Annotated in this window: 56 protein-coding genes and 1 tRNA gene (2 of these 57 only partly in view); 30 read left to right on the top strand and 27 right to left on the bottom strand. The window is 31.6% G+C overall.

From position 1 onward, the window contains the following. From MBBWO_RS07465 to MBBWO_RS07440, 6 genes are all read left to right on the top strand, one after another. Nucleotides 1–354: the end of an OB-fold nucleic acid binding domain-containing protein gene (locus tag MBBWO_RS07465; protein ID WP_116670267.1), read on the top strand. The gene continues 2,037 nt to the left of window position 1, outside the view; only the last 354 of its 2,391 coding nucleotides appear in the window; the start codon falls outside the window, past its left edge; it ends in the stop codon at nt 352–354. A gap of 12 nt (nt 355–366) precedes the next feature. After that, a complete protein-coding gene (radA, locus tag MBBWO_RS07460; RefSeq protein ID WP_116670266.1) occupies nt 367–1,302 on the top strand; it encodes a DNA repair and recombination protein RadA in 936 nt (311 codons plus the stop codon). 98 nt (nt 1,303–1,400) lie between these two features. After that, complete coding sequence (locus MBBWO_RS07455) at nt 1,401–2,306, top strand: AEC family transporter (protein ID WP_116670265.1); 906 nt, start codon at nt 1,401–1,403, stop codon at nt 2,304–2,306. Nucleotides 2,307–2,610: 304 nt separating this feature from the next. Further along, nucleotides 2,611–4,596 carry a CoB--CoM heterodisulfide reductase iron-sulfur subunit A family protein gene (locus MBBWO_RS07450; RefSeq protein ID WP_116670264.1) on the top strand — a complete coding sequence of 662 codons (1,986 nt, stop codon included), beginning with the start codon at nt 2,611–2,613 and terminating at the stop codon, nt 4,594–4,596. Nucleotides 4,597–4,784: 188 nt separating this feature from the next. Then, complete coding sequence (gene glyA, locus MBBWO_RS07445) at nt 4,785–6,053, top strand: serine hydroxymethyltransferase (RefSeq protein WP_116670263.1); 1,269 nt, start codon at nt 4,785–4,787, stop codon at nt 6,051–6,053. Nucleotides 6,054–6,059: 6 nt separating this feature from the next. Then, entirely contained in the window at nt 6,060–6,752 is a 693-nt protein-coding gene (locus tag MBBWO_RS07440) for a dihydromethanopterin reductase (acceptor) (protein WP_116670262.1), read from the top strand. On the opposite strand, the gene MBBWO_RS07435 is transcribed toward MBBWO_RS07440, so the two are convergent. After that, nucleotides 6,749–7,102: a DUF192 domain-containing protein gene (locus tag MBBWO_RS07435; protein WP_116670261.1), complete on the bottom strand. Its 354-nt coding sequence runs from the start codon at nt 7,100–7,102 to the stop codon at nt 6,749–6,751. The genes MBBWO_RS07440 and MBBWO_RS07435 overlap by 4 nt on opposite strands. A 347-nt stretch (nt 7,103–7,449) precedes the next feature. On the opposite strand from MBBWO_RS07435, the gene MBBWO_RS08155 reads away from it, so the two are divergent. The 6 genes from MBBWO_RS08155 (at nt 7,450) to MBBWO_RS07410 (ending at nt 17,192) form a co-directional block, all read left to right on the top strand. After that, nucleotides 7,450–7,602, top strand: coding sequence for a hypothetical protein (locus MBBWO_RS08155; RefSeq protein ID WP_165807946.1), 153 nt, complete (start codon nt 7,450–7,452; stop codon nt 7,600–7,602). A gap of 451 nt (nt 7,603–8,053) precedes the next feature. Beyond that, complete coding sequence (locus tag MBBWO_RS07430) at nt 8,054–9,286, top strand: methionine adenosyltransferase (protein WP_116670260.1); 1,233 nt, start codon at nt 8,054–8,056, stop codon at nt 9,284–9,286. 65 nt (nt 9,287–9,351) lie between these two features. Next, nucleotides 9,352–12,627, top strand: coding sequence for an isoleucine--tRNA ligase (ileS, locus tag MBBWO_RS07425; protein WP_116670259.1), 3,276 nt, complete (start codon nt 9,352–9,354; stop codon nt 12,625–12,627). Nucleotides 12,628–12,636: 9 nt separating this feature from the next. Further along, on the top strand, nt 12,637–14,787 hold the full coding sequence (purL, locus tag MBBWO_RS07420) for a phosphoribosylformylglycinamidine synthase subunit PurL (RefSeq protein ID WP_116670258.1): 2,151 nt from the start codon (nt 12,637–12,639) through the stop codon (nt 14,785–14,787). Between the two features lie 22 nt (nt 14,788–14,809). Next, nucleotides 14,810–16,027: a molybdopterin molybdotransferase MoeA gene (locus MBBWO_RS07415; RefSeq protein WP_116670257.1), complete on the top strand. Its 1,218-nt coding sequence runs from the start codon at nt 14,810–14,812 to the stop codon at nt 16,025–16,027. Nucleotides 16,028–16,043: 16 nt separating this feature from the next. Beyond that, nucleotides 16,044–17,192 carry a site-2 protease family protein gene (locus MBBWO_RS07410; protein ID WP_116670256.1) on the top strand — a complete coding sequence of 383 codons (1,149 nt, stop codon included), beginning with the start codon at nt 16,044–16,046 and terminating at the stop codon, nt 17,190–17,192. A gap of 64 nt (nt 17,193–17,256) precedes the next feature. On the opposite strand, the gene MBBWO_RS07405 is transcribed toward MBBWO_RS07410, so the two are convergent. Together MBBWO_RS07405 and MBBWO_RS07400 are read right to left on the bottom strand one after the other, a co-directional pair. Beyond that, nucleotides 17,257–17,670: a ferritin-like domain-containing protein gene (locus MBBWO_RS07405; protein ID WP_116670255.1), complete on the bottom strand. Its 414-nt coding sequence runs from the start codon at nt 17,668–17,670 to the stop codon at nt 17,257–17,259. A gap of 46 nt (nt 17,671–17,716) precedes the next feature. Continuing rightward, nucleotides 17,717–18,943: an FprA family A-type flavoprotein gene (locus MBBWO_RS07400; RefSeq protein ID WP_116670254.1), complete on the bottom strand. Its 1,227-nt coding sequence runs from the start codon at nt 18,941–18,943 to the stop codon at nt 17,717–17,719. A gap of 329 nt (nt 18,944–19,272) precedes the next feature. On the opposite strand from MBBWO_RS07400, the gene MBBWO_RS07395 reads away from it, so the two are divergent. After that, entirely contained in the window at nt 19,273–20,058 is a 786-nt protein-coding gene (locus MBBWO_RS07395) for a V4R domain-containing protein (RefSeq protein WP_243408494.1), read from the top strand. A gap of 6 nt (nt 20,059–20,064) precedes the next feature. Here MBBWO_RS07395 and cobI read toward each other — a convergent pair whose 3' ends face one another. Then, a complete protein-coding gene (cobI, locus tag MBBWO_RS07390; RefSeq protein WP_116670253.1) occupies nt 20,065–20,766 on the bottom strand; it encodes a precorrin-2 C(20)-methyltransferase in 702 nt (233 codons plus the stop codon). A gap of 96 nt (nt 20,767–20,862) precedes the next feature. On the opposite strand from cobI, the gene MBBWO_RS07385 reads away from it, so the two are divergent. After that, entirely contained in the window at nt 20,863–22,719 is a 1,857-nt protein-coding gene (locus MBBWO_RS07385) for a helicase C-terminal domain-containing protein (RefSeq protein ID WP_116670252.1), read from the top strand. 4 nt (nt 22,720–22,723) lie between these two features. Here MBBWO_RS07385 and MBBWO_RS07380 read toward each other — a convergent pair. The 8 genes from MBBWO_RS07380 to hpt form a co-directional block, all read right to left on the bottom strand. Continuing rightward, a tRNA-Arg gene (locus tag MBBWO_RS07380) sits at nt 22,724–22,797 on the bottom strand. 24 nt (nt 22,798–22,821) lie between these two features. Beyond that, on the bottom strand, nt 22,822–23,904 hold the full coding sequence (locus MBBWO_RS07375) for a topoisomerase IV (protein WP_116670251.1): 1,083 nt from the start codon (nt 23,902–23,904) through the stop codon (nt 22,822–22,824). A 16-nt stretch (nt 23,905–23,920) separates the two neighbouring features. Next, nucleotides 23,921–24,088: an RPA12/RPB9/RPC11 RNA polymerase family protein gene (locus tag MBBWO_RS07370; RefSeq protein ID WP_394340369.1), complete on the bottom strand. Its 168-nt coding sequence runs from the start codon at nt 24,086–24,088 to the stop codon at nt 23,921–23,923. Between the two features lie 176 nt (nt 24,089–24,264). Then, nucleotides 24,265–24,690 carry an NUDIX domain-containing protein gene (locus MBBWO_RS07365; protein ID WP_116670250.1) on the bottom strand — a complete coding sequence of 142 codons (426 nt, stop codon included), beginning with the start codon at nt 24,688–24,690 and terminating at the stop codon, nt 24,265–24,267. A gap of 39 nt (nt 24,691–24,729) precedes the next feature. Continuing rightward, nucleotides 24,730–25,017, bottom strand: coding sequence for a DNA-directed RNA polymerase subunit L (locus MBBWO_RS07360; protein ID WP_116670281.1), 288 nt, complete (start codon nt 25,015–25,017; stop codon nt 24,730–24,732). Nucleotides 25,018–25,034: 17 nt separating this feature from the next. Then, nucleotides 25,035–25,607, bottom strand: a complete 573-nt coding sequence (locus MBBWO_RS07355) for an exosome complex RNA-binding protein Csl4 (protein WP_116670249.1) — start codon at nt 25,605–25,607, stop codon at nt 25,035–25,037. A gap of 65 nt (nt 25,608–25,672) precedes the next feature. After that, nucleotides 25,673–26,677, bottom strand: coding sequence for a diphthamide biosynthesis enzyme Dph2 (dph2, locus tag MBBWO_RS07350; protein WP_116670248.1), 1,005 nt, complete (start codon nt 26,675–26,677; stop codon nt 25,673–25,675). A gap of 1 nt (nt 26,678) precedes the next feature. After that, nucleotides 26,679–27,248 carry a hypoxanthine/guanine phosphoribosyltransferase gene (gene hpt / locus MBBWO_RS07345; protein WP_116670247.1) on the bottom strand — a complete coding sequence of 190 codons (570 nt, stop codon included), beginning with the start codon at nt 27,246–27,248 and terminating at the stop codon, nt 26,679–26,681. 100 nt (nt 27,249–27,348) lie between these two features. Between hpt and MBBWO_RS07340 the strand changes: the two genes are divergently transcribed. The 9 genes from MBBWO_RS07340 to MBBWO_RS07300 all read left to right on the top strand — a co-directional run bounded on the left by MBBWO_RS07340 (nt 27,349) and on the right by MBBWO_RS07300 (nt 34,699). Continuing rightward, nucleotides 27,349–28,686 (top strand): signal recognition particle protein Srp54, encoded by a 1,338-nt coding sequence (locus MBBWO_RS07340; RefSeq protein WP_116670246.1) that lies wholly within the window; start codon nt 27,349–27,351, stop codon nt 28,684–28,686. Between the two features lie 7 nt (nt 28,687–28,693). Continuing rightward, nucleotides 28,694–29,914, top strand: a complete 1,221-nt coding sequence (locus MBBWO_RS07335; RefSeq protein WP_116670245.1) for a tRNA pseudouridine(54/55) synthase Pus10 — start codon at nt 28,694–28,696, stop codon at nt 29,912–29,914. Nucleotides 29,915–29,926: 12 nt separating this feature from the next. Beyond that, entirely contained in the window at nt 29,927–30,394 is a 468-nt protein-coding gene (moaC, locus tag MBBWO_RS07330; protein ID WP_116670244.1) for a cyclic pyranopterin monophosphate synthase MoaC, read from the top strand. A 69-nt stretch (nt 30,395–30,463) separates the two neighbouring features. Beyond that, entirely contained in the window at nt 30,464–30,625 is a 162-nt protein-coding gene (locus MBBWO_RS07325; RefSeq protein WP_116670243.1) for a preprotein translocase subunit Sec61beta, read from the top strand. A 65-nt stretch (nt 30,626–30,690) separates the two neighbouring features. After that, nucleotides 30,691–31,515 (top strand): imidazole glycerol phosphate synthase subunit HisF, encoded by an 825-nt coding sequence (hisF, locus tag MBBWO_RS07320; protein ID WP_116670242.1) that lies wholly within the window; start codon nt 30,691–30,693, stop codon nt 31,513–31,515. Next, the gene (locus tag MBBWO_RS07315) at nt 31,502–32,449 is read left to right on the top strand and encodes a DNA glycosylase (protein ID WP_394340368.1); all 948 of its coding nucleotides are present in this window, start codon (nt 31,502–31,504) and stop codon (nt 32,447–32,449) included. The genes hisF and MBBWO_RS07315 overlap by 14 nt, the downstream gene beginning before the upstream one ends. Nucleotides 32,450–32,488: 39 nt before the next feature. After that, a complete protein-coding gene (locus MBBWO_RS07310) occupies nt 32,489–32,872 on the top strand; it encodes a VOC family protein (RefSeq protein ID WP_116670240.1) in 384 nt (127 codons plus the stop codon). 10 nt (nt 32,873–32,882) lie between these two features. Continuing rightward, the gene (locus MBBWO_RS07305) at nt 32,883–33,320 is read left to right on the top strand and encodes a MarR family winged helix-turn-helix transcriptional regulator (protein WP_116670239.1); all 438 of its coding nucleotides are present in this window, start codon (nt 32,883–32,885) and stop codon (nt 33,318–33,320) included. Then, complete coding sequence (locus MBBWO_RS07300; protein ID WP_116670238.1) at nt 33,317–34,699, top strand: MFS transporter; 1,383 nt, start codon at nt 33,317–33,319, stop codon at nt 34,697–34,699. The genes MBBWO_RS07305 and MBBWO_RS07300 overlap by 4 nt, the downstream gene beginning before the upstream one ends. 28 nt (nt 34,700–34,727) lie before the next feature. On the opposite strand, the gene MBBWO_RS07295 is transcribed toward MBBWO_RS07300, so the two are convergent. Then, nucleotides 34,728–35,006, bottom strand: coding sequence for a hypothetical protein (locus tag MBBWO_RS07295; protein ID WP_116670237.1), 279 nt, complete (start codon nt 35,004–35,006; stop codon nt 34,728–34,730). A gap of 136 nt (nt 35,007–35,142) precedes the next feature. Further along, nucleotides 35,143–35,574 carry a peptidylprolyl isomerase gene (locus MBBWO_RS07290; protein WP_116670236.1) on the bottom strand — a complete coding sequence of 144 codons (432 nt, stop codon included), beginning with the start codon at nt 35,572–35,574 and terminating at the stop codon, nt 35,143–35,145. Nucleotides 35,575–35,647: 73 nt separating this feature from the next. Between MBBWO_RS07290 and MBBWO_RS07285 the strand changes: the two genes are divergently transcribed. Beyond that, entirely contained in the window at nt 35,648–36,814 is a 1,167-nt protein-coding gene (locus tag MBBWO_RS07285; protein ID WP_116670235.1) for an aspartate aminotransferase family protein, read from the top strand. Here the strand turns inward: MBBWO_RS07285 and MBBWO_RS07280 are convergent. After that, entirely contained in the window at nt 36,811–37,215 is a 405-nt protein-coding gene (locus MBBWO_RS07280) for an NUDIX hydrolase (protein WP_116670234.1), read from the bottom strand. The genes MBBWO_RS07285 and MBBWO_RS07280 overlap by 4 nt on opposite strands. Nucleotides 37,216–37,365: 150 nt before the next feature. Here MBBWO_RS07280 and lysA point away from each other — a divergent pair, with 150 nt between their 5' ends. Next, on the top strand, nt 37,366–38,649 hold the full coding sequence (gene lysA, locus MBBWO_RS07275; protein WP_116670233.1) for a diaminopimelate decarboxylase: 1,284 nt from the start codon (nt 37,366–37,368) through the stop codon (nt 38,647–38,649). 9 nt (nt 38,650–38,658) lie between these two features. Then, nucleotides 38,659–39,534 (top strand): diaminopimelate epimerase, encoded by an 876-nt coding sequence (gene dapF / locus MBBWO_RS07270; RefSeq protein WP_116670232.1) that lies wholly within the window; start codon nt 38,659–38,661, stop codon nt 39,532–39,534. A gap of 20 nt (nt 39,535–39,554) precedes the next feature. Here dapF and MBBWO_RS07265 read toward each other — a convergent pair whose 3' ends face one another. From MBBWO_RS07265 to polC, 8 genes are all read right to left on the bottom strand, one after another. Next, nucleotides 39,555–40,133 (bottom strand): HemK2/MTQ2 family protein methyltransferase, encoded by a 579-nt coding sequence (locus tag MBBWO_RS07265; RefSeq protein ID WP_116670231.1) that lies wholly within the window; start codon nt 40,131–40,133, stop codon nt 39,555–39,557. 9 nt (nt 40,134–40,142) lie between these two features. Further along, nucleotides 40,143–41,039 (bottom strand): 16S rRNA (adenine(1518)-N(6)/adenine(1519)-N(6))-dimethyltransferase RsmA, encoded by an 897-nt coding sequence (rsmA, locus tag MBBWO_RS07260; RefSeq protein WP_116670230.1) that lies wholly within the window; start codon nt 41,037–41,039, stop codon nt 40,143–40,145. Between the two features lies 1 nt (nt 41,040). Further along, on the bottom strand, nt 41,041–41,685 hold the full coding sequence (locus MBBWO_RS07255; RefSeq protein ID WP_116670229.1) for a DUF655 domain-containing protein: 645 nt from the start codon (nt 41,683–41,685) through the stop codon (nt 41,041–41,043). A 149-nt stretch (nt 41,686–41,834) separates the two neighbouring features. Further along, nucleotides 41,835–42,173 carry an RNA polymerase Rpb4 family protein gene (locus tag MBBWO_RS07250; RefSeq protein WP_116670228.1) on the bottom strand — a complete coding sequence of 113 codons (339 nt, stop codon included), beginning with the start codon at nt 42,171–42,173 and terminating at the stop codon, nt 41,835–41,837. 5 nt (nt 42,174–42,178) lie between these two features. After that, a complete protein-coding gene (locus tag MBBWO_RS07245; protein WP_116670227.1) occupies nt 42,179–42,472 on the bottom strand; it encodes a 50S ribosomal protein L21e in 294 nt (97 codons plus the stop codon). Between the two features lie 247 nt (nt 42,473–42,719). Continuing rightward, entirely contained in the window at nt 42,720–43,334 is a 615-nt protein-coding gene (locus MBBWO_RS07240) for a queuosine precursor transporter (protein ID WP_116670226.1), read from the bottom strand. Between the two features lie 197 nt (nt 43,335–43,531). Further along, complete coding sequence (gene nrdD / locus MBBWO_RS07235; protein ID WP_116670225.1) at nt 43,532–45,838, bottom strand: anaerobic ribonucleoside-triphosphate reductase; 2,307 nt, start codon at nt 45,836–45,838, stop codon at nt 43,532–43,534. Between the two features lie 143 nt (nt 45,839–45,981). Next, nucleotides 45,982–49,281 carry a DNA polymerase II large subunit gene (polC, locus tag MBBWO_RS07230; RefSeq protein ID WP_165807945.1) on the bottom strand — a complete coding sequence of 1,100 codons (3,300 nt, stop codon included), beginning with the start codon at nt 49,279–49,281 and terminating at the stop codon, nt 45,982–45,984. Between the two features lie 329 nt (nt 49,282–49,610). Between polC and MBBWO_RS07225 the strand changes: the two genes are divergently transcribed. Both MBBWO_RS07225 and MBBWO_RS07220 read left to right on the top strand, forming a co-directional pair. Beyond that, nucleotides 49,611–50,468 carry an acyltransferase gene (locus MBBWO_RS07225; protein WP_243408490.1) on the top strand — a complete coding sequence of 286 codons (858 nt, stop codon included), beginning with the start codon at nt 49,611–49,613 and terminating at the stop codon, nt 50,466–50,468. Nucleotides 50,469–50,498: 30 nt separating this feature from the next. Further along, nucleotides 50,499–50,972, top strand: coding sequence for a nucleoside deaminase (locus tag MBBWO_RS07220; protein WP_116670223.1), 474 nt, complete (start codon nt 50,499–50,501; stop codon nt 50,970–50,972). Between the two features lie 40 nt (nt 50,973–51,012). Here MBBWO_RS07220 and lysS read toward each other — a convergent pair whose 3' ends face one another. Continuing rightward, the gene (gene lysS, locus MBBWO_RS07215) at nt 51,013–52,596 is read right to left on the bottom strand and encodes a lysine--tRNA ligase (protein ID WP_116670222.1); all 1,584 of its coding nucleotides are present in this window, start codon (nt 52,594–52,596) and stop codon (nt 51,013–51,015) included. Between the two features lie 153 nt (nt 52,597–52,749). Then, nucleotides 52,750–54,054 carry a phosphomethylpyrimidine synthase gene (gene thiC, locus MBBWO_RS07210; RefSeq protein WP_116670221.1) on the bottom strand — a complete coding sequence of 435 codons (1,305 nt, stop codon included), beginning with the start codon at nt 54,052–54,054 and terminating at the stop codon, nt 52,750–52,752. 229 nt (nt 54,055–54,283) lie between these two features. Here thiC and MBBWO_RS07205 point away from each other — a divergent pair, with 229 nt between their 5' ends. Next, on the top strand, nt 54,284–55,066 hold the full coding sequence (locus tag MBBWO_RS07205; RefSeq protein WP_116670220.1) for an NAD(+)/NADH kinase: 783 nt from the start codon (nt 54,284–54,286) through the stop codon (nt 55,064–55,066). A 24-nt stretch (nt 55,067–55,090) separates the two neighbouring features. Here MBBWO_RS07205 and MBBWO_RS07200 read toward each other — a convergent pair whose 3' ends face one another. Together MBBWO_RS07200 and MBBWO_RS07195 are read right to left on the bottom strand one after the other, a co-directional pair. Beyond that, complete coding sequence (locus tag MBBWO_RS07200; RefSeq protein ID WP_116670219.1) at nt 55,091–56,011, bottom strand: carbohydrate kinase family protein; 921 nt, start codon at nt 56,009–56,011, stop codon at nt 55,091–55,093. Between the two features lie 143 nt (nt 56,012–56,154). Further along, on the bottom strand, nt 56,155–57,024 hold the full coding sequence (locus MBBWO_RS07195) for a LysR family transcriptional regulator (RefSeq protein WP_116670218.1): 870 nt from the start codon (nt 57,022–57,024) through the stop codon (nt 56,155–56,157). 73 nt (nt 57,025–57,097) lie between these two features. Between MBBWO_RS07195 and hxlB the strand changes: the two genes are divergently transcribed. Continuing rightward, a protein-coding gene (hxlB, locus tag MBBWO_RS07190; RefSeq protein WP_116670217.1) for a 6-phospho-3-hexuloisomerase crosses the window boundary here: on the top strand, nt 57,098–57,671 show its 5' portion. It continues 17 nt past the right edge of the window; 574 of the gene's 591 nt are visible here — the first part of the coding sequence; it begins with the start codon at nt 57,098–57,100; its stop codon lies beyond the right edge, outside the window.

The following is a 57,671-nucleotide window of genomic DNA, read 5'->3' as shown; positions in this document are numbered from 1 at the left end:
CCTAGCTGTGGAAATAGATTAGAACCTGATTCTGAAAATGATGATGGTGCAGTTTGTAGTTTCTGTGGAGATGTTATTGATGAACCTAATTATCTTTTAATGCTTTCTGGAAGATTTGAAGATGATACTGGGGAGGTACAAATCACTTTCTTTGATAATTTAGTTGAAGAACTTCTTGAAATGGATAAAGAGGAAATTATTAGCTATGTTGAAGAAGAAGGTGTTGGAATATTTGAAGGAAAACTTGATGATTTAAGTGGAATGACTATGGAAGTTATTGCCAATGTTAGATTTGATGAATATAATGAGGAAGTTAGACTTAGTCCTAAAAAAATTTTAGATAAATATTACTAAGGAATGATTATTATGGTGGAATTAGAAGATTTACCAAGTGTTGGTGAAAAAACTGCAGAAAAACTTAGAGATGCTGGTTTTGCAGATATGATGAGATTAGCTACTGCTACTGCTAAAGAATTAGCTGTAAAAGCCGAAATTGGTGAAGGTGTAGCTGAAAAAGTTATTGAAGCAGCTCGTAAATCTGAAAAAATAGGATTTGAAACAGCTTTAGATGTTTCTGAAAGAAGAAAAGAAGTTGGCCGTATATCTGTTGGAAGTCAAGGATTCAATGATTTAATTGGTGGTGGAATTGAAACTCAATCTATTACTGAAGTATTTGGTGAGTTCGGTTCTGGTAAGAGTCAGATTTCTCATGAATTAGCTGTTACTGTCCAATTACCTATTGAACAAGGTGGTCTTGAAGGACAATGTGTATTTATTGATACTGAAAACACTTTCCGTCCAGAAAGGATTATTCAAATTGCTGATGGTTTTGAATTAGATCATGAAGAAGTTTTAAGTAATATTCATATTGCTCGTGCTTTCAATTCTTCTCATCAAATCTTAATGGCTGAAAGCATCAATGAATTAATCCAACAAGGTAATAATATTAAATTAGTTATTGTTGATTCTCTTATGGCTCATTTCAGAGCAGAATATGTTGGTAGGGAATCTTTAGCTGTAAGACAACAGAAATTAAATCAACATTTACATGCTCTTCAACAAATAGCTAATACCTATAATGTTGCAGTTTTCATAACAAACCAAGTTCAAGCTAAACCTGATGCATTCTTTGGAAGTCCTACAAAAGCTATTGGGGGGCATGTTTTAGGGCATGCTTCTACTTATAGGATTTGGCTCAAAAAAGGGCTTGCTGGTAAAAGAATTGCTCGTTTAGTAGACAGCCCTCACCTTCCAGAAGGTGAATGTGTCTTTAAAATTACTAGTGATGGTATTGTAGATTAATTCTTCAATATTTCTTCTTTTTTTTCTTTTATACAAATTTTTTATATACTACCCATTACATAATATTAATTGTAAATTAATTTTGTAAAGGGTTTTTTATGAATGAAATTGAGATTACTATTTTATCTATTGTTATAATGATTGCTTTAGGTTATATCCTAAAACGTCTTGATTTTTTATCTGAAGATGATATTACACCATTGAATAAAATAGTAATGAATATTTTATTACCATGTATGATTTTTTCTGCACTTTTTTCTGCAGATTTAAGTGCAATTCATAAATTAGGTGTTCTACCTATTGCTATTATTTGTTCTTCATTTATTGTTGGTATAATATCATTTATTATTCTTAAAAAATTAGGATTTGAAGATAAGAGACTTTGGAGTGTTTTAGTTACTGTAATGATTGCAAATACTGCATTTATGGGATATCCTGTTAATTTAGGTGTTTTTGGAGATGCAGGATTTTTAAGAGCAATATTTTGTGATTTAGGTACTACATCTATATTTTTAATTCTATCCTTATTGTTAGTTCTTAAATTTGGAGGAACTCCTCGTGCTGCAGTTAAAGACATACTGCTCTTTCCACCATTGTGGGCTGTTGTTTTAGGTATTATATTTAATTTATACAATATTCCGATTGGTCCAGTAGTTGACAATGTTGTTAACTATCTAGGTGATGGTGCTATTCCATTAATTATGATCTCTTTAGGTTTATCCATTAATCTTGGTGGTTTAAAATGGAATAAGGACATGGTTTGCTTCACATCTATAATGAAACTTTTCATTTTCCCAATAGTTATGTTTGCATTTGTTACTGTCTTCCACTTTACTGGGTATGAGTATACAATTGCAATTGTTGAAGCAGCAATGCCTTCAGGTATGTTGTCATTAATGTTAGCTGTTAATTATGGTTTGGATTATCATTTAACATCAGATTGTATACTGATGAACACTGTATTTTCACTAGTTACATTGCCTATTATTATCTCTTTATTATAGGCATTTTTTAATTTTTTTTCAGCTGTTTTTTCTTTTAGTTTTACCTAATTCTTTTTTATACTTTTTTATTTACCTAAATTTTAACTGTTTTAAGTCCTTTTTTATATTAATCTATTTAAAGGGGATGGATTTTTTATTATATATATACTTTACTCCAAGTTTCTATTAGAAACCTTTATAAGAGTGTTCCTACTACATTAGTAATATCTAACGTTATAAAAATATTAGAATAAACTTTTTTTAGGAAATAATTTTTATTAACTTAGATAATGAATTGTCACAACTTGTACAAGGTGATTATAGAATGGCAGAAGAAAATAAAAATAATGAAGAATTAAGGATTGGTGTTTACGTCTGTCACTGTGGTGTAAACGTCGGTGGAGTAGTAAACTGTCCTGAAGTAGCTGAATATGCTAAGACATTACCAAATGTTGTTGTAGCAAAAGATTACAAATACATGTGTTCTGACCCTGGTCAATTATTAATCCAAGATGATATTAAAGAACACAACTTAAACAGAGTTGTTGTAGCAGCATGTTCCCCTCGTCTTCACGAACCTACTTTCCGTAGATGTGTAGAAGAAGCAGGATTAAACAAATTCTTATTTGAATTTGCAAACTTAAGGGAACAAGACTCCTGGGTACACATGAACGAACCTGAAGCAGCTACTGAAAAAGCTAAAGATTTAACCCGTATGGCTGTAGCTAAAGCTAGATTATTAGAACCATTAGAAGCAACCAAAGTAGCAGTAGACAACAGAGCTCTCGTTATTGGTGGTGGAGTAACTGGTATCCAATCTGCTTTAGATTTAGGTGATATGGGATTCGAAACCTACATGGTTGAAAGAAACCCTACCATTGGTGGAAGAATGGGACAATTAGATAAAACTTTCCCAACTCTTGACTGTTCCATGTGTATTCTCGCACCTAAGATGGTAGATACTTCCAAACACGAAAACATTACTTTAATTACTTACGCTGAAGTTAAACATGTAGACGGATACATCGGTAACTTCACTGTAACTGTAGAGAAAAAACCAAGATACATCGATGAAGAACTTTGTGTAGGATGTGGATCTTGTGTAGAAGTTTGTCCTATCGAAATACCTAACTACTACGACGAAGGTATCGGTATGGTAAAAGCTGCTTACATCCCATTCCCTCAAGCTGTACCATTATGTGCAACCATTGATAAAGATTACTGTATCGAATGTATGCTTTGTGACCAAATCTGTGAACGTGGTGCTGTAAACCATCAACAAGAAGCTGAAGAAATTGAGTTAAAAGTTGGTACTATTATTGCAGCAACTGGTTACGACCCATACGACCCAACTGAAATCTATCAATATGGATACGGACGTTACTCTAACGTAATTACTGGTATGGAAATTGAAAGGATGATTAACGCATCTGGTCCTACTGAAGGTCACGTAATTAAACCATCTGACGGTAAAGAACCTAAACGTGTAGCATTCATCCACTGTGTTGGTTCAAGAGATGAACAAATCGGTAAACCTTACTGTTCTAGAGTATGTTGTATGTACTCCATGAAAAACGCTCAATTATGTATTGACCACGAACCTGACACCGAAGTAACCTGTTACTACATGGATATCCGTGCATTCGGTAAAGGATTCGAAGAGTTCTACAAAACTTCCCAAGAAAAATACGGTATTGAGTTCTTAAGAGGTAAACCAGCTCAAATCATCGAAAACGATGACTTAACCTTAACCATCAGAGCTGAAGACACCTTACTCGGTAAAGTAACTGAATACACCTATGATTTAGTTGTATTAAGTGTAGGTCTTGAACATCCTGAAGGATCCGAAGAATTAAGACAAACCTTAGGTATTTCCAAATCTTCCGACGGATTCTACATGGAAGCTCACCCTAAACTCAGACCTGTTGACACCTTAACTGACGGTGTTTACGTTGCTGGTGTAGCTCAAGGTCCTAAAGATATTCCTGACTCCGTAGCACAAGGTTCCGCTGCAGCATCCAGAGCAGCAATCCCAATGGCTAAAGGAGAAGTAGAAATCGAACCTATCGTAGCTCGTACCGACGAAGTTGTTTGTGGTGCTTGTGAAGTATGTGTTGAATTATGTCCTTACGGTGCAGTTTCAATTGTTGGAGATGACGCATCTTCCCATGCTGAAATTAACGTTGCATTATGTAAAGGATGCGGTACCTGTGTAGGAGCATGTCCTTCCGGTGCTATGGATCAACAACACTTTAAAACCGATCAAATTATGGCACAAATTAGTGCTGCTCTTGAAGATGTGGGTAAATAATCCTAGTGATTATTCCCTTTCTTTTTTTTCTTTTTTTAAATCATAATTTTTACATTAACTAGCTATTTTTTAATTCAACTGATTTTCAATATATTCCATTTAAGGACTTATTTTCACAAACATTATAATATAGAATTGCCAATATAAGTGTATAATAATACATTATTTATTGGATAATAGGTGTTATAATGTCTGAGTATGAAAATGAACTACATAAAATTGAAAATATTATTGAAAAACATACTGCTTATATGAGAAATAGTATCAATCTTATTGCTAGTGAGAATATTACTAGTGTTGAGGTAACTGAAGCTATTGCATCTGATTTTGAGCACAGATATGCTGAAGGACAATCTCATGAAAGATTATATGAAGGATGTCAATATGTTGATGAAATAGAAGATTTAGCTATTGAATCCTCTAAAAAATTGTACAATGTTAGCTATGCAAATGTACAACCTATCTCTGGAGTTACTGCAAATTTAGCATCATTCTTTGCATTCTCTAATTATGGGGATAAATTAATGGCTTTAGAAGTCCCTAATGGTGGACATATTTCTCACGCTAAAGTAAGTGCTGCAGGTATCTGTGGATTAAAAACTATCTCTTCTCCATTTGATCCTGAAATAATGAACATTGACATTGATGCAATGAATAAAAAAATATTAGAAGAAAAACCAAAAATTGTTCTCTTTGGTGGAAGTCTCTTCTTATTCCCTCATCCTGTTAAAGAAGCTCGTGAAGCAGCTGATGAAGTTGGAGCAAAAATCATGTACGATGGAGCTCATGTATTAGGTTTAATTGCTGGAGGCCAATTCCAACAACCAATAGCTGAAGGAGCAGACTTAATGATGGGAAGTACTCATAAAACTTTCCCAGGACCTCAAGGAGGAATCATCTTATCTCATGCTGAACATAAAGAGGTAATTGATAATGCAGTATTCCCTGGTGTTGTAAGTAACCATCACCTTCACCATTTAGCAGGTCTTGCTGTAGCTAATGCAGAAATGTTAGAATTTGGTGAAGCTTATGCTAAACAAACCATCAAAAACGCTCAAGCTTTAGCTCAAAGCCTTTATGAATTAGGATTTGATGTTTTATGTGAAGATTTAGGATTTACCGAATCTCACCAATTAGCTATGAATGTTTCTAATATTAGATCAGCATCAGACATTGCAAAAGATTTAGCTGATAATAATGTTATTTTAAATAAAAACCTTTTCCCTGGTGATGACGTAGATAACAGTGACAATCCTTCTGGTATCAGAATAGGTACTCAGGAAATCACTAGAAGAGGTTTAAAAGAAAAAGAAATGGAAGAAGTTGCAGAGTTCATTAAAGCAGTTGCAGTAGATAAAAAAGACATAAAAGATGATGTAACTGAATTTATGAACCAGTACACAACTGTTCATTATGCATTCTCAGAAAAAGACGGTTATCAAGTACATAAATTATAGGATATTATGAGAATTGGATTTGCAATTACTGGAGCAGGTCATTTACTTAATGAATCAGTTCAAGTAGCTGAAAAGTTATCTAAGAATCATGATGTCACTATATTCCTTTCTGCTGCTAGTGAAGAAGTTCTTAAAATGTATGGACTTTATGAACGCATTGTAAACATTACTGGCGGCAGATACAGGGAACTGGCTACTGATTCAAATCAGAAGTTCAGTTACCCTATTACTGGAAGATTATCTTTAGGTAAGTATGATTTACTTATTGTTTCTCCTGCAACAGCAAATACAGTTGCTAAGATAGTCCATGGAATTGCAGACTCTTTAGTTACTAATGCAGTTGCACAGGCAGGAAAAGGAGCTGTAAAAACTGTTATGGTTCCAGTAGATATTCATCCAGGACCTGTTGATACAGTTTTACCTTCCAAGCTTGAATTGGAGAAATGTCAAAATTGTGATGAATGTATTGCAGCTATTACCTGTGAAAATGATGCTATCATCCCAGCTAAGGAAATAGATCTAATGAAATGTGTTGGCTGTGGATTATGTAAGGACAGCTGTCAATATGGAGCAATATCCGAAGGTAAAATTATAACAATTTATATGAGAGATATAGATATTGAAAATACTAAAAAACTAGCTCAAATAGATGAAATCGAAATTGTGGAACATCCACATGATCTATTAAATTACATTTAGCTATTTTCACAAACAAATTCTATCTCATCTCCTTTTTTTAATTTATCTTTCAGTGAATTTGCTTTAACTTCAAGAACATATCTTGCATTCTTTGAAGGTTCATATTTACTCCAAGGTTTTAATGTAGCTATTTCAAAAATTTTCTTATTTTCATCTAAGAAATAAACATCAATGGGAAACCTCATAAAGGATGTGTGAATTGCCGAAGAGTACTTAGTTTTAATTACAAGAGCATAATTAATATTTTTTTTAAACATTAAACCCTTTAATCGCTGAAAATAGCTATCTGCAAATTTTAGCCTTATGTGAATTAATTTGTCAGTTGTTTTGTTGTATATTATGGTTGCCATTACTATATTTTCTTATTTTTTATTTATTTTAAGTTTTTATCAGCTGTTTTTGTGAAATTGATTTTGAATTGTCAGCTTTTAATTTAGAAGATACTTGTTTTTAGTTGTTTATTTTAAACACATCTTATTAGCTAGTTGTGGATTTAAAAGATTTATTTAAAAAATTATTTATTTAAATAAAGTTAATATTTTATTAAAGAATGCATTACTGCTTGAAAATTAGTAAGTTGATTCTGGAAAGGTAATAATTCATAAATTCGCCAGAACTTAGATTATGTGTTGTGTATGGATGAAAAACATTTTAATTTTCTTAAAAAAAACCATTGAACAGTTTAACTTATAGGGAATTGATTATTCAATCGGTTATAGGTTCAGTTTTAGGAATAGTGGTAGGTATTTTCTATGCAATCATTGGAAGTTATCTAATTGGTTATGGGTTTAATGTATTATTTGCTTCAGTTATGATTATATCTCTTGTATTTGATATTTTTTATTTTTAAACCAATATTTGAAAGATATATTAGATTTAATTCTGATTTTGGTGAAAATCATGTATATTACGAAGCAAAAGCATTTCTCTTTTTATTTGGTGGAATATTATTCACTATTCTTGTAGTTTCAATATTCCTTCTAGAAGGGTCCTCATTTATTACTCTTGCTGGATATGCACTGTCTTTCTTTTTTTCCATTTTTTGTTGTTTTTTTAAGAAGAGATTATTTGTATAATGAGAATGGTAACTTGTATTCGGATTTTTTGGTTTAATCTAATTATTTTTTTTTTAAATAAAGCTCTTGTTTAATATCAATTTTAAAATTGAATATTGATAGTAATATCGAGTTGAAAAAAGTTTACATTTTGTTTATCATCTAATTTATGACAACATTTATTTATTATCTAAATTAAAACATATATCATTATAATATTTTAATTATTGATTGTGTGTTGATAAAATGAGAGATAATATTTTTGTTTCTGAACTTAACCAAACTTATATCGAAGACTTAGAAATTGAAATCGTTGAAAGAAAAGGTATAGGACACCCAGACAGTATCAGTGATGGTATTGCTCAATCTGTAAGTAATGCTTTATGTAAAATGTATGAAGAAAAATTAGGTGAAGGTAACATTCTCCACCACAACACAGATGAAGTTCAAATCACTGCTGGAGACTCTGATCCTAAATTTGGTGGAGGAAGTGTAAGAAAACCTATTGACATTCTTTTGACTGGTAGGGGAATTCACGATTATGTAGATGAAAATGGTGTTGAATATCATTTCCCTCTTGAAAGAGTAGCTATTAAAGCAGCTAAAGACTGGTTAAAAGAAAACATCGTCAATTTAGATGTTGAATTAGACACTGTTATTGAATGTAAAATAGGTAGAGGTTCTGGAGACCTAGTTAACGTATTCGACAGGGAAAGTGCTATTCCTTCCTCTAACGATACTTCTTTTGGTGTAGGTTTTGCTCCTTTATCTGAAACTGAATCCTTAGTTTTAGCAACTGAAGAATTATTCAACTCCAAAGAATTTACTAAAAAATATCCTGCTACTGGTGAAGATATTAAAGTAATGGGATTAAGAGAAAAAGATAAAATCACTTTAACTATCTGCTGTGGTATGGTGGATAAATATGTTAAAAACCCAGAAGAATATAAAGCAGCTTGTGCAGTATTAAAAGAAGAAGCTGAAAAACTTGCTCCTAAATACACCAACCGTGATGTTGAAGTATTTATTAACACAGGAGATAATTTAGATTCTGACGATGAAGCTGGCTACTTCTTAACTGTAACTGGTACTTCTGCTGAAATGGGAGATGACGGTTCTGTAGGTAGGGGAAACAGAGCTAACGGTTTAATTACTCCATGCCGTCCAATGTCTATGGAAGCAACTTCTGGTAAAAACCCAGTTAACCACGTAGGTAAAATCTATAACATTTTAGCTAGCAGAATAGCTGCTGAAATTGCAGAAAAAATACCTGAAGTTAAACAAGTTCATATTATGCTTTTAAGTCAAATTGGTAGACCTATTGACAATCCTAAAGCAGCTTCAACCCAAGTTATTTTAGAAGATGGCTGCAAATTAGAAGATGTAAAAGCAGATATTGAAAAAATTATTGATGAAGGATTAGAAAACATTACTGACATTGCTCAAGATGTAATTGCTGGTAATGCAAGAACTTTCTAATTTTTATATTTTTTTTTATTTTTTATCATAATTCAATCAATTTTATATAATTAAGGAGAATTAAAATGCCGATAAAAGAGGCAGAAAAGTCATATGATCATAAAAAAATAGAAAATAAAGTCCAAAACTTCTGGAAAGAAGGGGACATGTTTTCTAAAGTAAATAAACTTAGAGCAAATGGACCTCAATATTCCTTTTTAGATGGTCCTCCATATTGTAGTGGAAAAATACATTTAGGAACTGCCTGGAACAAAGTAATTAAAGACAGCTATTTACGTTTCAAAAGTATGAACGGGTTCAGTTTAAGAAGACAAGCAGGATGGGATATGCACGGTCTTCCAATTGAACATAAAGTAGAGCAATTAATGGGTATTAAAAGTAAACAGGAAATTGAAGAAGAAGTTGGAATAGCTAACTTTGTTGATAAATGTAAAGAATTTGCAATGGATAACAAGATAGCTATGGAACATGAATTTGATGATTTGGGAGTCTGGATGGACTGGGAAAAACCGTACATGACTCTTGATCCTAAATACATGGAATCTGCTTGGTGGACCTTAAAAAGAGCTAATGAAAAAAACTTACTTGTCAATGATAAAAGGGTAATTAGCTGGTGTCCTCATTGTGAAACTGCACTTGCAGCAGCAGAAATTGATTACGAAGAAAAAGAAGATCCTTCTATTTTTGTTAAGTTTCCTGTAAAAGAATCCTTACTTGAAGATAATGATTTACCAGAATATTTCCTTGTTTGGACAACAACTCCATGGACACTTCCTTCTAACTTAGCTATTGCAGTAAACCCAGAATTCACCTACACATTTGTTAAAAAAGATGGTGAAATATTACTTTTAGCTGAAAACCTTCTTGAAGATGTCTTAGGGCCTGCAGAAATTGTACACAAAAAGAAAATACCTGCCGAAAATGAAGATGAAGAAGACACAGTAATCGAAGAAGTTGAAGTCATCTATGAAATTGTTAAAAATGTTACTGGTGAAGACTTACTTGGAGTAGCATATACCTATCCATTAGCTAGTGAAGTTCCAAAACAAGTTGAATTTGATGAAATCGATAATGTCCACACAATCTTACCGGGAGATCATGTAGAACTTGGTGAAGGTACTGGTTTTGTACATACTGCACCTGGACATGGTCCTGACGACTTTGAAGTTGGAAAAGAATATGGATTACCTATTTTCAGCCCAATTGATGAAAGTGGTACTTTTGTTGAAGATGCAGGAAAATATGCAGGTAAATTCTGTAAATCAGCTAATGATGAAATTATCAACGATTTAATTGAAAAAGGGTTAATGTTTAGAAATGAAACTCTCACTCACAGATATGGGGTCTGTTGGAGATGTAAAACTCCTATTATCTACTTAGCTACTAAACAATGGTTCATTAAAGTCACTGATATTAAACAACAAATGTTAGATGAACTTGATAAAGTGGAATGGATTCCTAAATGGGCTGGAGAAGGCAGATTTAGGGACTGGGTAGACAATGCTAAAGACTGGACCATTTCTAGACAAAGATACTGGGGTATTCCAATTCCTATCTGGGAATGTCCTGACTGTGGAGAGCTTAAAGTAGTAGGTTCAGTAGCTGAACTTAAGGAAAATGCATTAAATGAAATTGATGTTGATGATGAAGAGCTTGTTCACAGACCTTATGTTGATGAAATTAAAATGAAATGTGATAAATGTGGAGCTACTGTTGAAAGAATACCTGATGTTTTAGATGTATGGATTGATTCAGGAGTAGCTGGTTGGGCTTCACTTTATTATCCTCAAGAAGATAATGGATTTAACCAATGGTTCCCTTATGACTTTATTACAGAAGGTCACGACCAGACTAGAGGTTGGTTCTACTCTCAACTTGGTACTGGTGTAATTGCAATGGACAGGGCACCATATAAAAAGGTTTTAATGCATGGATTTGTATTAGATGAAGATGGAAAGAAAATGAGTAAATCTTTAGGAAACGTTGTTGCACCTGAGGAAGTTATTGAAAAATATGGTGCAGATGTTTTAAGATTCTACTTGTTATGGGCTAATAAACCATGGGAAGACCTTAAATTTGTATGGGATGAATTAAACAACATAAATAAAATGTTCAATATCCTCTGGAATGTATATGTGTTCTCAACCACCTACATGTCTTTAGATGAATTTGACCCAACAAAGATAACTGAAGATGATATTATTCTTAGAAATGAGGATAAATGGATTATATCAAGGGCAAATAGTCTTGTTCGTGATGTTGAAGAAGATTTAAACAACTTATACTTCCATAAGGCAACAAGAAAAATTAACAATTTCATCCTTGAAGATTTAAGCCGCTGGTATGTAAGGCTTATCCGTGGAAGAACATGGGTTGAAAGTGATGATCCTGATAAACTTGGAGCTTACTACAGCTTATATGAGGCTTTAAATAAACTCATTAATGTTTTAGCACCTATTGCGCCACATATAACTGAAGAAATATATGAAAACTTAGTTTTAGGTGTAGATAGTGAAGCTGCAGAAAGTATTCATATGAACGACTGGGGATATGATGCTGATGCAATTGATGAAGAGCTAGAAGCTAAAATGGACATTGTAAGAGAGGTTATTGAGGCTGCTGCAAGAGCAAGAGATATTGCAAGATATAAATTAAGATGGCCTGTAAGCGATATTACAATCGTAGCTCAAGATGAAGAGGTTCTAAAAGCTATTGATGATTTAAGTGAAATTATTAAAGATCAGTCCAATACAAAAGAAGTATTAACAGCCACTGAATTTGAAAACCTTTCATTTAATGCAAAACCAAACTTAAAAACTTTAGGTCCAAGACTTAAAGGTGATATGGGCATTGTTAAAAAGTATCTTGAAGAATCTGACGGCAATGCAATCAAAGAAGAATTAGATAGCAATGGTTCTATTGTTGTTGAAATAGGTGACAAATCCTTTGAATTATCTAATGATGATGTATTATTTGACAGTGAACTTCCTGATGACTTTGTAAGCTCTGAATTTGAATTAGGTAATGTCTTTGTAAATACTAACATTACTCCTGAGATTATGCAAGAAGCAATGGCACGTGAACTTATTAGAAGAGTTCAAGATATGAGAAAAGACATGGATTTAGATGTTGAAGCAAATATTGAAGTTGTTGTTAAAACCTCCACTAAATTCAAAGATCTTATAATGCCTCAATGCGACTTTGTTTCTAATGAAGTTAGAGCTAATTCCTTAATTATATCAGATATTGAGGAATGTTCAAGTGCTAATGATGATGACAATGTTCACATAAAAGAATGGGACATTGAAGGTGAAAAAGTTTGTATTTCTATAAAAAAATAAGGTGTTAAAATGACTTTAACAGATTCTGAAGTAGAATATATTAAAGGAATTCTTAAAAGAGACATGAACTCTTTAGAAGAAGGAATGTTAGATGTAATGTTTTCAGAACACTGCTCCTACAAAAGTAGTAGGCCAATATTACGTTTATTCCCTACTGAAGGAGAAAACATTATCTTAGGTCCTGGAGATGATGCAGGTTTAGTTTCTGTAACTGATAAATATGCTCTTGCTGTTGGTATGGAAAGTCACAACCATCCATCAGCTATTGAACCTTATGGTGGTGCTGGAACTGGAATTGGTGGTATTTTAAGAGATATTATCTCAATGGGTGCAATGCCAATAGCTTTACTTGATTCTCTTCGTTTTGGACCATTAGAAGATGAAAAATCAAGATACTTATTTGAACATGTTGTAAAAGGAATTTCTGATTATGGAAATAGAGTTGGAGTTCCAACAGTAGCTGGTGAAGTGGAATTTGATGAATCATTTAGAACCAACCCTCTTGTTAATGTAATGTGTGTAGGGCTTGTTGAAAAAGACAAGATTGTACGTGGAATAGCTCCAAATGTTGGAGATGTATTCCTGTTAATGGGGGGAACTACTGGTCGTGATGGAATTCATGGTGTAACTTTTGCTTCAGAAGAATTAACATCTGACAGTGAAACTGAAGACAGGCCTGCTGTTCAGGTTGCAGACCCATTCACTAAAAAGAGAGTGCTTGAAGCATCCCTTGAAATCTTAGAAAAAATCAATGTCAGTGGTGTTAAAGATTTAGGTGGAGGAGGACTTACCTGCTGTATTTCTGAATTGGCAGACTCTTCTGATAATGGTGCTTCTGTAAACTTAAGATCTATTCCTTTAAGAGAAGAAGGAATGACTCCTTATGAAATAATGCTTTCTGAATCTCAGGAAAGAATGGTCTTTGTAATTAATCCAGATGATGTGGAGTTAGCAAAATCTATCTGTGATAAACATGAAATCGTTTCTGCAGTTATTGGAGAAGTAACTGATGGAGATAACATGGTAATTATTGATGAAGGAGAAGAATTAGCTAATTTACCAACAATCCTTTTAGCAGACCCTCCTTCAATTGACCGTGAACTTAAAGAAATTCCAGAAGATGAAAATAAAGTTTCTGTCAAACATCCAGACTTAAAAGAGGCTATTGTTGAAGTTTTATCTTCACCTAATATAGCTAGTAAAAAATGGGTGTACAGGCAGTATGACCATGAAGTTCAAGTTAGAACTGTAGTAAAACCAGGTGATGATGCAGCAGTACTTAGAATAGATGATGAAACAGCTATTGCTCTTACAACAGATGCAAATACAATTCATACTAAATTGTCTCCTTTCCATGGAGGTGCAGGATCTGTGGCTGAAGCTATCCGTAATGTAATATCTATGGGAGCTACTCCTTATGCTGTTGTAGACTGCTTAAACTTTGGAAATCCTGAAACACCTGAAATATTATGGCAATTTAGAGAAACTATTAAAGGAATGTCTCTTGTCAGTGAAAAATTTGATGCTCCAGTTATCAGTGGTAATGTAAGTTTTTACAATGAAACTGAAGGAATTAAAATTAACCCAACACCTGCTGTAGGTGTAATTGGTGTTGAAAATATTAAAAACATCAGAACAATGGACTTTAAGAATGCTGGAGATAAAATCCTTTTAATTGGTGAAACCTTTGATGAAGTTGAAGGTTCTGAATATCACAGAGCAGTTCATGGAATTGAAGAAGGTAAGGCTCCAAGAGTTAGAGTTGATGAAGAAGTAGCTAATGGTAAAACTATATTGGAATTAATTGATTGCGATGATAAGAATGCTATTACTGCAGTCCATGATGTTTCAAATGGTGGTTTAGCAGTTGCACTTGCAGAAATGGTAATGGCTGGAGATATTGGTTGTGAAATCGACTTATCAGCTATTTTAGCATCTGATGATATTGATGATGTAGATTTATTATTCTCTGAATCTCATGGAAGATACTTAGTTACTGTTAGTGAAGATGCTGTGGATGATATGATGGATAAAATTAATGTTCCTGTTTCAATTATTGGGGAAGTGAAAGGGGAAACATTAAAATTAAATGATTTGGAATTAGAAATAAATGAATTAAATGACGCTTTCCATGGCGTTTTAGAAAAATATATGGTTTAATTAAAGTTACTGGTGTATATTAATGTTTTTGTCTAAATTAGACTCTTTAAAAGAGGCTTCAAGTAAAATTGAACAACATCAAAAGATCATGTCTAGTGAAGTTGTTAGTCTTGGGGAAGCTCATAAAAGAGTACTTGCTGAGGGAATCAAATCTTTTCATGATTCTCCTCCTTTTGACAAATCAGCTATGGATGGATTTGCTGTTAGAGCAGAGGATACATTTGGTGCTTCAAAATCAGCACCTAAAACTTTTAAAATAGTTGATTCAATTGGTGCAGGTGTAGCTTCTAATAAAACAATAGGTCCTAATGAAGCTATTGTAATAGCTACTGGCTCTCCAATTCCTGAAGGAGCAAATGCAGTAATCATGAAAGAATACACAGAAACTGTTGGCGATGAAGTAATTTTATCCTCTCAAGTTACTCCTGGTGAAAATGTAAGTCCAAAGGCTGAAGATATTAAAAAAGGGTCAGTTATTTTATCTCCTAAAACTTTTATCAGATATCAAGAATTAGGTTTAATAGCTTCTGCAGGTTACAGTGAAGTGGAAGTTTATAAAAAACCAAGAGTTAAAATAATCATTACTGGAAATGAACTTGTTGACCCTACAAAAGAGGAATTAGGTCCTGCTCAAATTATTAACTCAAATCAATACTCAATTTCAGCTATGGTTCATGATTCAGGAGCTGTTGCTGAAGTTGGAAGGGCTCATGATACTTTTGATGAAGTCAAAGAAGCTATTTTAAAAGCAACTGAAGAATATGATGTTGTAATAACTACTGGTGGAACAGCTATTAGTAAAGGAGATGTTGTACTGGATGTTATTGATGAAATAGGGGATATGCTATTACATGGTGTTTCAATAAGGCCTGGTAAAGCTTTTGGTTGTGGAGTAGTTAATGATACTATGGTATTTGCATTTTCAGGTCAGCCTGTTGCAGCTATGGGACAATTTGACATGTTTGCAAGAAGATATCTCTTTAGAATGCAGGGCAGGGACTTTGAATTTGATATTGTTAAAAAAGAATCTGAATTAAAAATACCTTCACAACTTGGAAGAACTGATTTTATTAGAACTTATTCAGATGAGTCACATGCTCGTCATATATTAAATCGTGGTTCTGGCGTAATTAGGTCAATGGTTGATGCAAACAGCTATATCATAATAGACGAAAATGATGAAGGATATCAGAAAGGCGATATGGTTGATGTTGTATTCTTTGATTCAATGATTTGGTAAACTTAATGGTGTTTTAATGAATGGGATATGGTATTATATTATAGCTTTCTTCCTTGTCTGGATATTGTCTTTAACTTTCAGAAGACAACTTTCTAATCATGGTTTTGAAATAAATTTTCCCACAATAATGTGGAAAACAAAAAGATTTCATAATGTTATTGAGAAGATAGCTAATTTTTCTCCAAGATTCTGGAAATGGTTTATGAATGTTGGAATCATCATCTCTTTTATAGCTATGTTTTTCATAACCTATTCATTAATACAGTCATTATCAACACTGATAGAGGCTCCTGCAGTTTCAATAGTGCTTCCAGGGGTTGAAATGCCAGGATCCACAATCTATGTGCCATTGGGTTATGGATTAATCTCACTTGCTACAGTTTTAATAGTTCATGAATTCTCACATGGAATATTATCAAGAGTTGAAAAGATTAATATAAAATCTGTCGGTCTTTTACTTTTTACAATACTTCCAGGAGCTTTTGTAGAACCTGATGAAGAAGAATTAGTTAAAAGCAGTAGACTTAGTCAGTTAAGAGTCTATGCTGCAGGTTCAATGGCCAACATTGCACTAGCTATTGTTGCATTACTTATTTTTTCAGCGGTGGGAACCTATGGAATCCCTAATACTTTTGATGAAAATGGGATTGAAATAGATAGGGTTGTTAGTGATTCTCCAGCTAATGGAGTTTTAAAGGAAGGAATGATTTTAGAATCAATTAATAATCATACTATTAAGGATTCTAATGATTATATGGAAGTTGTTGAAACTTTTGTACCTGGTGAAAGGGTATCTATTGGAACAGATCAGGGAATTTACAATCTTACGCTATCTGAAAATCCAAGTAATTCTTCTCGTGGTTTTGTTGGTGTTCAGGCAGCTAACCATTTTGAAATTAAAGAAAGTGTAAGTTCTGTATTTGGAGATACTATTCCTTGGATTCTATTTGAAATTTCAACATTAACTCAATGGATTTTTATATTAAATCTTGGAGTAGGATTGTTTAACTTGCTTCCTGTAAAACCATTGGATGGTGGACGTATGTTTGAAATTGTATTAAGTTACAAATTAAAAGAAGAGACTTATAAACCAATTACAAATGCAGTTTCAATAGTATTGGCAACCATTATAATATTCAGTTTAATTTATGGTTTTATTGGATAAAAATAAGATTTTAAAAATAAGAAAAAAGTGAAAGAATATAAAAATTCTTTCGTATTTATTTTATTTAGAAGTATCTAGCTAAGATTCCTTCTAAGATTTTGTAGTGACGGCCTTCGTCTTTAGAACTTTCTTTAAAGAAGTCGGTTGCGTCTTCAAGACCTGCTTCTGCAGCTTTTTCGGAAGCTTCTCTTTTTTCAGCGTTAGCCATTTTTTCTCCTTCTAACATCATTTCGATGTTTTCTTTGAGGGTTTCTTTAATGACTCCGTTCATTTCAGCAAATCTTGCTGCATGTTCAGCTTCTTCCCATGCTAATCTTTTGAATACTTCAGCTAATTCCCCATAGCCTTCTCTGGAAGCTTGTCTGGACATAGCTAAGTACATACCTACTTCTTGGGTTTCACCCATAAAGTTATTTTGAACTTCTTTTTCTACATCGGTACCTTTGGTAGTTCCGATTTTGTGTTCGTATTTGATCATAATTAATAACCTCCAATTGTTATTTTGTACTTATTTCTTATATAAATTATAACTCTTTACAAGCTTTTGCTAATTTTTGACCTAATTCAAAGCTAGCATCACTTTCTTCAGCAGTTGGTCTGAAGTAGATTTCTTGAGTGTCGATTACATCGAATCCACATTCTTTAAGAGTTTCAGCTATTTCTTCAGGTGCTCCACCTTTTCCACCCATGGAACCGAAGGTTACAGCTTTACGGTTAATACCGGTTCTGTCAAATCTAAGTCCTTTTAAGTAGTATAAGATATCTCCAATACTTGGGAATGGAACATCGTTGATGGTAGGGTCTCCAATAGCTACTCCTTTACTGGTTAATACGCTTTTTACGATTTCACTTCTTTCATCTTCGTGTAAGAAGAAGATTTCTACATCGTATCCTTCAGCCATTGCACCTTCTGCAATTTCATGAGCCATGTGTTGGGTAGAGTAGTGCATTGTGTCGTAGATAATGGTAATTTTATCTTCACATTCACCAGTAGCCCATGCACTGTATGCGCCAATTACTTTCATTGGGTCGGTCCAGATTTGACCGTGGGATGGTGCAATCATTTTAATTTGTTCAAGTAATCCAAGTTCAGTAACTTCGTTGAATTTTTTAAGAACGAGTTTTGAAAGTGGAGTAATTAAGTTTGCATAGAATTTTTTAGTTGCATCCATTAAGACATATTCAGGGATTTCGTGGTCAAATCTTTGTGGGAAACATAAGTGTTGACCAAATGCGTCGTTAGGGAATAAAATTCCGTCTTCAACGAGTAATGTGAACATGCTGTCTGGCCAGTGTAATAAGAATGCATCTAAGAATGCTAAGGTTCTTCCGTCAAATTCTAAAGAATCACCAGTTCCAACAGTTACAAATTCAGCACCTTCTAAGGAAGGGTAATGTTTTAAGAGTCCTTTTACTGCAATTTCAGAACAGTAAATAGGTGCTTCTGGGAATCTTTTATGTAAGTCTACTAAAACACCACTATGATCTAATTCAACGTGGTTTTGGATAATGTAGTCAACTTTAACTTCGTCTCTGCCTTCTTGTTCAAATGCGTCTTCAATACGTGCCATCATTTCTGCGGTTTTTCCTGGGTATGCATTATCGATTACAGCAACATGTTCATCACCAAATACAATATATGCATTGTAAGTAGTTCCATCTAAAGTATAACCGTGATAACTTCTTAAATCCCAGTCGAGTACACCAATCCAGTATACTCCTTCACCGATTTTTTGTGCTTTTGCTTTCATTGTAATAAACCTTCATTATAGTTAGTTCGTTTCATATTATACTATGGGATAGTGTAAATATGAATAATCATATCTATAATTATCTGACTATATATAATTATGTTTTTAACGAACAGTTTGTTTTTATTTTTATTTTAGATTAATAAGGCTTTAATTTTGATTATTTTATCATTTTACTGTTGGTTATATCTTTTTTTATCAATAATTCGTTATTTTTTCATTTGTATTATTTTTATCAATTGGTTTGTTTTAATCTATAAGAATAGTTAAATTTATTAATAATATCTAACCTTAAATAAATATTAACTGAATTTTATTAATGGTAATTTATGGGAGGAATTCTTATAAAAAAACAGAAACCAATTCAAATATTTTCTAATAAGGAAGATCAAATTGGAGTAAATGTTGTGAAAAGTCCTGTTAAACTGACTATTCTAGAGATGCTTAGAGATGGAGATATGGAATTTGATGAAATTGTATCTAACACTGGAAAATCTAAATCAACAATTTCTGTTCATTTAAAATCTTTAAGAGAAGATGGAATTATTTCTTATAGGATGGATCCTAAGGACAATAGGAAAAAAATTTTTTATCTTAAATCTAAATACTTAGGTTCAGTTAATGTTTGTGATAATAAGGAAGTTGATGAAGTAAAATCTGATTTTTTAATTGATAATATTGTTAATACTGATGAAGAATTCTCATTATTGTTATTCCATACATTAAGATCCATGTTAATCCAAGAAGGAATAAACATTAATCCAATTTTACATGATACTGGTGTACGTATTGGTGAAGCTTTATTTAATAAAATATATAATCCAGATTTAGATATTTTCATTGAAAATTTAGCTGATTTCTGGAAAAATAAAGGTTTAGGTAAACTTTCAGTAGATTTGGGCCAAATTATTAAAATAACTACTGTGGACTGTTTTGAATGTGCTTTACTTCCAAAAGTAGGTCAGCCTGTTTGTTTTTTAGATGCAGGTATATTTGAAGCTTTATTTGGTGCTTACTTTAAATTACCTGTAAATGTAATTGAAGTCAAATGTTACACTATGGGTGATGAACAGTGTACATTTGAAATCGAACCAGTAGGTGTAAAAAAAAGTTAAGAAGAATTATTCTTCAAATTTAACTATGGTGGTTGTAAGATAAGGTTTATCTTCAGAAAAGCCTTTAATTACCTTTTCATTTTCCTGTGTACAGTTTTCAACTGAATATATTTTCTTTTCTCTATTTTTTGATTCAATAGATTGTTCTAATTCTTTTGTATTTCTAGATGCTTTCATTAAAACAACTGAATCGCTGTACTCAAGAATGTCGTCTAATCTGTCATCTATTTTAGGTACAATGGTTAAAACCTGATTCTGTTCTACAAGAGATTCATTAATAGCTGAAGCGCAAGCTGTAAATGAAGTAATTCCAGGAACAGTTTCTACAGTGTATTTCTCTTTTAATCTTTCCTGCACATAAGAGAATGTTGAAAATATTGATGGATCTCCAAGTGTTATGAATGCAACATCTCTTCCACTATCTAAATAGCTGGATACTAAAAATGCAGCTCTGTCCCAGCATATATTTAATTCTTCTTTGTCTTCAGTCATAGGAAAGATTGGTTCTACTACCATTAATCTTTTGTAGTCTTTTCTTTCTTCTAAAAGTGGTCTAACGATTGATAGAGCTATACTTTCTTTTTCTTTTGAGGATTTTGGTGAACAAACAACTGGTACAGTTTCTAATATTTTTGCTGCTTTTAAAGTTAATAATTCACTGTCTCCAGGTCCAACACCTATTCCAATTAATTTTCCTTTTTCTGCCATCTATATCACATTAAAATAATAAGTTTTATGAGGATATTATTTTTCAAATACTCTTTCTATAAATTATTTATATTATAATTAACTAATATATTTTTCATGCCTGATTCTATTTTTTGCCCAAATTGTGGAATGTTAAAATCTAACTGTAAATGTGGAAAATATCCTTCCAAATCAACAAATACTCTTAAATTTAAGGAAGATGCTGATTCTTCTAATTCTGTTGATTTATTTAGTTTTAAAAAACCTAAATCCAATTTTATTAATGATGATATTCCTATTGTTTATTCCATTGAAGAACATAGGTTAGAGGATGAGGTTATTTCTGAATTAAGTAGAGATAATCCAAATATTGATTTGGAGATTATTGAAAATTTTCCTTTTAGACATCCTAGGGATAATCAACTGCAGATTATACAGGATATACAGGATGCAATTAGGCAAGGTTATAAATATATTATTTTAGAGGCAGGAACTGGTATAGGAAAATCTGCAATAGCTACTACACTAGCTAAGATTTATGAGTCTGCTTATATTTTAACAATGACAAAGCAGCTTCAATCTCAATATTGTGATGAATTTGAGTTCCCATTAGTTAAAGGAAGAGCTAATTTTGGATGTTTAAACAGTCAATTAGAAACTACTTGTGATATGGGGGACTGCAGAACAACTCCAACATCATCTAAATTTGTCTGTCCTTTTGGAATCAGTGCAAATCCTACATTGGATGCTGAACTGGCTTTTGAAACATATGGTGGGGATTTATTTTTCCAATCTGAGAATCATTGTAACTATTGGCAGCAAAAGGCTAATGCAATTAATTCTCCAATTACAGTAATGAATTATGATTATGCACTTGCTGAGTTTAATTATGTAAGGCATTTTAAATCAAGAAGTCTTTTAATTTTAGATGAGGCTCATAATATTGAAAATAAACTAATGAGCTCTCTTGAAATCAATCTTTATAACTCCAGACTAGAAAAAGACATTAATAAAGTAATGTCCAGTGAAACTTTAAAAGATGGCCAAATTAAAGATTGGATAATGGAAGTTGAAGCTATTAGGGATGCATATAATGATGTTGATGTTAGGGATATCTCTAAAGAAAAAGCAGATAGATTTAAATCAAATGTTTCAAGATTAGACACTCTTATAAGAAATCTTGAAAATGAGCCTAAAAATTGGGTTATTGACTCCAATGAAAAGGATACTGTATCATTCAAACCATTGAAGGTTAATCATTATGCTAAAAATAGATTGTTAAAATATGGGGATGTTGTTTTATTCATGAGTGCAACTATCCTTTCACATAAGCTATTTTCACAATGGTTAGGGCTAAATCCTAAGGATGTTTATCATATAAAAGTGGATAGTCCATTTACTAAAGAAAAAAGGCCAATTATTTTAGATTTAGCTGGAAAAATGTCTAAAAAGACCATTAAAAAAACTGCTCCTAAAACTATAGAGATTTTACAAAAAATCCTTAAAAAACATGAAGGAGATAAAGGTTTAATACATACTCACAGCTATAATTGTCAGAATTATATTATTAACAATTTAAACAATTCCAGATTGATTTCTCATAATTCCAGGAATAGGGAAACAGTCTTGAATCATTTTGAAAAAGATGAAAACCCTCTTGTTTTGGTGTCCCCTTCTATGAGTGAGGGTGTGGATTTACCTTATGATAAATGTAGATTCCAGGTTATTTATAAGATTCCTTTCCCATATTTAGGAGATTTGCAGATAAAGTCTAGACAACAAAAAGATAGACGCTGGTATGCATATAAAACTGTAATGACTTTAATGCAGGCTTATGGTCGTGGAATGCGTGCAGAAGATGATTCCTGTTACACTTATATCTTAGATAGTGATATTAAAATGCTACTTAAAAGTCCGCTGTACAGGTCATTAATTTCTGACTACTTTAAGGAAGCAGTTGTAACCTTAAAATAATAAACGGACCTGGAGGGATTTGAACCCTCGACCTTAGGATCCGAAGTCCTACGTCATTCCTGACTAGACTACAGGCCCTTAATTTCAAAAAAAAATAAAAAATTATTCCTCTTTTTTATCAGAGGATTTTTTGTCTTTAGAATTTACAGAAATTATTGGTATTTCTTCTATTTCTTCAATTCCTGAAAATATTTCATCAATTGATTCATTATCTAACTGAGCTTTTTTATATTCTTCATCTTCTTTATTATTGTCTGTTTTTTTCTCTTCTTTTTCTTCTTTTACTGGCTCAATATTTTCTTCTTCTTTGTGAGTTGGTTCTTCTTCATTTATTTCCTTATCAACTGATGTTGTTTTATTAAAAGTAGGTTTTTCAGATTTAATCGCTTTAATTTCTTCTATGTCAGATGAAGATTCTTTAAAATTAGTTTTAATAGAAGATATATCGAATTCACCTATCTTGTAATCTTCTCTATTTAAAGGAATTTTACTTTTTGGTATAACTTTTTTTTCTTCTTCTTTTATTTGGGGTTCTTTTTTAGTTTTTTTCTCTTCTTTTTCGATGTTGTCGATTTTTTTAGTTAGATCTCCAAAAGGATTCTTTAAAGAGAATAATTTGTAAATTCCAATTATAATAAGAAGTATTCCAATAAATGCAGCTATTACAATAATTACATTAAGTTCTCCTGAAGCTACACTGTCAATTACTCGTTCACTTGTTTGAGTGATTAATAAAAATATTGAAACAATAAGAAGGATTATGCCAACAGCTAAGCTGACTACTGCCATTATTGGGTAGTTACCTACTCTAGCATGAACTATATTGTTAAATTGTTCACTTATTTTATCTTCACTGTCGTAAAGAACATCTTCTTCATAATCTGTTTCGGAGTCATTAATTTCAGTTGTTATTATGAAATCTTCATCAATTTCTTCTAGAATTTCTGCTTCTTCTGAATCTTTATTTGGGCTGTAGATGAATTCATCATCAATTTCAAAGGTTTCTTCTTCGAAATTTTGTTTTTCTTCTGCATTTAATTCATGAATAAGTTCATCTGCATCGACAACTTCATACTCTTCTATTTCATCAGCATCATCTGGTTTTTCTTCAGAAGTTTCTTTGACACCTTCCATCAAATCCTTTAAATGGGATATATGATGCTCTTTTTCTTTAGAATCTTTCATAATCTCTCCTCAGTGATTAATCGTATTCTCTCCAAGTATGTTTGCATTTTAAGCATTGGAAAAATCTAGTTGGAGCTTCATCAGCACTTCTTGTTTGTTGTAACCACCATGCTGCTTTATTATGTCCGCATTCTGGACAGGTAATTGTGGTTGTTGGGTGTGTGTTAATGTCTTCTCCTCTCATTATGACATTGTTTTTTGATTCAACTTTTTCATCTACTGCATATTATCTTTAGGAAGTAGCATAGCCCCACATTCTGGACAAAATTCCATTTTATCACTCCAATAAATGTTATTTTTTCATTAGTTAAATAAAATTATATGAACATTAATTTTTTTTTTAAATTATTTAAATATTTACTATTTTTTAATGTTATTATTGACTTTAAATGCATCTTCTATGATTTTAGCATGGTCAAAAGCCAAATCTATTTTTTTCAAATCAGATTTTGAAAATATTTTAATGTCACATGCATCATCTGCAGCTTTCATCTGATTGAAATCTCCTTTAGCTATATAGGCAACAGTTACAGTATGGCCTCTTGGATCTCTATCAGGCTTTGAATAAACATTAACTAAGCTAGTGAGTGTTACATCAATGTTAGTTTCTTCTTTAGTTTCCCTAATAGCTGCATTTTCTACAGTTTCACCATATTCTACAAAGCCTCCGGGTAGTGCCCAATGGTCTTTATAGGGATTATTTTTACGTTTAATTAGAATAATATTCTCAGATTCGTCAAAAATAATGGTATCAACAGTTAATGACGGATTTTTATAATCTCCCATCATATCACTTAAAATAAATAAAAATAATAATTATTGAAGTTATAATGTATCTTCAATAAGTTTTTTAAATTCTTCACTTTGTTCAATAAGCTCTTCTGCTGCTTGTTTTAATGCAACTCTTGGTCTTTTTCCCCTTTTGGTTTTAATAGTCATATTAGGTTCTCCAGTAAGAGGGTGATCAATGTTGTAAACAGCATATTCAACATCGGGATTTTGCATTAAAATATGTCTAAGAGCATTACATACACCATGGCTTTCTCCATGAATAGTAATTTCAAGTTCTAAAGTTTTGTCCACATTAATTTCAATGTTAGTATCATTAGCCATTTTATCATCCATAAAAATTATTCATTAACATAATTTGTTGAAACTTCACGTTTCTCTTTTTTACTGCATCTTTTACACTGAAGTTCATTTTCTTTTTCAGTTGTTTGCATATAACCTCTACAACGGGTACACATTGCTTTTAAAACACCACATTCTTTATCTACAGTGCTTAAATCAACATTATCTCCAGTTATTTTAACAACTGTTGCTTCTATTATATCTCCTATTCTAAAAGCATCAGTTAATTTATCTAAGTATCCTTCTTTCACTTGAGAAATGTGGATTGCTCCTATGTAAGGGAGAGCTAATGGTCTTGTTGTATTTTTTAATCTGTCAATATTTACATTTACTCTTTGAGCTTTAACATCAGTTATTTGTCCATAAATGGTGTCCCCAACTTCTAAAAGTGCTGGTTTTCCTGATTTAGGCATAACGGATATTGTTTTCATTTTTGAGTTAATTTGAACATTCCCTAAAATAGATGATTTAATGTAGCCCTCATTATCATAAGTACCTTCTCCAGGTAAAAATTGTTCAATAATTCCTAATACATCTCCGGGCATTACAAAATCTCCATCTTTTACTTTCATTTAATCACCAAAATAAGGAATTCATTAATTTAATATTATAATTATATTTATATTGCTATATAAAATTATTTATAACGTTCATGGAATAAAATTTCATCAAGCTGATATTTTTCCCATTCTCGTTTGTTTAATACTATTTCTAATTCTTGTGGTGTTATTAATGGTTTTTTATACATTTGTGAATCATCAATAGCTATTCTTGGACAAGCTGTTACAACAAATGCTTCCAAATCCATATATGGAAGTAATATGTCTGGATTGACATTATCTACCATAATAATGTATGCTTCCATATTTAAATCTTCTAATTCTTTTTTAATGGCTTTTGCAAGATTCATCCGATATTGTCCTTCTTTTGATGAAACAATTATTCCCCATTTTTTTGCTTCTTTAGCTTTTGTAATCCTTGCAAATCGTATCCTGAGAATTCTATCTGCAAAATCTCCCATTTCTCTAATTTCACCATTGTAAGGATCTAAAGCTAAAACAGGACTTTTAGTAAATAAATAAATTCCTAGAGGATGGAAACTTCCACTACCAATGAATAGGTAGATTTCAGCATCTAAATTTTTAATAGATGAAAAGTTACATCCTAAAACTTGACCTTTTCTTGTGCTTTTAGAAGAACCAAGAACAACCTCTTTCCCATTATCTTCAAGATAGTCTTTAATTTCATTTAAAACATGTAAATGCTGTGTTGTTGTAACTAAAGCTATTTTAGAGTAATCTTCAATTTTTTCAAGGCACTCATTTAAAATAGGTTTAATACGAACATTGGAAAATGCCTCAACAAAATAAACTGGAACCTCATATTTCAAAGGCAATGCTGTATGACCGTAATGTATAACTAAATCAACAATGCCCTTCATTTTGCTGTCAGATACATCACAAGCACCAAAACAAGGGTCTCCAGATATGATTACTGTTGCATTGGTTTCTTCTTCAATTTTTTTAGCTAGTTTAACAGCCTGCATTTTAAGCCCTTCTGGAAACTGGAGGCCAACTGTCCTAGCATCTCTAGAGTTAATTTTTTTAATAACTCTTTCTACATCCATATTGTACATTGACATTTTAATCTTCAATTGTAGATTGGATTACAACTTCTCCATCGATTACATCTATCTTAACAATTGAAAAGATTGGAATTCCAGTTTCTGTTTCAACAACTCTTTTTCCATCTCCTTTTTCAATTGTAGCTATTACTCCTTTAATATCAACACCGATATCTTTTAAAGCACCGATAACGGATATTAAGGTTCCACCAGTACTCACAACATCGTCAATTAAAAGTATTTTTTCGCCAGCTTTTAAATCGTTGATATACAAGTTTGAAGAGCCGTATCCTGTTTCTTGATAAACTTCTTTTTCACCTTCAAGGCCATATTCTCTTTTTCTAATTATAACAAATGGTAATCCAGTAGCTAAGGATAATGCAGTTGCTAAATGTATTCCCATAGCCTCAATAGCTACTATTTTATCAACATTTAAATCAATGTGTTTTACTGCAACATCAATTAACTCTTTTAAGATTTCAGGGTCCATTGCAGGAACTCCATCACTTATAGGATTAACAAAATAATTATATTCACCTTTTTTTACAATTGGGGATTCTTTTAAAGATTTCTTTACTTTTTCTAACATTCTCTCACACAAAAAAATTATTAAGTATATATTAATTATAAATATAAATTATTATAATTATTAACTTTTCTAATAAAACAAATTTTTGCTGTGTGTTATCATGCTAGGAAGTTTAGGTGAAAATCTTACTAATACGATGAAGAAATTAGTAGGAATGTCAGTTATTGACAAAAAAACAATAAAAGAAGTTGTAAAAGAGATACAACGTGCATTGATTCAATCTGATGTAAATATTGCATTGGTTTTAAATTTATCTAAGAAAATTGAGAAAAGAGCTCTTGAAGAGGAACCTCCTAAAGGTATTACACCAAGAGAATATGTAATTACCATCATTTATGAAGAAATGGTAAATCTCTTGGGAAGAGAAGCTGTAGGCCTTGACATTAATCAAAAACCTTATAAAATTCTCTTTTTAGGATTGCAAGGAAGTGGTAAAACAACTACTATTGGTAAAATGTGCAGATTTTTACAGAAAAAAGGTTTCAATCCTGCAGTTGTCTGTACAGACACATGGAGGCCTGCTGCTTACGAGCAATTAAAACAATTAACTGAAGAGATGCAAATTCCATTATATGGGGATCCTGAAAATAAAGATGCTCTTGATTTAGCTAAAAAAGGTTTAAATGAGTTTAAAAATAAGAAAGTCATTATTTTCGATACAGCAGGTAGGCATAAGGAAGAATCTGATTTAATTGCTGAAATGGATCAATTGGATGACATCATTCAACCTACTGAAGCTATTCTTGTTATTGATGGTACAATTGGTCAACAGGCTGGAGAACAAGCTAAAGCATTCTCACAAGCTACAGATATTGGTTCAATCATCATTACAAAATTAGATGGTTCTGCTAAAGGTGGGGGAGCTATGTCTGCAGTAGCTGAAACTGGTGCACCTATCAAATTCATCGGTACTGGTGAAAGAATTGATGACTTTGAACTATTTGACCCTGAAAGGTTTATCTCCAGATTACTTGGAATGGGGGATATTAGAAGTTTAATTGAAAAAGCTGAGGAGAACATTGATGAGGACATTGCTGAAAAAACAATGAACAATATGATGTCTGGTAAGTTCTCTCTTATAGACATGAAGAATCAGTTTGATATGATGGGCAAAATGGGTCCAATGCAACAAGTATTAAATATGATTCCTGGTTTAGGAGGTAAAATCCCTAAAGAAGCTTCTAAAATGACTGAAGATAAAATTGACTCCTTTAAAGTCATGCTGTCATCTATGACTCAAGAAGAATTGGAAAATCCTAAGATAATTAAACAGTCCCGTATTCAAAGGATTGCTAGGGGTGCTGGTGTTGATGAAAGTGAAGTTAGAGCTTTACTTAAGTATTACAACAACACTAAGAAAGCTATGAAAGGATTTGGTGGAAGAGGCCGTTTAAGAGGCAGCACCATGAACCGTATGATGGGCCACTTTATGAAATAATGATAATATGGATCAATTAGCTATTTTAAAAGCAAAAGAACTTCTTGAACTTACAGAAGGAAATATCTGTAACCATTGCCTTGGCCGTAAGTTGTCTTCACTTGTAAAAGGTGAGGATAACTTAGATAGGGCAAAAAAGATATCTGAAGAATTAAATATAAACCAGGATGATGCAGACTGTGTTATCTGTGGAAATATATTTGATAGGATTAATGATGAGCTATTTGACAAGATTTATAACAAAATTGAACATCTTGGAGTTGAATTTGACACATTTCTTGTTGGAACAAGTCTTGACAAAGCTATTAAACAAAAAGATGATGAAATTTCTGATTCTTTAGATGTAGTTGTTGAACCAATTAAAAAGGAATTAAATAGGATTATTGGAAGTGAAATCGAAAATAACTCCAATAAAGAAGTCTCTTTTGAAAAACAGGATATTGTTATTAATGTTGACATCAGAAAGAAAACAAAAGTAAGATTACAAATCAACCCTTTATTTATTGAAGGAAAATACAATAAATATCTTCGTGGAATTCCTCAAACCAAATGGCCATGCACTAAATGTAAAGGCAGGGGCTGTGATGAATGTAATGGTACTGGCAAACAGTATCCTGAATCTGTAGAAGAATTATTGTCTGAAAGGATACTTGAAGTTACCAGAGGATATGAAGCTAAATTTCACGGTGCTGGAAGAGAAGATATTGATGTATTAATGCTTGGTTCAGGAAGGCCTTTTGTTTTAGAAATCAAGGAACCTAAAATAAGAAAGATTAATTTAAAAGAGTTAGAAGAAGAAATTAATAAGTCTGCTAAAGGTAAAACTGCATATCACGGTTTAAAATTTGTTGAAAGAAATAGAAAAGCTGAAATTAAAGTATCTTCTCCTGACACATACAAGGTATACAAAGCATTAGTTAAATGTGATGAACCTTATGATAAAAGCAAATTAAAGGATTTAGAAAAGTTAGATGAGATTAATCAGCAGACTCCTATTAGGGTTTTAAGAAGGCGTGCTGATAAAGTTCGTATAAAACATGTAAAAGAGCTAAAATCTGAAGTTATTGATGATTATACCTTTGAAATAACAATTAAAACTGAAGGTGGATTATATATTAAAGAATTAATCTCAGGGGATGAAGGCAGATCAAAACCTAATGTTTCAGAAATATTGGGAGTAAATGCAGTCTGTGCTCAATTAGATGTTATTGAAGTTAGTGAAAAATAGTGGAGAGATAAAATGGCTAAAGAATTTACACATCTTACTGACAGTGGAGTCCACATGGTTGAAGTTGGAGAAAAAAAAGACCAAAAAAGGTTAGCTATTGCCAGTGGAAAAATAGATTTAGATAAAAACACAATAGCTATGATTCAAAATGAAGAAATAAAAAAGGGGAATGTTTTAACAACTGCTCAAATTGCAGGAATTCAAGGTGTTAAAAACACTTCTTCAATAATTCCACTTTGCCATCCATTAAACTTAACTGGTATTGAAATTGATTTTGAAGTTAAAGAAACTGAAATAATAGCTGTCTGTTCTGTTAAAACATTAGGAAAAACTGGTGTTGAAATGGAAGCTTTAACTGGTGTAAGTGTAGCATTACTTACAATATGGGATATGGTTAAAGCAGTTGAAAAAGATGAAAACGGTCAATATCCAGATACAAGAATTAGTGATATTAAAGTTTTAAAGAAAGAGAAAATTTAAAGTTTATATATTAGTAGAAAAATAATTAATTATAATTTTTATTTTAACAAATTTATTATAGGAGATATTATGGCAAAAAAAGATAATAAAATTTCCATGCCTCAAACAGGTGCAGGGTTAGTAAGATATTTTGATGAAGAAAGTGTAGGCCCAAAACTCTCACCAGAGCATGTAGTTGTTATTACTGTTATTTTAGCAATTTTCTGTTTTGTATTAAGATATTCTGCTTAATCTTTTTTTATTTAAGATTAAGTTAACTTACTATTTTTCTCTATTAACTTATTTTAGGTATTTTCATGTTAACTAAAAGAATCATTCCTTGTTTAGATTGTGATTTACAGGTTCCTGAAGGTAGGGTTGTTAAAGGGGTTGAGTTCAAAGAGATTAAATATGCTGGAAACCCTGTTGATTTAGCTACTCGTTATTATGAAGAGGGTGCTGATGAGATTGTTATTTTAGATATTACTGCATCCTATGAAAGAAGAGGAACTATGGTTGATGTAATTAAAAGACTTACTGAAAATGTTTTCATTCCAATTTGTGTCGGTGGTGGAATAAGAAAAGTTGAAGATTACATTAAAATGCTTAAAGCAGGTGCAGATAAATGTTCTACAAATACTGCAGCTATTAAAAACCCTGAACTATTGACTGAAGCTTCTAAAGTTGTGGGATCTCAGGCTGTTGTAATTGGAATTGATGCTAAAAGAAGATATGTGGATAATCCTAGTGATGCACCAGACAAAAACGTTATTGAAACCGATAAAGGATATTGCTGGTTTGATTGCAGTATCTATGGTGGAAGGGAATTCACAGGTATTGATGCAATTGACTGGGCACAGAAATGTCAGGATTTAGGTGCTGGTGAAGTTCTATTAACTAGTATGGATGGTGATGGAACTAAAGAAGGATATGATTTAGAATTAACTAAAGCTATTAATGATGCAGTTGATATTCCAGTAATAGCTAGTGGTGGTGTTGGAGAACCTAAAGATATTCTTGATGCATTTACAGTTTCTGATGCAAGTGCTGCTCTTGCTGCAAGTATATTCCACTTTAATGAATATCCAATTGCTGAAGTTAAACATTATTTAAAAGAAAATGGTGTTAATGTCAGACTATAATATCATTGACCTGGAGTTAACTCAACTTTCTGGTCAGACCTCTCAACCTCCATGGAAACAGGAAAATGATGAATATAGGGAGGTTGTTATTGTTGAAGGAGTTCCTGTACTTTTTAAAGCTCATGAATTAAATAAGTCTATTGAGTTTAGCTATGAATTTCCTTTAAATTCTGATTTTCATATTAAAAAATCTATCTTAGATAAAAAAGCTAGTGAAATCTTTGATTTGGATTTTAATCTCTCTAAATTTTATAAATATTTAAATCAGGATGAAAAACTAGCTGAAATGACTTCCTTTTGTGAAGGTTTAAGACTATTTCTTGCAAAGGATAAATTTGAGTCTATTTTATCTTCTATTTGTTCTGCTAATAATTCAATAGTCAGGTGGACTAAATCTATTGATTTAATAAAGGAAAAATGGGGAAAATCCTATGAATTTCCATCAGGGACTTTTTATGGGGTTCCTTCTTTAGATGCAATTATAAATTCTTTTGAAGATGATCAGGAAGAGTTTGATAATTGTGATTTTCCAGATATTTCCCTTTGTGAAAACAATCTTAAAGCTTGTGGAGTTGGTTATAGGGCACCTTATATGAAAAAAGCCACTGAAATTCTTTCATTGGAAATGGATTTTGGTGAAATTTCTAAAATGTCTTATGATGAAGCTTTTGATACTATTTTAAAACTTCCAGGTGTTGGGCCTAAAGTGGCCGATTGTATATTGCTATATGGATTTAATTTTAGAGAAGCTTTCCCTTCTGATGTGTGGATTAAACGTATTGTTTCTCATTTGTATTTTGAGGGGAAGGATATTAAAGTTCCTAAAATAAGGGAGTTTGGAATGGAGGAATTTGGAGATTATGCAGGATATGTGCAGCTCTATCTTTTCCATTATGCCCGCCGCTCTGGACTAATGAATGAACTTAAAAAGTAGCTATTTTTTTGATTTATTGTTTCTTTTTCAACAGTTTCAATGGAAACTATTATATATAGTACTCTACAATTTAATATTATGAATATTAGGTATACTACAATTATTGTAAATGATATGGAGGAAAGTGTTAACTTCTATAAGGAAGTTTTCGGTTTTGAAGTTGAAAAAGAATTAAATATGCCTGATAAACAGATTAAATTTTTAACAGGTGAAAATGGATCTGGTGTTGAACTTATTAAGGAAGAAGATACTGAGATAGGTTTAAATGCAATAGCTGTTTCCGTAGATGATGTGGAAAAAGCTATTGAAGAGATAAAATCTAAAATTCCAACAGTTGAAGTTCAAATTGTAGATGTTCCAAATGGAAAGTTGGGTTTTGTCAGTGATCCAAATGGTGTAACCATTGCAATTTCTCAAAAATAAGGGGGTTTCTATGGATAATTTTGATGAAAAACCTTTTGGTGCTTTATTGGCAGCTCTTAAAAAAAATCAACATAAATTTTTAAATGATCGTTTAAAAAAAGATGATTTAACCACTATGCAGGCAGTTTTCTTAATAAAAATTCATGTTCAGGACTGTTGCTCTCAGAAAGACTTAGCAGATTATTTTTATGTAAATAAAGGAACTGTAGCTAAATATTTAAGGGATTTGGAAGACAAAGGATTTGTTACTCGTGAAAGAATCCCTGAAAATAGGCGTCAATATAAGTTAAAGTGCACAGAAAAGGCAATTGACATTATGGCAACTTTTAAAGAGATTAATGAGGAATGGGAACAAAAAGTAGGTTTAAATGAATTAGGTCATGATTTTGTTGAAAAATTTAGAAAATTAACAGTTAACAGTGTAAAACTAAATGAGGAGGAATTATGAAGTTCGAAAGTAGTTTAGAAAAATATGTATTAATTGTAGCTACTTTAACTGCATTTTTTACAGTATTTTTATCTTCAGGAGTTGGGGTTGTTATCCCTTCAATAGCTGTAGACTTTGGTATGAGTAATATTGTTCAAAATTGGATTACAACAATATTCTTCTTAGCAGTTGCAGTATTTACTATTCCAGCAGGTCAGATATCTGGAAAATATGGTCTTAAAAAGTCAATGGTCTGTGGGTCCGCGCTTTTTATTATAAGCTCAATTTTTGCAACACTTTCAGTTTCATCTGAAATGTTTTTAATTACAAGGATATTTCAGGGAATTGGTGTAGCATTTCTTAATGTAGCTTCAATGGCTATTGTTGTTTCTGCATTTAAGCCAGAAAACAGAGGACAAGCTATTGGACTTAATGTAACTGGTGTTTATCTTGCAACATCATTATCTCCAGTTATTGCAGGATTTTTAAACCATCAATTTACATGGCATTCAATTTTCTATTTCACAATTCCATTTTTAGTATTCTGTTTAATTGTTCTTATTGTTAAAATAGATAAGGAATGGAAAACCTTTGAAAATGTTCCAATTGATAAAAAAGGTTCTGTTGTCTACAGTATAGGTATATTGTTATTTGTTTATGGTTTCACTACCTTAAATGAAATGTCTGGTGTTATTTTAACCATTGTGGGAATTATCTTCTTAATTGCATTTGCATATCTTGAGTTAAAAATTAAAAACCCAGTATTTGAAGTTAGATTCTTTAAAAATCCTAAGTTTTCATCATCAAACTTTGCAGCATTATCAGGTTATCTAGCTACCTTTGCAATAGTTATGATTGTTAACTATCATTTACAGTACATCAGAGGATTCTCTTCACAGACATCTGGTCTGTTATTAATGATTACTCCAGTATTTCAGGTTGTTTTAGCTCCTTTAGCAGGACGCCTATCAGATAAAGTCAATCCTCAAAAATTGTCAGCTATTGGAATAGCTATTGGTGCAGTGGCAATTGGAATAATTGCAACATTAAATGAACACACTCCACTTTATGTTTTAGCTATTGCTTTAGCATTGCAAGGTATTGGATTTGGAATATTTTCTTCCCCAAACAACAATGCAATTATGAGTTCTGTTCCTCCAAAAGACACACCAATCGCTTCAGCTTCAGTAGCAACAATGAGGGTTATTGGTCAGACTTTAAGTTTAGGAATGTTAACCTTAGTATTTGCATTTGTAATGGGTAATGTACCTATTATTCCTGAGTACTATCCATTGTTAACTTTAAGCTGTCAAATAGCTGCTGCAATCTGTACAGTTCTCTGTGTAATTTCAGTATTTGCTTCTTTAGTTGGAATTAACTCAAAACCAGTTAAATTATAGCTAGTTTTAAACTAGCTATTTCTTTTTTTTAATATTCATAAACAAGAACTCTATCTAATTTAAATCCAGTGACTTCACTTGTTTTTAGAGCGAAATCAACTATCTTTTCACATTCTTCAAGTGTAGGATTTATTTCAAAGATTATAATGGATATTCTGTCTTTATATTTTATGATAAAATCTACTGGATAAAATTTGTCTCCAATTAACATCTTTTCACTGTTACTTAGTTCGTAGAGTTCATATTTTCCTTTTATTACTCCACCAAGAAGTGAAAAAATTTCATCTTTTTCCTCATTATTTTCCATTTATATTTCCCCTATAATTGTAGTAATTATTTTAAAAATAAGTTAATATAAATGGATTAGTTCTTTATTGAGGCAATTTAACAGTTAAAAATAAGTTTTTAAGTAAAATTATAAAAAAAGAATGGAGTTAAAGAATTTATTCTTCAACTACTTTTAATTTGAGCATTTTGTCTCCAGCTTGGATTTTGTATACAACATCCATACCATTGATGACTTGACCAAATACTGTGTGTACACCATCTAAATGTGGTTGTGGAGAGTGAGTAATGAAAAATTGGCTTCCACCAGTGTCTTTTCCTGCATGAGCCATTGAAAGAGCACCAGTTCCATGTTTGTTAGGGTTTCCTTCAGTTTCACATTTGATTGTGTAACCTGGTCCTCCAGTTCCGTCTCCTCTAGGGCATCCTCCTTGAATTACAAAATCAGGGATTACTCTGTGGAAAGTTAAACCATCATAAAATCCTTCTTTGATTAATTTTTCAAAGTTTGCAACAGTGTTAGGTGCATCTTTTTCAAATAATTCTAATTCAATTGTTCCTTTTTCAGTTTCAATTATAGCTTTTTTCATAATATCACTTTTTATAATTTTAAATATCATTAATAATATATTTATTTATATATAAAGTATTTGGAGTTTTTAAATGAACACTAATGAAATTATTGATATTGAAGATAAATATTTTATTAACACTTTTACAAGACAACCAATTGTATTGGATCATGGAGATGGTGTAAAAGTTTATGATAAAGACGGAAATGAATATATTGATGTTTTTGCAGGAATAGCTGTTAATATTTTAGGCCATAACAATAAACGTGTTGTTGAAGCTATTCAAAAACAAGCAGAAAAGTTAATTCATATTTCTAATATTTATTACAATGAGCCAGCTGTTGAATTTGCAAAAAAACTTATTGACTTAACCTGTCTTGACAGAATTTTCTATGCAAATAGTGGAGCAGAAGCTAATGAAGGAGCTATTAAAATAGCTTTAAAATACACTGGTAAATCAGAAATAATTACTACCAACAACTCTTTCCATGGAAGAACTTTATTAACTTTAGCTGCAACTGGTCAGCCTAAATATCAAGAACCTTTTAACAAAAATCTTCCTCAAGGATTTATTAATGTGCCTTACAATGATATTGATGCTATTAAAGCAGCTATTACTGATGAAACTGCAGCCATTATGGTTGAACCAATTCAAGGTGAAGGTGGAGTCAATGTACCTGATGAAAACTACTTAAAAGAGATTTCTGAAATCTGTAAAGAAAAAGGAATTCTCTTAATCCTTGATGAAGTTCAAACTGGTTTTGGAAGATGTGGAACTTTATTTGCTCATGAATTATTTGACATTAAACCAGATATCATCACTATGGCAAAAGGCATGGGTGGAGGAGTCCCAATTGCAGGATTTTTAGTAACTGAAGAAGTAGCTAAAGGTTTCCAACCTGGTGATCATGGTACTACCTTTGGTGGAGGTCCTTTAGTTTGTGCAGCAGCTAATGCAGTTCTTGATGAACTCTATGAGAATAATGTATTAGATAACTGTGTTGAAGTTGGTAATTACTTCAAAAATGAGCTTGAAAAGTTACAAGAGAAAAAAGAAAAAATTGCAGATGTTAGAGGCTACGGTCTAATGATTGGTGTAGAATTAGATTGTCCTGGTGCAGAATATGTGGATTCAATGAGAGAAAAAGGATTTTTAATTAACTGTACTGATGGAAATGTCTTAAGATTTGTCCCACCTCTCATTATAACAAAAGAAGATATTGATAAAGTTATAGTAGCACTTGATGAAGTGCTTTAAATTTTCCAATTCTTCTTTTTTATTACTTTTTCAAAAGCAGTTGAAAGTTCTAATTCTTTTATTTTATCTAAACTTGCCCACATCCAGTCATCATGTTCGTCACTTATTTTTACTTCACCTTTTAAGTCTTTAAGGTACATTATTATCTGAACTGTTCTTTTATGAACATAATCATCTTGAACAGCTTCACAAAAATCACCTATCTTTCCATCAAGACTAGTTTCCTCTTTTATTTCACGAATAAGTGCTTCGTCAAAGAATTCACCAGGGTCTACTTTTCCTCCAGGCAACTCCCATTTGTGAGGGTTGGTTCGTGATTTTGGATGCCTTCTTAAAATTAGGATTTCATCATTATCATTTTTTATGATTCCTCTCATTGTAAGTCCATAAGGTTTGTCCATAAGTTTTCCTCCTTAATTATTATCTATTGATTAAATTATTTAATTTTAAATTTAGCAGTGGCAATTTCTTTTCCTTAATTAATTATAAATAAAACAAAATTTAAAAATAATACTATAATATATCTTATTTATTTTTTAATGGGAGATAAAATGGATTTAAATATTAAAATTAATGATAAAGGTCATTTAGATATTGGTGGAGCAGATGCAGTGGATATTGCTGATGAATTTGGAACTGCTCTTTTTGTAATTGATGAAAATAGGATAAGAGATAATTATAATAGATTTTATAATGCATTTTCAAAATATTATCCTGATTTCAGAGTATACTATGCATGTAAAGCTAACACAAACTTAGCTGTTTTAAAAATCCTTGAAGAAGAAGGCTGCTGTATTGATGCAGTTTCTCCTGGTGAAGTTTACACTTCTAAAAAATTAGGTTTTGATGGAGACAGAATTCTTTTCACTGGAAACAATGTTACTACTGAAGAGTTAAAATTTGTATATGAACAAGGAGCAGTCATTAACCTTGATTCAGTTTCTGCATTAAAAAGATTAGCTGAAGTAATCGATCCAAATGGAGTTAAAATCTCTTTCAGAGTAAACCCAATGGTAGGTGCTGGACACCACGACCACTGTATTACTGGAGGGGTAATGAGTAAATTTGGTATCATGGAAAGTGAAGCAGTAGAAGTATACAAACTCGCTCGTGAATTAGGCTTTAATCCAGTAGGTATGCATTCTCATATCGGTTCTGGAATTTTAGACCCTGAACCATTTAAATTAGCTATTGAATCTACAATGGATATTGCAGGAAAAGTACATCAGGAAGCTGGAATCGACTTCGAATTTGTTGATTTCGGTGGAGGTGTTGGAATTCCTTACACTCCTGAAGAAAGTATAGTGGATATTGACAAATTTGCAGAAGAAAACATCAAATTATTCAAAGAAAAACTTGAAGAATATGATATGGGCAATCCAACAATGTATCTTGAACCTGGAAGATACTTAGTTGGTGACGCATCTGTATTGCTTGTTCGTGTAAACAGTGTAAAACAAAGCTACAGAAAATTCATTGGAGTAGATGCAGGATTTAACACTTTACTTAGACCAGCAATGTATGATTCATACCATCATATTGTAGTAGCTAATAGAATGAATGATGAAGCAGTTGAAAAAGTAGATATTGCAGGAAATGTCTGTGAATCCGGAGATTTATTTGCAAGAGATAGAATGATGCCTGAAGTTGAAGAAGGCGACTTATTAGCTATCTTAAATGCAGGTGCTTATGGATTTACAATGTCTTCCAACTACAATTCAAGACCTAAAGAAGCTGAAGTTTTAGTAAAAGATGGCGAATGTTTTGTTGTTCGTGAAAGAGAAACATTTGATGACTTATTTAACAAACAAATCATTCCAGATCATTTAGAATAGGTTGATAATATGGATTTAAAAGGTTTAAAATTCTCTAAAATGCACGGAATAGGTAATGATTTCCCAATAATTGATGAATCTAAAGGCGTGGTAATTCCTGAGGAAGATAAACCTGAAGCTTGCAGATTCCTCTGTCATAGAAACTTTGGAGTAGGTGGAGATGGAGTACTTTTTGTTGTACCATCTGATGTAGCTGACATTGGATACAGAATGTTCAATCCTGATGGAAGCGAAGCAGAAATGTGTGGAAATGGTATCAGATGTTTTGCAGATTTTGTTTATAGGAAAGGCATTTTAAAAGAAGAAAAAATGACTGTTGAAACAAAATCTGGAATTAAAACCATTGAAATAACACTTGAAGATGGCGAACCAGCACTCTTTAGAGTAGATATGGGAACATCCACCTTCAAAGTAGATGAAATTCCTATGACTGCAGATGTAGATGAATTTTCAGATGGAAAATTAGATGTTTTAGACACTTCTTTTAATGTTACAGCTGTTAGTGTTGGAAATCCTCATGCAATCATCTTTGTTGATGATATTGAAGCTGTAGATATTGAAAAATATGGTCCAGCTATTGAATGTCATGAAGTTTTCCCAGAAAAAATTAATGTACACTTTGTTCAAGCAGTTTCTAAAACTGAAGCAGTTATGAAAACATGGGAAAGAGGAGCTGGTGTTACACTTGCTTGTGGAACTGGTGCAACCTCAACAGCTATTGCAGGTGTAAAATTAGGTGTATTTGATACTGAAAATATATTATTACATCTTCCTGGAGGCTATTTAAAGTTCAATGTCTATGAAAAAGATGGAAAACTTGGAGCATGCATGGAAGGGCCTGCTAAACTTGTATATGATGGAGAAATCCAAAGAGGATATTATTAATCCTCATTTTTTACTTTTTTTTATAAATAACCATTTATTAAAACAACATCTTCAAAAAAGAAGTGTTCACTTTCAGCTATTTCTGCAATAAAACCCATTTCATCAAGTCTATCTAAGGTCTTCTCATTATCAGAAAGTGAAGACTGAATTAGTTGGACAATTCCTTTAGGGTTTAAATGATTTTTCACTTCATCTAAAAATAAGTCAATAACTTTTCTTCCATTTAATCCACCATCAAATGCATAATTTAAATTGTCTTCTATAACATCATCATTATCGGTAGGTAGATATGGAGTATTAAATAATATAACATCAAACTTTCTATCTTTTACAGGTTCAAATAAATTACCAAATAGGATTTCAATATTTTCAATGTTATTAGCTTTAAAATTCTCTTCAGCTAGTTGCACTGCATCAAAATTAATGTCTGTTACTGTAATCTTGTCAGTGATTTTAGAAGCATACATTGCAACAATACCAGTTCCAGTTCCAATTTCTAATACGCTGTCTCCATGTTTTATTTTTAAATTGTCTGCAAGCATATAGCTATCTTCAGCAGGCATATAAACAGTTTCTGATGTATTTATAATAAATTCCATAGTTTTACCTTAGTTTAAAATAGGATCTAATTGTTTTGATAAAAACAATATATTTTCAGGACTAATTTTTAGCACTCTTTCACTTAACAGGTCATTAATCTTTGTTGAAGTGATGCTATTTAATTTATTTTTAAATTCTTTTTTATCTAGGGAACTGACTTCATGGCGTGAGTCAATAAGTGCATTTCTAGCTTTCTTATTTTTATGCTGGAATAGAGCCTTGGTAAATTTAGAATATAATCTAAAATCATCTTCATTAATCTCTGAAATTGCTAAATTTGATAATTCTCCTTTAAATTCAGGAATTTTTGGGCTTAATTTAATTACAGTAGAATCAACCTTTGGTTTTGGAATAAAAGATTCAGCAGATACATTTGTTAACAATTCAACTTCACATTTAAAATAGAGCATTGCTGAAAGTCTTGAATAATCTTTAGTTCCAACTTTGCCTTTCATACGGTTTGCAAATTCTTTCTGGTACATTAAAATAGCTGTATCAAAGTCATATTCTAAAAATTTAAAGGTGATTGGAGAAGAGATTTGATAAGGTAGATTTGAGATGATTTTATTAAATTCTGGGAAATCCACATTTAATGCATCATCATTAATCAATTCTACATTTGTTATATTCTCATTTTCCAACCTTTCTTTGAGTATGTCAAAAATAGTTGGGTCTTGCTCGATAGCTATAACTTTTTTGGCTTTTGATGCTAATTCACAAGTTAAGGTTCCTATTCCAGGCCCTATCTCAAGAACGATATCTTCTTTTGTTATATTTCCGAAATCAATAATTTGATCCCGTTTATTTCTATCAATAAGGTAATTCTGACCTAAATTTTTATTTAATTTAATATTGTATTTATTTAAAATGTCTTTAGTTGTTTTTGCTAAAGATTGTTTATCCATATTAAACCTTACCTTCTTGTTTTTTGTTATGAGGTCTTTTAGGAATGTTTGTAAATAAATAATATTTTTTCTTACCTCTTTTTGATGTTGTGGTATCTAATTCTTGTTTAACTCTGTTAACTAACATTCCAACAGGATCAGTTAATGCAGGAACTCTTTCTTTAATGTCTTCGAAGCTTTCAAATGGTTTTTCTTTTCTAGCTTCAATTATTTTCCACATGTGTTTTTTACCGATTCCAGGAATTAATTCAAGTTTATGGAGTCTTGTACTTACAGAGCCTGCAGTATTAAAGAATTCTACATATTTTTCTTCTTGAGATTCAATTATATCTCTAATAGCATAATCCATTTCAATTCTACTAGTAGCTGTTAAATTGGTGTAGTTTAATTTTCCATTAATTCTACCAATTTTATCTCTTTTTCCAGAGCCTATAAATACAGTTTCTCCAATTTCTAAATCAATTCCATCTTTTGGAGTTAACTCTAATAAAGTGAAATAATCATTACCAATAGCCTGAGCAATAGCCTTTCCTTTAAATTTGGACATATCGTTTTGTACATACCCTAAACTCAAATAATCTAAAATTATTGCGTTTTCTTCTTTTTTTTCAGAGGGTATGTTATTTTTTTTGTTTTTATTAGTCATGATATCACTTCATTTTCGAGAGTCTAAAGTAAATTTTTTCAAAAATTCTTTAGCTATTATTAAAGTTTATCTTGATATGTAATAAAGATATCTAAAAAAAGTTTAAACTAATATAATTAAAATTAAAAAAAAGAGGAATAGTTTAGTAACTATTCAATAACTTCGTATTTTTCTAATATTGCAAGGATTTGTTCCATTTCATCTTTTTCAAGATGAACGTTTTCTTTTGCAAATATTAATCTTAAGTCTGATAAATCAGTAGGAATTAAATCAACTATACGAATTGCAAGTTTTGGTTTTACAAACTCTTCAAGTTCTTCAATAATTTTTTCGCTGTCTTCAACAGAATATTTTTTGAATCTTGAGAGATGATTTAAAGTAATATTTTGTTCGTAAGTTAATTCGTTATTTTCAGAAAATTCTTCAAGAATTTCTTTTACTTTGACAGATTGAATTGGTTCACTGTCAATAACTCTTTTTCCTATCATAGGAATCATTCAGTTTGTAATTTTAAATGATCAGGTCTTACAATTAACTCTTTAGCTTTGTTTCCATCTTTTAAGGATACTAAGTATGCTTTTCCTTTGGTACCGATAATTTTACCAGTTTTTCCATGGAATCTGTGATGAGGTTGACCTTTTTGAATACTTGGGTTAATAATAATGTGAACTAAATCGTCAACTTCAAATCTTTGGAGTTTGTTTGTAATTGGGTTAGTTCTTCCTTCTCTTGCTACTTTAGTCATTTTTTGTCTTGATCTACTTCTGGATCCTCTTGATCTTTGCATTGTATAAACCTCTCTTAATATTAATAACGTCTGGGTAATGAATCTATGTTATCAGCTACCTAGTATAAAAATGCCCATATCATACTAGTAACATAGAAAATAAAAATTATAAAATTAATCAAAATATAGTATATTTGATAATGTTAAATTATTTATATAAAGCTATTAATATACTTTTAGTTTTTTAGTTATGTTGAAAAATTTTTTTAAAAAAAGTAATTAAAGAGGATTAATTTAATTCCTCTATTTATGCAATTTGTGGATTTTCACCTTTTTTTGCCCATTTAACAACACGCATTGTGATTGGTTGAGCAATAAATGTCCAAATAAACATTATTACAAAGTGTACTAAAATCATAATAACGATATTTTCCCAGGACACAGTAAATGCAAATGCTAATCCAATAAAGATTGTGTTATCTACAATTTCCCCAACTGCAATAGCAATAATGGATTTGTGTCCAATATCTCCATCTTTTGAATTATTTTTTAAGATGGTAGTTAATCTAGCATTAATAAAGTTACCAACAAGGTAGGATATAAATGATGAAATTAACATTCTTGGTGTTTGTGAGAAAATAAATGTAAAACTATCTTGTCCAGCCCAATAGCTAGCAGCAGGTAATAATAATCCTACTGTTGAGACTAAAACAAATAATAGGTTACATAGTACACCGAAAATAATTGTTTTTTGTGCAGTTGACTCTCCATAAACATCGGCTATTACAGATGTAAGAATGAATACAACTGGATAAATTATTACTCCACAAGGCACTGTTAATCCCCAGAATCCTAAGTCTAAGATTTTAACAGTAACAATGTTTGTTGTAACAAATGCTACACAAAAAATAGTGATAAGGATAATTTTTTTCTCTATATAATCAAAATTTAGATTTATAATGATTCCTCCGAATAATCACTATAATTTAATATCTAAATAATGTTTTATAAATATTAGTTTAATTTAACTTAAGTTTTGTTAAGTTAATTTTAGTAAAAAGGAGTTTTTAGTTTTGAAATTGATTAAAATTTAATAAAAAAGGTGTGTAAGATTTGAAATTAGTTTTCAAATCTTCTTCTGTCAATTAATTCTTGACGTTTACCTGCATTCCAACCACCAGATGCAGATTTTGCACGACCTACTTGTTGTACGTATCCAGTAATTCTATCATACCATTCTACATCTTCAGTTTCACCACAGGTAGGACAACTGTTGTTTAATCCTTTCATTAAAGTTTTACATTTTAAACAGAAACTTAATGCAGAACTGTAAGCCCAGAATCCAATATCTGATTTTTTAGCTATTTTGTTAGTTAAACTCATTAATGAATCTGGATCAGAATAGGATTCACCCATGAATGCATGGAAAATATGTCCACCAGGAGTTAAACTGTGGTATTTTTCTTCAATTTTTATTTTGTCAATTAAAGAACCTTGTGTGTCAACTGGTACATGTGAAGAGTTAGTGTAGTAGCTAGCATCAGCACTACCTTGTACAATAGCTTTATCACCAAATTGTTTTTTATCAAGAGTTGCAAACCTGTATGCAGTAGATTCTGCAGGGGTTTGGATAACACTCCATCTAAGTCCAGTGTCGTCTTTTAATTGGTTAGCTCTTTCATTAACATATTCTAAACATTTGACCCCGAATTTATTTGCATCGGGATTTTCAATTCCTTCTCCAAATAATGCAAGTAACATTTCATTAAGACCAACATATCCAAATGAAAGTGTGGAGTTGTCTATTCTGTAGTAAGGTTCACCATCAACATCTTGATCAAGGAATGGTAAGATATGGTAGTCGTTTAAGCATTTTAAACCTTGTTCTCTTCTAAGCATTAAGGTTTCTACAGCTAAATCCATGTATTCATCTAAGTATTCGAATACTTGGTCTTCGTCTTTAGATTGGTATCCGATTCTTGGGAAGTTTAAAGTTACATATGCAAGGTTTCCTGTTCTTAAACAGTCTTGTTCCCAGTCACCAGTCCAAGTATCTTGTAAACAGGTCCTACATCCCATATAATTTGCCATATTTCCTCTGTATTTAGGGAACATATTTACAAAGTAAGAAGAACCATATTTTGCAGATAATTCGTGAACTAAACGAATATCTTCTTCATATTCACTGTTTAAGGTTTCTTTTCTTAAAGTGTAGATAGTGTTAGGGAATAAATGAGGTTTTCCATCTTTATCTCCTTGTAATAATGTTTCAGTGAATGCTCTTTGGATTAATCTGGTTTCTTCTTCAAAGTCTCCGTAAGTTCCAACTACTTGTCCTTTAGGACCATATGCTGTTACATCTTGTAAGAATTTTGGAACTCCGAATTCTAATCCCATACTTGTAAATGGTACTTGGGATCCTCTTGCAGCATATGCCATATTTAAGTTGTAAACAAGCATTTGGACAGATTGTTTGATTTCTTCATAGGTTCTGCCTCTTGCAAATGGAGCTACAAATACATTCCAGAGGGTCATTGCTTGTCCACCAGACATGTTTTGTTGTGCAGCAAGCATGATTTCTCCAGTATGGTTCATTAAAGTTTCCATATGATTTGGAGCACCTGCAACAGAGGTATGGTCACCAGTACCATCTACTTTAAGACCATATCTGATAAATGCTCTAATATCATGTTGCATACAGTTTAATGGTCTTCCTGCAAAGAATTCTAAATCATGTATGTGGATATCTCCAGACATGTGAGCATCTGCTAAATGAGGGGGTAACATTTTTAAAAGAGCATATTGTTTTAATGCTTCGTCTGCTACATGTTTGTGAATGGTTTCAGGGTTGTGAACCATATTTGCGTTATCTCTGTTACCATTTTCAATTAAGGAAGTAATATTGTAAACAGGGATACCTAAACGAGTGTAGTTACTCCTGATGTCTTCTAATCCATATTCAATAAGTTTACTGTTAACCATTTCCCTAATCATTGGAGCGGTTAAGTATTCTACATTTAATTTTTTAAGTTCTTTCCACACGTCAGAAGCAATTTTAAATGCAGTTTCTTGGGAAGCTCCAGTTTCTTCAACTAAAGTATTTGCGATTTTTGATAAATCGAATGGTTCAATTGTATCTCTTGAAGTATGAACTTTTAATTGAGCAGTAGCTAAGTATTTGTTAGCTATTTCATTGTCAATATCTTCTAAGTTTTCATATACAATCTTTTTAATTTCTTTAGTTGTAATTCCTTCATGAAGTTGGGATACAACATCAGCAATAATTTTGTCTGATTCAAAGAAAGGTACTTCAACCATTACTAATGATTTTAATAATTTTTCATAGCTGAATCTTTCTGTAATTCCATTATTTTTCTTTACATTAATTTCAACAGGTTTTGATAAAGACATTTGACTTCCGTCCATAATACACACCTTTTTTAATAATTATAATCATGAAAAATTGACGATAAAATGGTCAATTTCAGTTATGTTATACTTTGTAATTTCTTGTATAAATACTGTTCGCCTTTAAACGAACATAGTATAAAAGTAAGTTTTAAAGTTCTCTAGAAAAATACATCTAGTGAACTTTGTTTGGATTTATCACTTTCAAATAGTGAGTTAATTCCATACTCTTGAATTTCAAGACGCTGTTTTAAATAAGGAGAAACAGGGTATCTATTAACAAGTTCTTGGGAAATATCAAGATATTTTGTAACAGAACCTTTTGATACACTAAGAATTAGATTTCCTCCACATTTACATTTTCCAGAAAGTGGAATACGTCTATATTTGGAACCACATTTGGTACACCTGACTTTTTGCTTGGAAAATGCTCTTGAGTTACCCATAATGTCTGGTAAGAAATGAGAAGATAATACTTTTTCAACAACTCCTCTTTGGTCAACAGCTCTAATCAACTCTGCAAGTTCGATTTGAGCATCAACCTTTTCTTTCATTGAAGGTAATCTCTTGTAAAGACATACAGTTGGTCCTGCATGGATACTTGAGGTATGGTGTGAAAACATTAAACCTTCATATTGTTCAGGGGTTCCAAGATGGTTTCCAACATTATCTACTAAATCAAGAACTTCTGCAGGTTTTAATGGGTCTTTAGTTTTTTCATAAAACTCAACTGGGAACCTTTCAAAGATATCTAAGTTATGAGATTCATCGTCAATCTCTTCAGGATCAATTCTTGAAGATAAAACTAAAGGAGCATCCATACTTCCTCCTCTTGTATTTGGAAGGTAATTTTTAGAGAAGTTTATTAATGCATCTAAAAGAAGCATTACAGAATCTTCGTCACTGTCACAGTTTCTACGTTTAGCAGAATGGAAATAAGGATGAGCATAACAGCATAATGCTTTTGTAAATCCAACAATTCTTCCTAAAACACCTGCAGATGTATGTGGTGCTAATCCTGCTATTAAATGACCAATTAAATCAGATTTTTCTTTTACATTATAGAAACTATCCATTTCATATAGTTTTACAAGCTCATCATCAATAAAGTTAGCTACATTAACTAAATAATTAGCACAGTTCTCTGAAATAACCACATCTTGTACTCTAAGTTCAATAATTTGATCTTCACTTTCAATTGGTTGACCATAACAGTCGTGCTCATATCCCATTTCTAGGAGTTTTTCAACAGTAACACCAACTTCTTTTGGTATAAAATGGGTTAAAGGTAAATCTGTTGAATCGTGACGTATTGTTGCATCTTTAAATGTGAATACTTCATTTTTTGCTCTTAAAATTCCTTTTTCAAGAGGTTCTGGAAGTTTAGATTCTGAAATCATACCTACAACTCCCTTCATTTCATCTACTTTTCTAATATTCACATGGTCAGATGCTTTTTTAAGCATTGAAGAAAGATTGATTGATTTTATACCTGCTTTTCCAATTTCTGTTGGAGCACCACAGTAAGGACAGATTGAATTTTGAGATGTAAGTTTACAATCGGGATTAGTACAAATTCTCCTTGCCATGTCAATTTTGATGCTACCTTTTTTTGCAGCAGTAGCTACTAATCTTCTACTTCCTCCATTATTTCCAATTGGGAATAAAACATGTGGTGCAGGACGCATTAATCTTTCTTTAGATTTTTCAGGCCTACCTACACGGGTACCAATGTAAACTGGAGCTTTTTTCTTTATTTTAATTGAACTTACTCTGTTAACTGCTTCCATTGTGTCTTTTAAAGGAGGTAATTTAGTTTTAAGAGTATTAATCAAAGAATAGCTATGATCTTTATCAATAATTATTTTATTTTCCCTTACAATGTGGGGGACTCCAAGAATTTCTAAAACTCTTTTTTGATAGGATAATGGAAGTTCCAGTCCTTTTTCAGGGTCATATTCCTCTTTATGTTTTAATATTAATTCAATTAAAGAGTTTAAATCTCTAATAGTTACATCATGGTAGCAGTAAGTGTATTCTGGATGCAATGCAATGTTATATTTTTCAGATAACTCAAAAGCTTCACTAGCTGTTAAATCTCCCTGCTCTAATTTGTTTAAATCTAAGGTGTTTGTTTCTTTGTTGAAGTTTTCACTTTCAACTAATGTTCCAATCCACCATTCTTCACACCATCCAGATTCAAGAAGAGGCTGGTTATTCCTTAAAAATTCACCAAATGCAACTAACATGTCACCTAGGAATAATATTTCACTAAGTTTTCCTTTGCATTCTTTAGCTTCTTTAATAGTTTTAATTTTAACTACATCTCCATTTTTAAGTTTTACAATAGGCCCTTCAATGGAGTCAACGGGAACAACACAGTTACCTTTTCCCGGATGTTCTATCTTAAGTTGTGTTCCAACAGCTAAAAAGTCTAATAAGGTCATTGTTGCAGGGTGAACACCCATTGCTGCAAGACCAGTGTTTCTTGAACGCCCATATCTTAAACGGAATCCTCCTTTTTCTGAAGGGTATCCTAAAACAGGTCTTCCACCAATAATATCCTGAATATATTTTGGTTCGGTTACAATATCACTGGATGAACTGTCATCTGAGCTGTCATCGGTTTTTGGTTTTGAATATTCAGAAAGCCAGTCCCAATTTTGTAATTTAAGTTTTTTGGATATTTTAAGGATTTTTTTGGATTTTTGAACTACTCCTTCAATCATAGCAAGAAGTGCTCCACCACGGATATTGTTAGTTTCTACTCTTTCAAGGTCTCTATGTGATACTTCTACTTGATCTGTTGGTTCTCCTGTAACTTCTACTGGAATATGGTTTGCAGCAAATCTTACTTCTTCAGGAGTTGGAGAGTATTGTAAGTTAGTAACTTCAGATTCATAAAGTTCTACTTCTTCCACATATCTTTCAACTTCATCTTCAATAGGTTTAAAATCGTTAATTCCTATTGCTTCTTTAATTTTATCTCCTAAAAGTACAGCTAATGCAGCAGCAGTTCCTCCAGCACTTCTGATTGGTCCTGCAAAATAAACTGCAATATATTCTGAGGAATCAAAGTTCTTCTTAATTTTTACCTGTGAAATTCCTTCTAAAGGTGCTGCTACTACTCCTTCAGTAAGAATAGCTAGTGCAGTTCTTAAACCTTGGTCACATCTTTGTTCACGGTCATAATTTGCCTTTTCACCAGTAAGTTCAAATTTTCCAGATGCAATTTCTGCAGCTATTTCAAAGGCAACTGATTCACGGTCAATATCCTTTTCTAATTCTTTTATACGATTAGCTACACCTTCAGGACCAACAAGCCCTTCAACTCTTTCAGCTAAATCCTTTGCTAGTGGAACTTCAGTTTCTAAGTTAACATCCAATCCTTTTGAGCGAGCTTTATTAGCTATTTCGTATAAGTGGTGTGTTTCCTTTTCTAATCTCTCAAAATAATCCATAATATCTGTTATTTATATATGTAAAATTAACTATTTAATGTTAATGAAAGTGCAGTTGGTTATTAATTTTTAATGTTGTAATCAAGGAATATTTTCACTTTAAACACAATTTTATAACATGTTTAATATTTTTCTTTATTTATTGCTATTATATAAATAAATTATAGATAAAATTAAATAATGTGTAAAAATTTTAATTTATATTAAGATAATCTCAATTTTGTTTTAAGGAAGATATTGTAAAGATTTAAATACTTAGCAACTATAAGTTATTAATATTGTAATATATAGTTGACTTTATGGGTACTGGACTTTTATGTGGTGGTCTAATGTCTATAGAAAATATTGAAAATACTGAATCAAAGGAAATTGTCGAATCTGAGAATAATGAAGACATTAATACTTCTTCTGAAGAAGTGTCAGGAGATAATATGGAAAATAATGAAGAAGTAGATAGTGAAAATGAGAATTTAGATAAAGTTCAAAACTTAATTAAAGAGAAAGATGAAAAACTAAGTAACCAATCCCAAGAACTTCATTATCTTACAAATGACATAATTCCTAATCTTAAAAAAGAAAATTCAGAGCTTAAATCATTAAAAATAGAATTAACTCAAGCTTTAGAAAAAACTACTAAAAAATATTATGATCAATTAGATATTAACGCGGATTTAAGTGATAAATTAACTAAAACAAGCGCTGATTTTGCTGTATCTAAAGTTAGAATGGATAAATTAGAATCTGAAGTTGAAGAAGCTAAAAAAGAAGCAGATTCTAAAGTTAAAGAAGTTGCTTCAGAAGAAATTGAAGCTTTAAAAGCTGAAAATGAAAAACTTTCCAGTGAATTATCTGAAAAAGTTAAAGAAGTTAGTTCATTAAATGATAAAGTTCCTGCACTTCAAAAAGAAATTGATAATTTAAGAAAAGATCTTATTGAAGTGGGTAATTATAAAGAACAAGTTAATGAAAATGTGAAAGCTGAAATCAATAGCTATAAAAATCATATTAAAGCATTAGAAGAAGAGTTAAGAAATAAACAATCAAAATATGATGAATTATACACTGAATCTCAAAGAACTATTAATGGTTTAAATGAACAAGTTCAAAAACTTAGAAAAGCTATTGATGATCACTCTAAAAGAGGGTTCTTAGGTAGACTCTCAAAAAAATCAATTCTTGATGAATAACTATTCATCTATTCTTTTTTTTTTAAAATTATGACTAATGATAATTATTTTATAAATTTAGCTATTGAAGAGGCTAAGGTCTCTCTTAGGGAAGGTGGACTTCCAATTGGTGCTGTCCTTGTTAAAGATAATAAAGTAATCTCAAAAGGACATAATCGTTTAATTCAAAACAATTCTGTAATTTTACATGCTGAAATGGATGCTATTGAAAATGCAGGTCCTTTAACACATGAAGATTATAGAAAATGTACCTTATATACAACTCTTTCTCCATGCCCAATGTGTTCTGGTGCTGTAGTTTTATATAATATTCCAAAAGTAGTTATTGGAGATAATTCCACTTTAATGGGAGCAGAAGAGTTTTTAAAGGCAAATGATGTTGAAGTTGTTGTTTTAAATGATGTAAATTGTAAAAATCTTTTTGAAGAGTTTACTCGCAAAAATCCAGAGATTTGGCAAAAAGAATTAGCTAAAGTTGGAAACTCTACTGAAAGTAAAATATAAAAAAAGAATTCTGAAGTATTTAAACTTCAGATAATTATTTTTAAGCTTCTTGTCTTAATCTTTTAACAACAAAGTCTTTATCTAAAGATAATAAGAAAGAAGCAGCTCTAGGGCCTTGTTTTTGACCAAGAATCATTTTATAAATAGCTTGGAAACCTTTTTGTGGTTTTAAACCTTGTGCTTCAAGAATTTCATACATTGCATCATGGAGTTCTTCAGCTGTTTTAAAGGTTTTTTCTTCTATTAAACTAGCTAAATCTTTTAAGAAGGTAGTTTGTTCATCGGTAAGTGGTAATTTTGGAACACTTTTCTCTTGCACTTGGAATTTTACAAATTTAGGAGCGTAAGTGTCTAACCAATTAATTACATTATTTACACGTTCCTGATATTGTTTTAATTCTGTTTCAGTTAAATCAGAGAATTCCTTATCTTCAAAGCTTTTAGTTAGTTGGGAATTGTTTTTAAGAATTGTGAATATTTTTTCAAGGTCATTTCCAGCTATTTGGTAAGCATTAACAAGGAATCTGTAAGGAGGTCTAAATGGTAAAGGTTCTCCTTCATTGATTTGTGCCATTTCATAGATTTTTCTGAATTTTTTATCTTCTTTTTCAGATGGTGCTTCTTCTTCATTGAAAAATACTTTTTCAACTTTATCAAATTGATCCATGAAATCTAAAAATGACATTTTAGGTGAGAAATCTTTTGATTTCATTGGTTTACTTCTAAATAAGTAATAGTTAAGACTTTCAGCTGGTCCAATTTCTAACCATTGTGCAGGGGTGAAGAATACTCCTTTAGATTTACTCATTGCATCTCCATCAAGAGTAATCCATTCATAAGGAACTGGATAAGGTGCTTCGTAATCAAAGATTTCTTTAGAAATAATGCTACTTACATCGTAAGACCCGCCACTGGCAGCATGGTCTTTTCCAAATGGTTCGCAAGTAGTTCCAAAGATTTTCCATCTTGCAGCCCATTCAACTCTCCAGGTAAGTTTTCCATTTCCTGTTTTAATATCCATTTCTCCTTCATGACCGCAGTCACATCTGTATTTTACGATATCACCATCAAAGTCATAAGCAAAAGTGGTGTTTACACGTCCACATTCTTCACAAATTGGATTGTAAGGTAACCAGTCATCAGCTAATGGTTCTCTTCTATATTGGTTGAAAATTTCCCTTATTTCTGGAGCTTTTTCAAGTGAAGTTCTAATGTATTCGTTGTAAACTCCTTCTTTGTACATTTCAAAACCAGATTTAAGTTCAATATCTATTCCATAATCATCTAAAACTCCTAAAAATGGTTTTTCAAAGTGTTCTACAAAGCTTGCACAGCATCCTTCTGGACATGGGATGTTGGAGTAAGGCATACCAAGATATTTGTCATAGCTTTCAGGAAGTGGAAATGGTACTTTTCTAAGTGGGTCGTGGTCATCAGCAATCCATATAGTTTCAACTTCCATTCCTCTTTTTTTAAGTTCACGGCCAATTGCACTAGCTATAAATACATCACAGGAGTTACCAATGTGAATAGACCCTGAAATGGAAGTACCACTTGCTATAACATGTTTATCAATGTTTTTTTCACTTAATTCATCAGCTATTCTTTCAATCCAATGTTTCATTAAATCACCTATAAAATAATAATCTAAAATATGCTATTTTAAAGTTAATGTAATCATAAAAATAGTTATATAATATTATATCGTGCTATTACTATAAATAGGTTAGTTTAAAAAAAAGAAATAGAAATATTGAAAAATTCAATATTTAAAGATTTAATGGGTTTTGAAAACGTCTGAATCAGATTGATCTAACCATTCATTTACAATCTTAACTGCACAGAAGTCTCCACACATTGTACAAGCATCTGAATCTTCAGGTGGTCTTGCATCTCTTTTTGCACGAGCATCATCTGGACAAATAGCTAAATTATACTGTGCTTCCCAATCGAGAGCTTTTCTTGCATCTGCCATTAATAAATCTTTTTCTCCATTATGTACTCCTTTTGCCATATCTCCAGCATAAGCACCAATTCTTGTAGCTATTACTCCATCTTTTACATCTTGAGGAGAAGGAAGTGCTAAATGTTCTGCAGGAGTTACATAACAAATGAAATCAGCTCCAGCTTTTGCAGATTCTGCAGCTCCAATAGCTGATACAATATGGTCATAACCTGGTGCAACATCACATACAATAGGTCCTAACATGTAAAATGGTGCTCCAGAACATAATTTTTTCTGGATAGTTACATTTGCAGGAATTTCATTGATTGGGATGTGTCCTGGTCCTTCAATCATTGTTTGAACACCTGCTTCACGTGCTCTGTCAACTAATTCTCCTAAAATAATTAGTTCTTGAACTTGTGCTCTGTCTGTTGAGTCAGCAATTGCCCCTGCTCTCATTGCATTTGCAAGAGACATTACAACATCATGTTCTTTAGCTATTTCTAAGATATAATCGTAGTTTTTGTATAATGGGTTTTCAATTTCGTTTTCAACAATCCATGAAGAGATAAATGCTCCACCTCTTGAAACTAAACCTGCTTTTCTTCCTTGTGTTTTAAGTCTGGATAATGTTTCAATGTTTACACTACAGTGGATTGCCATAAAGTCTACACCATCTTTTGCTTGTTTTTCAATGGTGTTGAACATTATATCTTCATCCATGTAAATTGCTGACCCTTTGTCTCTTATGGTTTCAATAGCTGCTTGATAAATTGGAACAGTACCAACAGGAAGTGGGGACATTCCTAAGATTCTTCTTCTAATTTCATCTAAGTCTCCACCAATACTTAATTCCATTAAACAGTCTGCACCATTATCGATAGCTATTTGTGCTTTAAGTTCTTCTTCATCAAAATTAACAATATCTGTTGATGTTCCGATAGTTGCATTAACTTTGGTTCTAAGTCCTGCACCAATACCTGCTGCTTCAATGTCTCTGTTTACATTGGAAGGAATTACAATAGTTCCATCAGCTACTGATTTTAATATGAAATCTTCACTCACATTCTCTTTTTTAGCAACTGTTTTCATTTCTTCTGTTAAAATACCTTTTCTTGCATCACTTAATTGGGTCATTTTTATACCTCAACTATTCAATTATTCTTTATTTTTATCAAATGAACATGAATTTTTATTCACTTTTAATTGATTATACTTAGTGTAGACTCATTTAATAAATAAAGTTATCGTATCAATTTTAATTCCATTATATTTGATAAAAATAAGTTTTATTTTAATTTGCTATTTGTTGTTAATTTTTTATTAATAAAAAATCATTAAATAGGATATTAACAAATCAATTATTATGAAAATTTTCATTAATGCAGACACATATAAAGAGGTAGCTATTGACACAAAAAAGAAACTAGAAGAGATATGTAGCAGTTATGATATTGAAATTGTTGGTAATGCTTCAGAGGCAGACATGATTTTTTCAATAGGTGGAGATGGAACATTTTTAGAATCTGCTAGACTATCAAATGGCATTCCAGTTATTGGAATTAACTGTGGAACTTTAGGTTTTTTAACAGATGTTAATCCAGATGATTTGGAAGAAACAATTGCTAATATTTTAGATGGCAAATATTATATTGAAGAGAGAATGATGCTTGAGGGTAAAATAATAAAAGAAAACGGGGAAATAATTAAAATACCTCATGCACTTAATGAGATTGCTGTTTCTAAAAATACATTCGGAGTTGTGAGATTTGATGCTATTGTGGATGGTAAACTAATAAACTCATATACTGCTGATGGAATATTAGTTTCTACTCCTACTGGTTCAACTGCATATAACTTATCCTGCGGTGGTCCAATTGCAGATCCAACAGCAAAAATTATTACATTGACTCCAATAGCTCCACATACAATATTAAATAGGAGTATTATTCTTTCTGATGAGTCTGTTGTCAGTATAAAAATTACTGAACTTAGAAATGACACCAAATCTTTTGTATTGTATGATGGTCGTCCAATGGAAGTTACAACTGGTGACACTATAAAAATAAGAAAATCCAATTATATTACAAAGATTGTTAAACTTAACTGGTGTAGTTTTATTGATAATATTAGGGATAATGTAAAATAAATAAAAAAGAGGGATTAAAATCCCTTAGATGTTGTAAAATTCATTCATTCTTTCATAAGCTTCATCGAAGGTTGGTGCTTTAGTTTGACAACCTTGAGCTTCTACAATAAATGAGGAAACTGCAGATGCAAATTTTGCAGATTCTTCTATAGATTCTCCATTAAGGAATCTAGTTAAAAATCCTGCTCTATAGGAATCTCCAGCACCTGTAGGATCAATGGCTTCACGTAATACTGCATCCACTTCAATTTTATCTTCATTTGAGTAGATAACACTTCCATTTCCACCGCAGGTTTTAACAATAATATCTGGACCTAATTCTCTTAATCCTTGAATATCTAAATCAAGATTAAATTGGATTCTTTCAATTTCATGATGATTTCCAAAGAGAATGTCTGTGTTTTTTATTACTTCTTTAAGGCTTTCTGGTTCGTACATTCCTAAATCTTGTCCTGGGTCAAATGATACTAATAATCCTGCTTCTTTAGCTTCATGACCACACTTTAAATTAAATTCAGGGCTTCCAGTAGCTAAATGTATTGCTTCTGCATCGTTTATTGCTTTTGTTGGAGCATTGCTGTTTTCAAACTCTTTAGAAGCACCCCAATAGAAGTAACTGATTTGATCTTCATTTTCATCAGTTAATACAAATGCAGTTGGAGTAGATTCTCCTGGAACAACAATAAATGAGTCTGTATCAATATTCAAGTCAACCATCTGCTTATAGTAAGGGCTATCTTTGAAATCTCCACCAACAGCAGAAACTAATGAGGTGGATAATCCAAGATTAGCACCAATAACTGCAACGTTTGCAGCTGCACCACCGTTAAATGTTTTTAAATCATCAATAGGTGATGAATAATTAGCTTTAGGAAATTCTTTAACTCGTATAATATAATCAAGAGCAGTATGTCCCACTGCTATTAAATCAATGTTTTTTACCATAATATCGCCTTGTAAAAAATGCAGTTTTTATTTTAATGTTTCTCACTATTTAAAAATTTTGAAATTGTTTATAAAATTTTGATTCTTAATAATAGTATTGTTGTCAATAATTAAATTAATTACTGAAAGCATTTGAAAAGTAATTATTTTATTGACATAAAACCTTGTTTTACTATTTCTTTTTGCCCTTCATTCTGAAGATAATTGATGAATTGCTCAACCTCTTCCTTTTCATCGTTTACTTGAATAAGACTGATGACATGACGTGTATCATATTGTAATATTGGATTTCCTTTGAAAAAACTGGCATTTAGAAAACTATATAAATTTTCAGAGTTTTTAACCATTTTAAAAGCATCAAATTGGGAGTTAACTTCACTGACAATTGTAAATGGGATATCGTAATGTTTTAAACTATCCCATGCCAACCTTTGTGCTGATCCTTTTACTGATACAAACCTTAGATTTTCCATGTCTTTTAGACTTTTAATTTTTTTTGAGTTTTCATTAGCTACTAAAACAAGATAATCAAAAGCTATGGGAATAAAGTTTAAATCTCTTTCAAAAGCAATCAATGGATCATCTAAAGCTAGAATATCAACAACTCCTCTTTTTCCCAATTCAAATGCATCAATATCTGTGCTACTGTAAACAGACAAATCAAAAGGTTGCTTTATTGATTCTAAAAGACCAGAAATAATATGTCCTCCTCCAATAGTTATTTTGTCAGTTGGAGATATCTGATTTGTATATTTCTGGTATTCCTCAAGTAGCATTAATCCCTCTTTGGTCAGTTCACTTCCAGAAGAGCTATTATTAACAAGTTTAAATTCTAATTTTTCTTCTGCTTTTTTAATTCTTCTATTGAAAACTGCATGAGATATGTTAAGTTCTTTTGCAGATTTTCGTTGAGATTGTGTCTTATTTAAGGAGTTTAAACTTTCATACAGTTTATAATCATAAATTTTCCCATTAATCTCTAAATTTATTAATCCATTGCTTTTGATTTTCATAAATATTAATATATATGATATCAATATAATTAATTATATTGAATTATTTTAATGGATATTAGGAAAGGATAAAATGGAATTGATGAAAAGTTCTATTGATGCAATAATTGGTAACATAAGAGCTGCAGAAGAATATTTAAACGAAGAAGATATTGACAAATTTTTAGATATTATTGTAAGTTCTAAAAATGTTTTCCTTATTGGAGCTGGAAGATCTGGTTTAGCTGCTAAAGCTTTTGCAATGAGATTAATGCATTTAGGAATTAGTTCATATGTTGTAGGTGAAACTATTTCTCCAGCTATTTATGAAGATGATTGTATAATTGCTATTTCTGGTTCTGGTGAAACAAATACTATTGTTTCAGCAGCAAATATTGCAAAAAATAGAGGATCTAAAGTTTTAGCATTAACTTCATACCCTGAATCAACATTAGGAAAATTAGCAGATACAGTTCTTTTAGTTAAAGGTAGAACTAAAGTGGAAGCTGATGATGAAAATTACATGAAACGTCAAATTCATGGTAATTATACTTCTTTAACTCCATTAGGAACTGCTTTTGAATTAACTACTTTAGTATTTTTAGATGCTTTAGTTTCTGAATTAATGGAAATTATGCATCAAACAGAAAGCGATTTAAAAGCACGTC

Source organism: Methanobrevibacter woesei, from assembly GCF_003111605.1.
Lineage (GTDB): Archaea > Methanobacteriota > Methanobacteria > Methanobacteriales > Methanobacteriaceae > Methanocatella > Methanocatella woesei.
Note: the sequence above shows the minus strand (reverse complement) of the source record. Positions and strands in the feature narration are given on the sequence as shown.

Coding starts and splice junctions, on each gene's coding strand:
- MBBWO_RS07375 (WP_116670251.1), bottom strand. CDS start 23,904: ATGAAAGATTCTAAAGAAAAAGAGCATCATATATCCCATTTAAAGGAT.
- MBBWO_RS07205 (WP_116670220.1), top strand. CDS start 54,284: ATGAAAATTTTCATTAATGCAGACACATATAAAGAGGTAGCTATTGAC.
- MBBWO_RS07300 (WP_116670238.1), top strand. CDS start 33,317: ATGAAGTTCGAAAGTAGTTTAGAAAAATATGTATTAATTGTAGCTACT.
- purL (WP_116670258.1), top strand. CDS start 12,637: ATGACTTTAACAGATTCTGAAGTAGAATATATTAAAGGAATTCTTAAA.
- MBBWO_RS07365 (WP_116670250.1), bottom strand. CDS start 24,690: ATGGGAGATTATAAAAATCCGTCATTAACTGTTGATACCATTATTTTT.
- MBBWO_RS07335 (WP_116670245.1), top strand. CDS start 28,694: ATGGATCAATTAGCTATTTTAAAAGCAAAAGAACTTCTTGAACTTACA.
- MBBWO_RS07410 (WP_116670256.1), top strand. CDS start 16,044: ATGAATGGGATATGGTATTATATTATAGCTTTCTTCCTTGTCTGGATA.
- MBBWO_RS07280 (WP_116670234.1), bottom strand. CDS start 37,215: ATGGACAAACCTTATGGACTTACAATGAGAGGAATCATAAAAAATGAT.
- MBBWO_RS07295 (WP_116670237.1), bottom strand. CDS start 35,006: ATGGAAAATAATGAGGAAAAAGATGAAATTTTTTCACTTCTTGGTGGA.
- rsmA (WP_116670230.1), bottom strand. CDS start 41,039: ATGGATAAACAATCTTTAGCAAAAACAACTAAAGACATTTTAAATAAA.
- lysS (WP_116670222.1), bottom strand. CDS start 52,596: ATGAAACATTGGATTGAAAGAATAGCTGATGAATTAAGTGAAAAAAAC.
- MBBWO_RS07290 (WP_116670236.1), bottom strand. CDS start 35,574: ATGAAAAAAGCTATAATTGAAACTGAAAAAGGAACAATTGAATTAGAA.
- MBBWO_RS07305 (WP_116670239.1), top strand. CDS start 32,883: ATGGATAATTTTGATGAAAAACCTTTTGGTGCTTTATTGGCAGCTCTT.
- thiC (WP_116670221.1), bottom strand. CDS start 54,054: ATGACCCAATTAAGTGATGCAAGAAAAGGTATTTTAACAGAAGAAATG.
- MBBWO_RS07360 (WP_116670281.1), bottom strand. CDS start 25,017: ATGGCTAATGATACTAACATTGAAATTAATGTGGACAAAACTTTAGAA.
- MBBWO_RS07340 (WP_116670246.1), top strand. CDS start 27,349: ATGCTAGGAAGTTTAGGTGAAAATCTTACTAATACGATGAAGAAATTA.
- MBBWO_RS07430 (WP_116670260.1), top strand. CDS start 8,054: ATGAGAGATAATATTTTTGTTTCTGAACTTAACCAAACTTATATCGAA.
- hisF (WP_116670242.1), top strand. CDS start 30,691: ATGTTAACTAAAAGAATCATTCCTTGTTTAGATTGTGATTTACAGGTT.
- MBBWO_RS07435 (WP_116670261.1), bottom strand. CDS start 7,102: ATGGCAACCATAATATACAACAAAACAACTGACAAATTAATTCACATA.
- MBBWO_RS07370 (WP_394340369.1), bottom strand. CDS start 24,088: ATGAGAGGAGAAGACATTAACACACACCCAACAACCACAATTACCTGT.
- MBBWO_RS07325 (WP_116670243.1), top strand. CDS start 30,464: ATGGCAAAAAAAGATAATAAAATTTCCATGCCTCAAACAGGTGCAGGG.
- ileS (WP_116670259.1), top strand. CDS start 9,352: ATGCCGATAAAAGAGGCAGAAAAGTCATATGATCATAAAAAAATAGAA.
- MBBWO_RS07310 (WP_116670240.1), top strand. CDS start 32,489: ATGGAAACTATTATATATAGTACTCTACAATTTAATATTATGAATATT.
- MBBWO_RS07250 (WP_116670228.1), bottom strand. CDS start 42,173: ATGATAGGAAAAAGAGTTATTGACAGTGAACCAATTCAATCTGTCAAA.
- MBBWO_RS07200 (WP_116670219.1), bottom strand. CDS start 56,011: ATGGTAAAAAACATTGATTTAATAGCAGTGGGACATACTGCTCTTGAT.
- MBBWO_RS07265 (WP_116670231.1), bottom strand. CDS start 40,133: ATGGAATTTATTATAAATACATCAGAAACTGTTTATATGCCTGCTGAA.
- glyA (WP_116670263.1), top strand. CDS start 4,785: ATGTCTGAGTATGAAAATGAACTACATAAAATTGAAAATATTATTGAA.
- MBBWO_RS07455 (WP_116670265.1), top strand. CDS start 1,401: ATGAATGAAATTGAGATTACTATTTTATCTATTGTTATAATGATTGCT.
- MBBWO_RS07415 (WP_116670257.1), top strand. CDS start 14,810: ATGTTTTTGTCTAAATTAGACTCTTTAAAAGAGGCTTCAAGTAAAATT.
- MBBWO_RS07315 (WP_394340368.1), top strand. CDS start 31,502: ATGTCAGACTATAATATCATTGACCTGGAGTTAACTCAACTTTCTGGT.
- MBBWO_RS07355 (WP_116670249.1), bottom strand. CDS start 25,607: ATGAAAGTAAAAGATGGAGATTTTGTAATGCCCGGAGATGTATTAGGA.
- MBBWO_RS07400 (WP_116670254.1), bottom strand. CDS start 18,943: ATGAAAGCAAAAGCACAAAAAATCGGTGAAGGAGTATACTGGATTGGT.
- hpt (WP_116670247.1), bottom strand. CDS start 27,248: ATGTTAGAAAAAGTAAAGAAATCTTTAAAAGAATCCCCAATTGTAAAA.
- MBBWO_RS07405 (WP_116670255.1), bottom strand. CDS start 17,670: ATGATCAAATACGAACACAAAATCGGAACTACCAAAGGTACCGATGTA.
- MBBWO_RS07225 (WP_243408490.1), top strand. CDS start 49,611: ATGTCTATAGAAAATATTGAAAATACTGAATCAAAGGAAATTGTCGAA.
- MBBWO_RS07395 (WP_243408494.1), top strand. CDS start 19,273: ATGGGAGGAATTCTTATAAAAAAACAGAAACCAATTCAAATATTTTCT.
- MBBWO_RS07255 (WP_116670229.1), bottom strand. CDS start 41,685: ATGACTAATAAAAACAAAAAAAATAACATACCCTCTGAAAAAAAAGAA.
- lysA (WP_116670233.1), top strand. CDS start 37,366: ATGGATTTAAATATTAAAATTAATGATAAAGGTCATTTAGATATTGGT.
- radA (WP_116670266.1), top strand. CDS start 367: ATGGTGGAATTAGAAGATTTACCAAGTGTTGGTGAAAAAACTGCAGAA.
- MBBWO_RS07385 (WP_116670252.1), top strand. CDS start 20,863: ATGCCTGATTCTATTTTTTGCCCAAATTGTGGAATGTTAAAATCTAAC.
- MBBWO_RS07450 (WP_116670264.1), top strand. CDS start 2,611: ATGGCAGAAGAAAATAAAAATAATGAAGAATTAAGGATTGGTGTTTAC.
- MBBWO_RS07245 (WP_116670227.1), bottom strand. CDS start 42,472: ATGCAAAGATCAAGAGGATCCAGAAGTAGATCAAGACAAAAAATGACT.
- MBBWO_RS07285 (WP_116670235.1), top strand. CDS start 35,648: ATGAACACTAATGAAATTATTGATATTGAAGATAAATATTTTATTAAC.
- nrdD (WP_116670225.1), bottom strand. CDS start 45,838: ATGGACGGAAGTCAAATGTCTTTATCAAAACCTGTTGAAATTAATGTA.
- dapF (WP_116670232.1), top strand. CDS start 38,659: ATGGATTTAAAAGGTTTAAAATTCTCTAAAATGCACGGAATAGGTAAT.
- dph2 (WP_116670248.1), bottom strand. CDS start 26,677: ATGTCAATGTACAATATGGATGTAGAAAGAGTTATTAAAAAAATTAAC.
- moaC (WP_116670244.1), top strand. CDS start 29,927: ATGGCTAAAGAATTTACACATCTTACTGACAGTGGAGTCCACATGGTT.
- polC (WP_165807945.1), bottom strand. CDS start 49,281: ATGGATTATTTTGAGAGATTAGAAAAGGAAACACACCACTTATACGAA.
- MBBWO_RS07440 (WP_116670262.1), top strand. CDS start 6,060: ATGAGAATTGGATTTGCAATTACTGGAGCAGGTCATTTACTTAATGAA.
- MBBWO_RS07220 (WP_116670223.1), top strand. CDS start 50,499: ATGACTAATGATAATTATTTTATAAATTTAGCTATTGAAGAGGCTAAG.
- cobI (WP_116670253.1), bottom strand. CDS start 20,766: ATGGCAGAAAAAGGAAAATTAATTGGAATAGGTGTTGGACCTGGAGAC.
- MBBWO_RS07195 (WP_116670218.1), bottom strand. CDS start 57,024: ATGAAAATCAAAAGCAATGGATTAATAAATTTAGAGATTAATGGGAAA.